This window comes from Brevibacterium sp. 91QC2O2 (genome assembly GCF_024580695.1).
In the GTDB taxonomy this organism is placed as follows: Bacteria; Actinomycetota; Actinomycetes; order Actinomycetales; family Brevibacteriaceae; genus Brevibacterium; species Brevibacterium moorei.
This window is the reverse complement of the sequence record NZ_JANIJY010000007.1, coordinates 115,344-167,191: the sequence shown is the minus strand read 5'-3', so window position 1 is coordinate 167,191 and position 51,848 is coordinate 115,344. Positions and strand designations below refer to the sequence as shown.

The 51,848-nt window shown below is 67.3% G+C and carries 48 protein-coding genes, 5 tRNA genes and 1 pseudogene (1 of these 54 only partly in view); 32 read left to right on the top strand and 22 right to left on the bottom strand.

The window, feature by feature from the left end:
* Positions 1-185: 185 nt before the first annotated feature.
* Positions 186-650, top strand: a pseudogene (locus NQ036_RS15800) (recombinase family protein); the annotation flags it as partial.
* Between the two features lie 595 nt (positions 651-1,245).
* Here NQ036_RS15800 and NQ036_RS07775 read toward each other — a convergent pair.
* Both NQ036_RS07775 and NQ036_RS07770 read right to left on the bottom strand, forming a co-directional pair.
* Positions 1,246-1,321: transfer RNA gene (locus NQ036_RS07775), tRNA-Lys, on the bottom strand.
* Positions 1,322-1,399: 78 nt separating this feature from the next.
* Positions 1,400-3,076 carry a sulfatase-like hydrolase/transferase gene (locus tag NQ036_RS07770; RefSeq protein ID WP_257048843.1) on the bottom strand — a complete coding sequence of 559 codons (1,677 nt, stop codon included), beginning with the start codon at positions 3,074-3,076 and terminating at the stop codon, positions 1,400-1,402.
* Positions 3,077-3,244: 168 nt separating this feature from the next.
* Here NQ036_RS07770 and NQ036_RS07765 point away from each other — a divergent pair, with 168 nt between their 5' ends.
* The gene (locus NQ036_RS07765; RefSeq protein ID WP_257048844.1) at positions 3,245-3,502 is read left to right on the top strand and encodes a GlsB/YeaQ/YmgE family stress response membrane protein; all 258 of its coding nucleotides are present in this window, start codon (positions 3,245-3,247) and stop codon (positions 3,500-3,502) included.
* Positions 3,503-3,536: 34 nt separating this feature from the next.
* Positions 3,537-3,845, top strand: a complete 309-nt coding sequence (locus tag NQ036_RS07760; protein ID WP_257048846.1) for a hypothetical protein — start codon at positions 3,537-3,539, stop codon at positions 3,843-3,845.
* A gap of 101 nt (positions 3,846-3,946) precedes the next feature.
* Here NQ036_RS07760 and NQ036_RS07755 read toward each other — a convergent pair whose 3' ends face one another.
* A complete protein-coding gene (locus NQ036_RS07755) occupies positions 3,947-5,389 on the bottom strand; it encodes an MFS transporter (protein WP_257058094.1) in 1,443 nt (480 codons plus the stop codon).
* A gap of 238 nt (positions 5,390-5,627) precedes the next feature.
* On the opposite strand from NQ036_RS07755, the gene NQ036_RS07750 reads away from it, so the two are divergent.
* From NQ036_RS07750 to NQ036_RS07705, 10 genes are all read left to right on the top strand, one after another.
* A complete protein-coding gene (locus NQ036_RS07750; protein WP_257058092.1) occupies positions 5,628-6,884 on the top strand; it encodes an MFS transporter in 1,257 nt (418 codons plus the stop codon).
* A gap of 237 nt (positions 6,885-7,121) precedes the next feature.
* Complete coding sequence (locus NQ036_RS07745; protein WP_257048851.1) at positions 7,122-7,940, top strand: (Fe-S)-binding protein; 819 nt, start codon at positions 7,122-7,124, stop codon at positions 7,938-7,940.
* The gene (locus NQ036_RS07740) at positions 7,937-9,511 is read left to right on the top strand and encodes a lactate utilization protein B (RefSeq protein ID WP_257048852.1); all 1,575 of its coding nucleotides are present in this window, start codon (positions 7,937-7,939) and stop codon (positions 9,509-9,511) included. The genes NQ036_RS07745 and NQ036_RS07740 overlap by 4 nt, the downstream gene beginning before the upstream one ends.
* Positions 9,508-10,257: an LUD domain-containing protein gene (locus NQ036_RS07735; RefSeq protein WP_257058091.1), complete on the top strand. Its 750-nt coding sequence runs from the start codon at positions 9,508-9,510 to the stop codon at positions 10,255-10,257. Before NQ036_RS07740 ends, NQ036_RS07735 begins: the two co-directional genes overlap by 4 nt.
* Positions 10,258-10,412: 155 nt before the next feature.
* Positions 10,413-11,234, top strand: coding sequence for a basic amino acid ABC transporter substrate-binding protein (locus NQ036_RS07730; RefSeq protein WP_257058090.1), 822 nt, complete (start codon positions 10,413-10,415; stop codon positions 11,232-11,234).
* A 5-nt stretch (positions 11,235-11,239) separates the two neighbouring features.
* Positions 11,240-12,031: an amino acid ABC transporter permease gene (locus tag NQ036_RS07725; protein ID WP_257058089.1), complete on the top strand. Its 792-nt coding sequence runs from the start codon at positions 11,240-11,242 to the stop codon at positions 12,029-12,031.
* Between the two features lies 1 nt (position 12,032).
* Complete coding sequence (locus NQ036_RS07720; protein ID WP_306427695.1) at positions 12,033-12,800, top strand: amino acid ABC transporter ATP-binding protein; 768 nt, start codon at positions 12,033-12,035, stop codon at positions 12,798-12,800.
* Positions 12,801-13,019: 219 nt separating this feature from the next.
* Entirely contained in the window at positions 13,020-14,357 is a 1,338-nt protein-coding gene (locus NQ036_RS07715; RefSeq protein WP_257048857.1) for an MFS transporter, read from the top strand.
* On the top strand, positions 14,357-16,048 hold the full coding sequence (locus NQ036_RS07710; RefSeq protein WP_257048859.1) for an amidohydrolase: 1,692 nt from the start codon (positions 14,357-14,359) through the stop codon (positions 16,046-16,048). Before NQ036_RS07715 ends, NQ036_RS07710 begins: the two co-directional genes overlap by 1 nt.
* A 98-nt stretch (positions 16,049-16,146) precedes the next feature.
* Complete coding sequence (locus NQ036_RS07705; protein WP_257048861.1) at positions 16,147-18,132, top strand: amidase; 1,986 nt, start codon at positions 16,147-16,149, stop codon at positions 18,130-18,132.
* Between the two features lie 100 nt (positions 18,133-18,232).
* Here NQ036_RS07705 and NQ036_RS07700 read toward each other — a convergent pair whose 3' ends face one another.
* Positions 18,233-19,606, bottom strand: coding sequence for an aspartate aminotransferase family protein (locus NQ036_RS07700; RefSeq protein ID WP_257048881.1), 1,374 nt, complete (start codon positions 19,604-19,606; stop codon positions 18,233-18,235).
* A gap of 152 nt (positions 19,607-19,758) precedes the next feature.
* Between NQ036_RS07700 and NQ036_RS07695 the strand changes: the two genes are divergently transcribed.
* Together NQ036_RS07695 and NQ036_RS07690 are read left to right on the top strand one after the other, a co-directional pair.
* Positions 19,759-20,373: a YigZ family protein gene (locus NQ036_RS07695; RefSeq protein WP_257048863.1), complete on the top strand. Its 615-nt coding sequence runs from the start codon at positions 19,759-19,761 to the stop codon at positions 20,371-20,373.
* A gap of 54 nt (positions 20,374-20,427) precedes the next feature.
* Complete coding sequence (locus NQ036_RS07690; protein ID WP_257048864.1) at positions 20,428-21,009, top strand: hypothetical protein; 582 nt, start codon at positions 20,428-20,430, stop codon at positions 21,007-21,009.
* A 24-nt stretch (positions 21,010-21,033) separates the two neighbouring features.
* On the opposite strand, the gene ybaK is transcribed toward NQ036_RS07690, so the two are convergent.
* Both ybaK and NQ036_RS07680 read right to left on the bottom strand, forming a co-directional pair.
* Positions 21,034-21,531, bottom strand: coding sequence for a Cys-tRNA(Pro) deacylase (gene ybaK / locus NQ036_RS07685; protein WP_257048865.1), 498 nt, complete (start codon positions 21,529-21,531; stop codon positions 21,034-21,036).
* Between the two features lie 142 nt (positions 21,532-21,673).
* Entirely contained in the window at positions 21,674-22,030 is a 357-nt protein-coding gene (locus NQ036_RS07680; RefSeq protein ID WP_257048867.1) for a metallopeptidase family protein, read from the bottom strand.
* Between the two features lie 171 nt (positions 22,031-22,201).
* Between NQ036_RS07680 and NQ036_RS07675 the strand changes: the two genes are divergently transcribed.
* From NQ036_RS07675 to NQ036_RS07660, 4 genes are all read left to right on the top strand, one after another.
* A tRNA-Glu gene (locus tag NQ036_RS07675) sits at positions 22,202-22,274 on the top strand.
* A 34-nt stretch (positions 22,275-22,308) separates the two neighbouring features.
* A tRNA-Asp gene (locus NQ036_RS07670) sits at positions 22,309-22,382 on the top strand.
* 53 nt (positions 22,383-22,435) lie between these two features.
* Positions 22,436-22,508, top strand: a tRNA-Phe gene (locus tag NQ036_RS07665).
* A 45-nt stretch (positions 22,509-22,553) separates the two neighbouring features.
* Positions 22,554-22,630 (top strand) — tRNA-Asp (locus tag NQ036_RS07660).
* A 70-nt stretch (positions 22,631-22,700) separates the two neighbouring features.
* Here the strand turns inward: NQ036_RS07660 and NQ036_RS07655 are convergent.
* From NQ036_RS07655 to NQ036_RS07645, 3 genes are all read right to left on the bottom strand, one after another.
* The gene (locus NQ036_RS07655; protein ID WP_257048868.1) at positions 22,701-23,411 is read right to left on the bottom strand and encodes a DUF3152 domain-containing protein; all 711 of its coding nucleotides are present in this window, start codon (positions 23,409-23,411) and stop codon (positions 22,701-22,703) included.
* Positions 23,412-23,425: 14 nt separating this feature from the next.
* On the bottom strand, positions 23,426-24,955 hold the full coding sequence (locus tag NQ036_RS07650) for a DUF5129 domain-containing protein (RefSeq protein WP_257058087.1): 1,530 nt from the start codon (positions 24,953-24,955) through the stop codon (positions 23,426-23,428).
* Between the two features lie 82 nt (positions 24,956-25,037).
* Positions 25,038-25,856 carry an acyl-CoA thioesterase II gene (locus tag NQ036_RS07645; RefSeq protein ID WP_257048870.1) on the bottom strand — a complete coding sequence of 273 codons (819 nt, stop codon included), beginning with the start codon at positions 25,854-25,856 and terminating at the stop codon, positions 25,038-25,040.
* Positions 25,857-26,038: 182 nt separating this feature from the next.
* On the opposite strand from NQ036_RS07645, the gene NQ036_RS07640 reads away from it, so the two are divergent.
* The 7 genes from NQ036_RS07640 to NQ036_RS07610 all read left to right on the top strand — a co-directional run bounded on the left by NQ036_RS07640 (position 26,039) and on the right by NQ036_RS07610 (position 34,157).
* Positions 26,039-26,692, top strand: coding sequence for a LuxR C-terminal-related transcriptional regulator (locus NQ036_RS07640; protein ID WP_257048871.1), 654 nt, complete (start codon positions 26,039-26,041; stop codon positions 26,690-26,692).
* Positions 26,693-26,773: 81 nt separating this feature from the next.
* Positions 26,774-27,619: a helix-turn-helix domain-containing protein gene (locus NQ036_RS07635; RefSeq protein WP_257048872.1), complete on the top strand. Its 846-nt coding sequence runs from the start codon at positions 26,774-26,776 to the stop codon at positions 27,617-27,619.
* A 53-nt stretch (positions 27,620-27,672) separates the two neighbouring features.
* Positions 27,673-28,656: a helix-turn-helix transcriptional regulator gene (locus NQ036_RS07630; RefSeq protein WP_257048873.1), complete on the top strand. Its 984-nt coding sequence runs from the start codon at positions 27,673-27,675 to the stop codon at positions 28,654-28,656.
* A 44-nt stretch (positions 28,657-28,700) separates the two neighbouring features.
* Complete coding sequence (locus NQ036_RS07625; RefSeq protein WP_257058085.1) at positions 28,701-30,497, top strand: VWA domain-containing protein; 1,797 nt, start codon at positions 28,701-28,703, stop codon at positions 30,495-30,497.
* A 136-nt stretch (positions 30,498-30,633) separates the two neighbouring features.
* On the top strand, positions 30,634-32,418 hold the full coding sequence (locus NQ036_RS07620; RefSeq protein WP_257058083.1) for a VWA domain-containing protein: 1,785 nt from the start codon (positions 30,634-30,636) through the stop codon (positions 32,416-32,418).
* Complete coding sequence (locus tag NQ036_RS07615; protein ID WP_257058080.1) at positions 32,402-33,115, top strand: hypothetical protein; 714 nt, start codon at positions 32,402-32,404, stop codon at positions 33,113-33,115. The genes NQ036_RS07620 and NQ036_RS07615 overlap by 17 nt, the downstream gene beginning before the upstream one ends.
* A complete protein-coding gene (locus NQ036_RS07610; protein WP_257058078.1) occupies positions 33,102-34,157 on the top strand; it encodes a hypothetical protein in 1,056 nt (351 codons plus the stop codon). Before NQ036_RS07615 ends, NQ036_RS07610 begins: the two co-directional genes overlap by 14 nt.
* A 2-nt stretch (positions 34,158-34,159) precedes the next feature.
* Here the strand turns inward: NQ036_RS07610 and NQ036_RS07605 are convergent, their stop codons facing one another.
* Positions 34,160-35,797 (bottom strand): HNH endonuclease signature motif containing protein, encoded by a 1,638-nt coding sequence (locus NQ036_RS07605; RefSeq protein ID WP_257058074.1) that lies wholly within the window; start codon positions 35,795-35,797, stop codon positions 34,160-34,162.
* Positions 35,798-35,955: 158 nt separating this feature from the next.
* The gene (locus tag NQ036_RS07600) at positions 35,956-36,504 is read right to left on the bottom strand and encodes a hypothetical protein (RefSeq protein WP_257058073.1); all 549 of its coding nucleotides are present in this window, start codon (positions 36,502-36,504) and stop codon (positions 35,956-35,958) included.
* A 77-nt stretch (positions 36,505-36,581) separates the two neighbouring features.
* Here NQ036_RS07600 and NQ036_RS07595 point away from each other — a divergent pair, with 77 nt between their 5' ends.
* From NQ036_RS07595 to NQ036_RS07585, 3 genes are all read left to right on the top strand, one after another.
* Positions 36,582-36,770, top strand: a complete 189-nt coding sequence (locus NQ036_RS07595; RefSeq protein WP_257047905.1) for a helix-turn-helix transcriptional regulator — start codon at positions 36,582-36,584, stop codon at positions 36,768-36,770.
* Entirely contained in the window at positions 36,763-37,188 is a 426-nt protein-coding gene (locus tag NQ036_RS07590) for a hypothetical protein (protein ID WP_257058072.1), read from the top strand. The genes NQ036_RS07595 and NQ036_RS07590 overlap by 8 nt, the downstream gene beginning before the upstream one ends.
* Positions 37,189-37,268: 80 nt before the next feature.
* Positions 37,269-37,976, top strand: coding sequence for a TIGR00645 family protein (locus NQ036_RS07585; RefSeq protein WP_257058067.1), 708 nt, complete (start codon positions 37,269-37,271; stop codon positions 37,974-37,976).
* Positions 37,977-38,037: 61 nt separating this feature from the next.
* On the opposite strand, the gene metE is transcribed toward NQ036_RS07585, so the two are convergent.
* From metE to NQ036_RS07570, 3 genes are all read right to left on the bottom strand, one after another.
* Positions 38,038-40,386: a 5-methyltetrahydropteroyltriglutamate--homocysteine S-methyltransferase gene (gene metE, locus NQ036_RS07580; protein ID WP_257058065.1), complete on the bottom strand. Its 2,349-nt coding sequence runs from the start codon at positions 40,384-40,386 to the stop codon at positions 38,038-38,040.
* A complete protein-coding gene (locus NQ036_RS07575; protein WP_257058062.1) occupies positions 40,383-41,363 on the bottom strand; it encodes a methylenetetrahydrofolate reductase in 981 nt (326 codons plus the stop codon). Before NQ036_RS07575 ends, metE begins: the two co-directional genes overlap by 4 nt.
* Before the next feature lie 111 nt (positions 41,364-41,474).
* Positions 41,475-42,290, bottom strand: coding sequence for a hypothetical protein (locus NQ036_RS07570; RefSeq protein ID WP_257058059.1), 816 nt, complete (start codon positions 42,288-42,290; stop codon positions 41,475-41,477).
* 39 nt (positions 42,291-42,329) lie between these two features.
* Between NQ036_RS07570 and glpK the strand changes: the two genes are divergently transcribed.
* The 3 genes from glpK (at position 42,330) to NQ036_RS07555 (ending at position 44,932) form a co-directional block, all read left to right on the top strand.
* Positions 42,330-43,883: a glycerol kinase GlpK gene (gene glpK, locus NQ036_RS07565; protein ID WP_257058057.1), complete on the top strand. Its 1,554-nt coding sequence runs from the start codon at positions 42,330-42,332 to the stop codon at positions 43,881-43,883.
* A gap of 173 nt (positions 43,884-44,056) precedes the next feature.
* Positions 44,057-44,305 carry a DUF3073 domain-containing protein gene (locus tag NQ036_RS07560; RefSeq protein ID WP_257047895.1) on the top strand — a complete coding sequence of 83 codons (249 nt, stop codon included), beginning with the start codon at positions 44,057-44,059 and terminating at the stop codon, positions 44,303-44,305.
* A gap of 33 nt (positions 44,306-44,338) precedes the next feature.
* Positions 44,339-44,932: a helix-turn-helix domain-containing protein gene (locus NQ036_RS07555; protein ID WP_257058053.1), complete on the top strand. Its 594-nt coding sequence runs from the start codon at positions 44,339-44,341 to the stop codon at positions 44,930-44,932.
* A gap of 27 nt (positions 44,933-44,959) precedes the next feature.
* Here the strand turns inward: NQ036_RS07555 and purM are convergent, their stop codons facing one another.
* The 8 genes in view from purM to NQ036_RS07515 are tightly spaced (at most 47 nt apart) and all read right to left on the bottom strand, a layout consistent with a single transcriptional unit that may run on beyond the window.
* Positions 44,960-46,066 carry a phosphoribosylformylglycinamidine cyclo-ligase gene (gene purM / locus NQ036_RS07550; RefSeq protein ID WP_257047893.1) on the bottom strand — a complete coding sequence of 369 codons (1,107 nt, stop codon included), beginning with the start codon at positions 46,064-46,066 and terminating at the stop codon, positions 44,960-44,962.
* A gap of 36 nt (positions 46,067-46,102) precedes the next feature.
* Complete coding sequence (locus NQ036_RS07545; protein ID WP_257058051.1) at positions 46,103-46,612, bottom strand: hypothetical protein; 510 nt, start codon at positions 46,610-46,612, stop codon at positions 46,103-46,105.
* Positions 46,613-46,622: 10 nt separating this feature from the next.
* Positions 46,623-47,510, bottom strand: coding sequence for an EamA family transporter (locus tag NQ036_RS07540; protein ID WP_257047891.1), 888 nt, complete (start codon positions 47,508-47,510; stop codon positions 46,623-46,625).
* 47 nt (positions 47,511-47,557) lie between these two features.
* The gene (locus tag NQ036_RS07535; RefSeq protein WP_373566582.1) at positions 47,558-49,015 is read right to left on the bottom strand and encodes an aldehyde dehydrogenase family protein; all 1,458 of its coding nucleotides are present in this window, start codon (positions 49,013-49,015) and stop codon (positions 47,558-47,560) included.
* Positions 48,999-49,397: a sterol carrier family protein gene (locus NQ036_RS07530; protein ID WP_257047890.1), complete on the bottom strand. Its 399-nt coding sequence runs from the start codon at positions 49,395-49,397 to the stop codon at positions 48,999-49,001. Before NQ036_RS07530 ends, NQ036_RS07535 begins: the two co-directional genes overlap by 17 nt.
* Positions 49,397-50,434 carry an asparaginase gene (locus NQ036_RS07525; protein ID WP_257047889.1) on the bottom strand — a complete coding sequence of 346 codons (1,038 nt, stop codon included), beginning with the start codon at positions 50,432-50,434 and terminating at the stop codon, positions 49,397-49,399. Before NQ036_RS07525 ends, NQ036_RS07530 begins: the two co-directional genes overlap by 1 nt.
* The gene (locus NQ036_RS07520; RefSeq protein WP_257058049.1) at positions 50,431-51,669 is read right to left on the bottom strand and encodes a DUF3322 and DUF2220 domain-containing protein; all 1,239 of its coding nucleotides are present in this window, start codon (positions 51,667-51,669) and stop codon (positions 50,431-50,433) included. Before NQ036_RS07520 ends, NQ036_RS07525 begins: the two co-directional genes overlap by 4 nt.
* Positions 51,666-51,848 carry the 3' end of an ATP-binding protein gene (locus NQ036_RS07515; protein WP_257058047.1) on the bottom strand. The gene runs 3,255 nt beyond the window's last position, so 183 of the gene's 3,438 nt are visible here — the last part of the coding sequence; its start codon lies off the right edge, out of view; it ends in the stop codon at positions 51,666-51,668. Before NQ036_RS07515 ends, NQ036_RS07520 begins: the two co-directional genes overlap by 4 nt.

Below are 51,848 nucleotides of genomic sequence, written 5' to 3'. Positions count from 1 at the left end.
CGAAGGCCTTGTGGTGAGGAATCGGTTTCTAGACAATTCCCATTCTCACCGCGGGGCCTTCTTCACACCCCCTACGACACACCTACCCCTGTCGGATAATTCTCTACACCCTCAATCCGGAAGAGCCCGGCAAGGCCCCGATCGGCTACCTCAACGCCACCCACCGCGACGAACTGGGCCGGGAGGTGCGCAGCATCGAAGTCGACCCGAAGCGCGGCCCGCTCATCAAGTGGGCGTTCGAGGCGTACGCGACGGGGAACTACTCGACCATCACCCTCCGCGAAGAACTCATCGACCGCGGCCTGACGACCGTGCCGACGCCGAAGCGACCCGAGAAGGCGCCCGGGCTGTCCACGATCCAGCAGCTGCTCGCCAGCCCGTACTACAAGGGCAACGTGCTGTTCAAAGGCGCGATGTACGACGGCCTGCACGAACCCCTCGTCGCTCCCGAGGTCTGGTACCGGGTGCAGACCGTGCTCGCCTCGCACCGCATCTCCGGGGAGAAGACCCAGGCCCACGACCACTACCTCAAGGGCAGCATCTTCTGCGGTACGTGCGGGTCGCGGCTGATCCTCACCAACGCCAAGAGCGGCCGTGGGGTGATCTACCCGTACTTCATCTGCTCCGGCCGGCACAAGAAGCGCACCGCCTGCGACCGTAAGGCCATGTACGTGCCCGACGTCGAAGCCGCCGTCGAAGACTACTACCGCAGCGTGCAGATCCCCGCCCACGTCATCGAGCCGCTGCGCAAGCTCATCCACGCCGAGTTCGACCGGCTCTACGCCACCGCGAAGAGCGAGCGCAAGAGCCAGATCGCCGAACGCGACCGGCTGCATGACGAGCGCCACAAGCTCCTGCAAGCCCACTACGCCGGAGCCGTGCCCATCGACCTGCTCAAGTCGGAGCAGGACCGCATCGCCCGACAGATCGGGTTCCTCGACGCCCGCATCGAAGCCAGCTCCGTCGAGTACGAACAGGCCCGCGCCCACCTGGACGACTGCCTTGCCCTGGCAGGCAACGCGCACAAGATCTACATGAGCGTGGACGACTCCCTGCGTCGCATCGCGAACCAGGCGTTCTTCGAACGCCTGCTCGTCACAGACGACGGCATCGACGGCCGGGCAGGGGAGCCGTTCCACATCCTGTTCGACCCCGGAGTACAGCAAACTGCCGCCTCCCCAGACGGGGAGACGGCAGTCCACGCAGGTCAAACCGGAAATGTCGGCGGTTTGAACAACCAACTTCTGGTGGGCCCCGAGGGGATCGAACCCTCGACCCGCGGATTAAAAGTCCGCTGCTCTACCAACTGAGCTAGAGGCCCGTGCGTGGGAGATCATGCGACCGCCACACACCCGAACATCCTAACGCCTGTCGGTGGGTTTGGAAAAATCCGCACGCCTCACTTCGCCTCGCCCCAGGCCCTGGCGTAGAAGTCGCCGGACCTGGCATCCAGGAGTTCCTTGTACTTGTTCTCATCCAACGCCTGCGCGGACTCTGCCGGGATTTCCGGCGCGAAGGCCGAAACGCCCAGGCCCGCCCGGGAACCGGTGGCCGGCACTCCGACGGCGTCCATGATCGTGGGCAGCCAGTTGAGCTGGTCCACGCCTGCGCGCGGGGTGCCCAACGGTGTTTTACCGTTCTTCGTCCCCGGCACCCAGATGCGATTGAACACGGTGCGGTCGTCACGGCCGTCGAGTTCCTCGTGGTAGGCGTTCCACCCGGCCATGTGCTTGAGGTGGTCGCCCATTACGACGACGGTCGTATCGTCGAGGTACCCCTTGTCCTTCATGTGGTCGAGGAAGCCCGCGACGGTGGCCATAGAGCAGGAGAACACGGAGGCCAGCTGATCCTGGGTGTCGACCTTGCAGGAGTCGTAGACGTGCACGGGTTCGTGCGTGTCCAGCGTCAGCATCGACAGGTTGAACGGCTTGCCGGTCTTCTGCGACTTCTTGTGCAGCTGGTCGACCTCGTCCTTCGCGTGCTCCATCAGCCGCTTATCGCTCAGGCCCCAGTCGCTGCGGATGTCCTTGGAGGCCTCGCCGGCGGCCCGCCAGGTCTTGAGGTCCTTGATGGTGTCGTAACCGTGGGTGCGCAGGAACGTTCCCTTGGCCGCGAAGTCCGCGTTCGCCCCGCCTATGAAGGTGTTCGTGTACCCGTTGTCGGCCAGCACATCGCCCAGGCAGGTCTGCCCTGACATGAAGCTGTCCAGTTCCGTTCCCAGCTCGTTCATGATCTTGTCGCCGGTCGCAGCGCTCTTGCCGCGCAGGGGGATGCCGCACTGGCTGGAGACGATTCCGGCCATGGTCCAGCCCCCGCCGTGGTACTGCTGCAGGCCGTCGATCCCGGCCCAGCCCTGCGTGGCCTCCTTGGCAGGTGCCAGCATGTCCTTCTCGAACACGCTGTCATCGCCCAGCGTCGCCTCCCCAGACTCCAGGTAGATCAACACCAGGTTCTTCTTGCCCCCGGCGACCTTCTTCGCAGCGGCCCTGTCAACCGTGGGCTGCGCATAATAGGGCCCCAGGTCCAGGTTCGAGCGCACCGCACGGATGTAGTCCGGCATGCTCACAGCCGAGGAGAACGTCGCCGTGCCGGTCACGGCGATGGCCGTGACGAGCGCGATCGGCACCACTGCACCGAAGCGCCGCAGTCCCCTCCCGGTGGGGCTCTGCACGGCCGCGATCCGGCGGACGCCCGTGGCCTTGGACGTGCGGCCCGCACGCTTGCGGCCGGGGCGGCGCAGCAGATAGACGATGACGGCCAGCAGTACCGTGGCGACCAGCGGTACGACGCCGATCCACCAGACGGCCTGGATAGCCAGGTCGCCGCCCCCGCCGTCACGGCGGACGCCGGTGATGTTCGTCAGCATCTGGTCGACGGTGATATCGCCCCAGACCTGGCGGATGTTCCATCCGGCGGCCAACAGCGTCAGGCCCACCCAGACCAGCAGCCAACCACCGATCCGCGCGCTCCAGCGGCCCGCCACACGCAGGGCTCGCAGGGTGCGCGGCCATTTCCTCGACTCGGTACTCGACTCGTCCGACTCCTGGGACACAGGGCCTCCGTCTTCCTCGTTCATTGCCCGGTTCCTCACCGGGTAGGTCGCCTCTTCGGCATCCGGACTCACCAGGATACCGGCAAGGCACCTGGTCGTGGTAGTGTGGGTCCCCTCTGCCCCGGCTCCTGGCCCATCATTCGCCCTGTCTCTTCCCAGCCCGGTTCCACCGATGCTTGTTAGGCTGACCACATGAGTATCTTGGCGTGGATCATCGTGGGGCTGGTGGCCGGTGCCATCGCCCGTTTCCTGCTGCCGGGGGACCACGGCGGTGGTTTCTTCAGCAACCTGTTGTTGGGCGTCGTCGGTGCGATCGTCGGCGGCTTCATCGGCCGTGCCCTGGGCTTCAACCCCAACCTGGCGTTCTTCTCCTGGAGCACCTGGCTGTTCGCCGTGGGAGGTTCGCTTGTGGTGCTGGTCCTCGCCGGCCTGGTCCGAGGCCGCCGGTGAGACCGCCGAAGACCCGCGGAGTAGGATCGCACACATGAAAGCAGCTGAAGAAGTGAACACCGCAGCCGTCGTCGCCGCGGGCCTGGTGGGCGGCTATCTGACCGCCCGCGAAACCCTTATCCGCCCCCTCGGCGGAGTCGTCCTGGCCGCCGCCGGCGCCTACGCCGGCCGCAGCTGGCTGAAGAAGACCAACCCGGCCACCACCTCGGCGCTGGCCGCGACGTACCTGCTGGGCTTCGGCCTGTCACATCCGCTTGCCAAGAAGCTCGGCGCCTGGCCCGCCGTGGGCGTCGTCACCGCTGTGGCCGCGGGTGCCGCATGGGCACTGTCGGATCGCAAGTGAGTTAGACACCGGAACCACACACGAGGGCGGCGCCCGCGGAGATCATCCGCGGGCGCCGCCCTCGTGTATTGCGGGGATGCGCTGCCGGCACCCGCCCGGGATCAGGCGAGTTCGGCTTCCATATCGACGTGCGTGGTGTCCTTGGCCAGGAGCAGGGCGATCACCGTGAGCACCGCACCGACCAGCATGTACAGGCCGACGGTGAAGATCGAACCGCCGTTCGAGTGCTGCCACAGCGCGACCATGGCGAACGGGGCGGGACCCGCGCCGATGACCGAGGACATGTTGTACGAGATCGCCGAACCCGTGTACCGGACGTTCGCGGGGAACAGCTCAGGCAGATAGGCCGCCATCGGTCCGAAGGTCAGGCCCATCAGGGTGAAGCCGATGATCAGACCGGCCAACACCCCTGCGGTGCCGGCGGTGAACAGGGGCTGCAGGCACAGGCCGTAGACCCCGATCAGCACGGTGACGATGCTCAGCATCTTGCGCCGGCCCATTTTCTCCGCCAGCGGCCCGGAGACCACGGTGAAGACGCCGAAGAAGATCACGCCGATGATGAGGTAGACCAGGAATTCGTTCTTGGTGTAGCCCAGGCCGGGCACGAAGGTCGCCGGATCGAAGGCCTTGCCGGCCTTGGCCGCAGCGGCAGCCGCCTTATCGGTGGTGTCGGGCGAGGTGCCGTAGGTCAGGGTGAAGGCCGTCATGAAGTAGAACAGCACATAGGTCGCCAGCATGATGAAGGTGCCCAGGATCATCTGCCACCAGCTGGTCTTGAAGACCGTGGCGATGGGGGCCTTGGCGATCTGCTGCTTCTGTTCGACCAGCTGGAACGCCGGGGTCTCCATCAGGGACATGCGGACCCACAGGCCGACGGCCACCAGGATGGCCGACAGCAGGAACGGAATGCGCCAGCCCCAGTTCAGGAACGCCTCGGGCGAGATCCCGTAGCTGATCGCGACGAACAGCAGGTTGGCGATGATGAAGCCCACGGGGGCTCCCAGCTGCGGGAAAGTGCCCCAGATGGCGCGTTTGCCCTTCGGGGCGTTCTCGGTCGCCAACAGTGCTGCACCGGACCACTCACCGCCCAGGCCCACACCCTGGCAGAAGCGCAGCAGCACCAGGAACAGCGGGGCCAGGATCATCCATCCGGGGGTCTCCGCGGTCGGCAGCAGACCGATCAGGAAGGTGCCGATGCCCATGATGAGCAGCGAGGCGATCAGCGTCTTCTTGCGACCGATCTTGTCACCGAAGTGGCCGAAGAGCACGGAGCCGATCGGGCGGGCGACGAAGGCGACGCCGAACACGGCGAAGGAGCTCAGCAGCTGTGTCGTCGAGGTCTGGTGCGGGAAGAACAGAGCGGGGAAGACCAGCGAGGACGCGGTCGCGTACGAGTAGAAGTCGAAGAACTCGATCGTCGTACCGATCATCGACGCCGTCAGGACTTTGCCGCGGGTGTTCGTCTTGCGGGCCAGTGCGATGTTGTCGACCGCCTGACCGCCATGAGCCGCGCCTGCCGCGGCGTTACTGGTGTGGGTGGACATGATCCCTTGATTCTTGATTCCGAATGGTGAAACGGCGAACGGCCGGGCCATGGGTGAGCCTGAGTGTTCTATCAGCGTTTGCTGTGGCAACCGCGCAAAGAAGACAGTACGCCCGACGACAAGGGAAAATCTCACAGAATCTCACTTATTGAGACTTATGTGACTCAGTATACGAAACTGAAAGGCGTGCACCAGTACCGTTATGCGGGTTGCCTCCCGCCTACTAGGCTTATCGCCCGTGCCCTCAGTTCCCCGGCAGCCCGCCGACCACCGCAGCTTCCCCGTCCCCGTGTCGTATGCCTGTCTGGCCATCGGTGCCTTCGGACTGGGCCTGACGGAATTCGCCACCATGGGGCTGATGCCCCAGTTCGCCGCGGACCTGGGAGTGAGCATCACCGAGGCCGGCCATGCGGTCTCCGCCTACGCCCTGGGCGTGGTGGTGGGCGCACCCCTCATCACCGCCCTGACCTCCCGTGTCCCGCGCAAGCCGCTGCTGCTGGCCATGGTGTGCCTGTTCATCCTGGGCAACCTGCTGGTGGCGACCAGCCCCAGTATGTCGATGCTGCTCATCGCCCGCGTCGTCTCCGGGCTGCCCCACGGCGTCTACCTGGGAGTCGCCGGAATCGTCGCAGCCCGCCTAACCCGCCCTGAGCGCTCGGGGACGGCCGTGGCGCGGGTGATGCTGGGCATGACGATCGCGAACATCGTCGGCGTACCGGCGGCCACCGTGCTGGGCGCCCAGCTGGGCTGGCGCACCTCCTATTTCGTCTTCGCAGCCGTCGGAGTGGTCAACTTCCTGGCGGTGGCCCTGTTCGTGCCCGCCGTCGGAGCCACGGGGACGAACACTGCCACGGGGGACCCCGCCCCGGCCCAGCGGCCCTCGACCCGGGCCGAGCTGCGCACCCTGGCCCGCCCACAGGTGGTGCTGACCCTGCTGGCCGGCTCCCTGGGGTTCGGCGGCATGTTCGCCGTCTACACCTATATCGCGCCGACGGTGACCGATCTGGCCGGTGCCGCGGACTCCGTGGTCCCCTGGGTGCTGGTGGCCTATGGAGTCGGGATGACCCTGGGCTCGCTGATCGCAGGCCCGCTGATCGACAAGTCGATCGAACGCGCCGTCATCATCGGAGTGGCGGGCCTGGGCATCGTCCTGGCCGCCTTCGGCACCCTGGCCCATCTGTTCCCGGCGATCGTGGTGTGCATGGTGCTCCTGGGCATCGGCGGTTCCATCTTCACCACGGGCCTGCAGGTGCGCCTGATGCGCGAAACCCACGACGCCCCCAGCATGTCCGCCGCGATGAATCAATCGGCGTTCAATCTGGCCAATGCCCTGGGCGCGTTCCTCGGCGGGGTCGTGATCGACGCGGGACTGGGCTACCGGGCGCCGGCCTTCACCGGGGTCGGGCTGACCGCAATCGGCTTCTGCTTCATCCTGGCCGCCGTGATCGGCTACCGGCGCCGACGGACCCGGGCCCGCGACGTAGTGCCCGTGTGAGCGCTCACCTTAACGCAAGGACAGCTTTGCGATTTCATCCCAGCCGATCTTAAAACATCGCAGGTCAGGGGTGTCGTGGCCTGGATAACCGGCGTCACGACGTTGCGCAGAACACGGTCGGGCCAGCCGCCGGGCCCGGGACGGCCCATCGTGCGTACGGTAGTTCCAGCGGCAGGCGGAAACCGCTGAACGCGACCGGCCTGCCAATCGACACACTGCGGATTATTGGGAGACACCGTGAGAATCGCGCTTTTCGCTACGTGCATCGTCGATGCGATGTACCCGGAGGTGGCACGCGCGACCGTCAGCATTCTGGAACGACTGGGGCATGAGGTCATCTTCCCCGCCGGCCAGGCCTGCTGCGGTCAGATGCACATCAACTCCGGCAAGTTCAAGCAGGCCTACCCGGTCGTGGAGAACCACGTGCGGGCATTCGAGGCCGAATCCTGGGACTATGCGGTGGCCCCCAGTGGTTCCTGCGTGGCCTCGCTGGGCCACCAGCACCCCATGATCGCCGAATACAACAACGACGACGAGCTGTCCAAGCGCGCCACCGACATCGCCGGGCGCACCATGGAACTGGCGCAGTTCCTCACCGATGTCGAGGGCATCACCGATGCCGCCGAACAGTTGGGCTCGTACTTCCCGTACAAGATCGCCTACCACCCCTCCTGCCACGGGATGCGGCTGCTGCGCCTGGGCGACCGGCAGCAGCGCCTCTTGGAGACCGTCGAGGGCGCCACAGTGGTCAAGGCCGATAACTGGGATTCCTGCTGCGGCTTCGGCGGCACCTTCTCCGTGAAGAACCCGCAGGTGTCCTCGGCGATGCTCTCGGACAAGGTCGACGCGATCATCGGCACCGGCGCACAGGTGTGCTCCGGCGGCGACGCCAGCTGCCTCATGCACATCGGCGGCGGCCTCTCGCGCACCTCGGAACTCCTCCCGGCCCAGGGCAGCGTGCCCGCCACGGTCCACCTGGCCCGGATCCTGGCCTCGACCAAGGAGAACCCGCTGGTCCTCGACGAAGAGCTCGTGAGCGGAGGTGCCCTGCGATGACCGCCGTCAACATCGGAACCCCCATGGTCCTCGGCAAGGACGGCGTGACCCTGCGGCCGGTCGCCGGCCAGGGCTTCCTGAAGGAGGGCGCGCCCTTCCCGCAGGTCGCCGAACACGAGCTGAGCAATGTCCAGCTGCGCACCAACCTGACGAAGGCCACCACCACGATCCGCGGCAAGCGGGCACTGCGCGTGGCCGAACGCCCCGACTGGGAGGACCTGCGCGACAACGGCTCGGGCGTGAAGTCCTATGTGATGGACCGGCTGCCCGAACTGCTGACCCAGTTCGAAGCCGCCTTCACCGCCCGCGGCGGCCACGTCCACTGGGCGCGCAACGCAGACGAGGCCAACAGGATCGTCGAGGACCTGGTCAAGCAGAACGCACCCGTGCTGGACAACGGCCGGCGCGAGGTCATCAAGGTCAAGTCGATGGCCACCCAGGAGATCGGCCTGAACGAATACCTCGAGCCCCACGGCATCGACGCCTTCGAAACCGACCTGGCCGAACTCATCGTCCAGCTGGGCCACGACCGCCCCAGCCACATCCTGGTGCCGGCCATCCACCGCAACCGCGATGAGATCCGCGAGATCTTCCTGCGCGAGATGGACGATGCCGACCCGAACCTGTCGAACAATCCGCAGGATCTGGCCGAGGCCAGCCGCAAGCACCTGCGCAAGAAATTCATGTCCACCAAGGTCGCGATCTCCGGCGCCAACTTCGGCATCGCCGAAACCGGCACCTTGGGCGTGGTCGAGTCCGAGGGTAACGGCCGGATGTGTGTGACCCTGCCGGAGACCCTCATCACCGTCATGGGCATCGAGAAGCTGCTGCCGAAGTTCGAGGACCTCGGCACCTTCATGCAGCTGCTGCCGCGTTCGTCCACCGGCGAGCGGATGAACCCGTACACCTCCTACTGGACGGGCGTGAGCGAGGGCGACGGTCCGCAGAACGTGCACATCGTGCTGCTGGACAACGGGCGGACCAGGGCGCTGGCCGATGAGCACGGCCGCCAGGCCCTGCACTGCATCCGCTGCTCTGCCTGCATGAACGTCTGCCCCGTCTACGAGCGCACCGGCGGGCACGCCTACGGCTCTGTCTACCCCGGCCCGATCGGTGCGATCCTGACCCCGCTGCTGACCGGTGTGGACGAGAGCGAGAACGGCAGCCTGCCGTACGCCTCAAGCCTGTGCGGCTCCTGCTACGACGCCTGCCCCGTGAAGATCAACATCCCGGAGATGCTGGTGCGCCTGCGCGCCGAGGACGTGGAGAACAAGGAGCGCAAGGCAGAGCAGAAGGCCGGTGTGCTGGGCAAGCTGCCGCACAGCCAGCTGGACGCGGCACTGACCGCGGCCTCCTGGATGATGTCGGACGGCAAGCGCATGGCCGCGGTCGAGAAGGGCCTGCCGCTGGCGAAGCTGATGGTCTCCCCCGAGGGCCTGAAGAAGGCCCCGGGTGTGGCGGGCAAGTGGACGAAGACCCGCACGGTCCCCCAGCCGCCCAAGGAATCGTTCCGGACGTGGTGGGCCAGGGAACGCGGGAATTCCGCCCGTGGGAACGGAGATGCGAAATGACCTCGAATCCGCTCAAGAGGATGCTCGGCACCAAACCGGCCGCCGACCCGGAAACGGAACCGCAGCCGTCCTTCCCCGACGCCCGGTCCGAAGTCCTGGCCAGGATCTCCGCGGCCCTGGGCCGCGAGGGCACCGTGGGCGAGCAGGGCTTCGTACCGGCCGATCACGAACCGCCGGAGATCCCAGCGCACCAGTCCGTGACCGGCGAGCTGGACCGCGAGGGTCTGGTCGCGCTGCTGACCGACCGGCTGGTCGACTACGACGCCGGTGTCACCCGCGTGTCCGAGGCCGAGGTCCCGGCGACCGTGGCGCGCCTGCTCGGGGATGCCAAGCGGATCGTGGTGCCCGATGATCTGGACGACGCCCTGCTGTCCGAGGTCACCGCCGAGGTGCGCCAGGATTCCGGTTCGGATCCCACGCCCAAGGAGGAGCTGAACACGGTGATCGACGCAGTGGTCACCGGTTCCCAGGTGGCGATCGCCGACACCGGCACGATCTGCCTGTCCGGCCCCGGCTGCGGGCGCCGCGCGATCACCCTGGTGCCCGATCACCACATCTGCCTGGTGTTCGTCTCCGACATCGTGCAGCTGGTGCCCGAGGCCGTGGCCGTCCTGATCGAGCGCGAGCTCGCCACCCTGCCCCAGACCTGGGTGTCGGGGCCGTCTGCGACCGTTGACATCGAACTGGAGCGAGTGGCCGGCGTGCACGGCCCCCGTACCCTGGACGTGGTCCTGGTCGACGACTGAGCCGCGCGCGTCCTGTCCGTGGCCCCACTGCGATGCAGTGGGGCCACAGTGGTTTTGGATACCTGTTACGTGCGTTACACGTTCTTCTCATATTGTCGGTATAGTTCCTTCCACCCCCGGTTACGTGACCGGAGACACCCAGGAGGAACATACCCGTGAAAGCACTCCCCATCGCGGCTGCACTGGCCGCCGTCGTCCTGACACTGTCCGCTTGTGGCGGTTCGGCCTCGGACAAGGATTCCCAATCGGCCGACGGTTTCACCCCGATCAACGAGGGCAAGCTGACCAACTGCACCCACCTGTCCTACCAGCCCTTCGAGTACGAGAAGGGCGGCGAGATCGTCGGCTTCGACGTCGACATCGTAGCCAAGGTCGCCGAGAAGCTGGGCCTGGAGCAGGAAGTCGTCGACACCCCCTTCGAGACCATCACGACCGGCGCCGCCTTCAACCAGAAGACCTGCGATATCTCCGCCGCCGGCACCACGATCACCGATGAGCGCAAGGGCAAGGTCGACTTCTCCGACTCCTACTTCGACGCGAACCAGGCCGTCCTCGTCAAGGACAAGAAGCCCGCCTCGGAAGCCGATCTCAAGGGCATGAAGATCGCCGTCCAGCAGGGCACGACCGGTGAGATGTACGCCAATGAGAACATCAAGGACGCGACCAACACCACCTACGAGGACCTGCCCCTGTCGCTGGAGGCCCTGAAGAACGGCCAGGTCGACGCCGTCATCAACGACAACGGCGTGCTCTACGACTACGCCAAGCAGAACTCCGGCTTCAACGTCGCCTTCGACATCGCCACGGGCGAACACTACGGAATCGCCGTGAAGAAGGGCAACGCCGAACTGCTCAAGACCACGAACGAGGTGCTGGCACAGCTGAAGTCCGACGGCACCTACAACGAGATCTACAAGAAATGGTTCGGCGTGGACGCGCCCACGGCCGGGGCCTCGGCCGCCGCGACCGATAAGTGACGCCCATGAAGAGACGTCAGAAACAGCGACTCTCGCGCGGGATCCAGTACGCGATCCTGGTGATCGTCGTCGTGGTCCTGGCCTTCGCGGCCGACTGGCAGACCCTGCTGGATACCTTCGCCGACCCCAAGGTGGCCGCCGGGATGTTCCCGCAGGTCATCACGGTCGCGCTGAAGAACACCGTGATCTTCACGCTGCTGGGCTTCGTCGTGGGCCTGGCCGCCGCCATCGTCCTGGCCCTCATGCGGCTGTCCTCGGTGGCGGTCTACCGGGGGATCTCGTTCGCCTACATCGAGTTCTTCCGCGGGCTGCCGGCCCTGGTGGTGTTCCTGGCGATGGGCTTCGGCCTTCCCGCGGCCTTCCCGGATGCGCAGATCCCGCGGCTCGTGTCGATCACGATCGCGCTGGGCCTGGTGTCCTCGGCCTATATGGCCGAGACCATCCGCGCCGGCATCCAGGCGGTGCCGCGCGGGCAGATCGAGGCCGCCAGGTCCCTGGGCATGTCCCACACCAGGACCACCATCACGATCGTGCTGCCGCAGGCCTTCCGGATCATCCTGCCGCCGCTGACCAACGAGCTGATCCTGCTGACCAAGGACTCGTCCCTGGCCTACATCCTGGGCGCGTCCGTGACGGAACGCGAACTGGCCATGCTGGCCCGCTCCGAAATCGTGTCATCGGCGAGTCTGACGCCGTTCCTGGTGATCGCCGTGTGCTATCTGATCATCACCCTGCCGCTGTCATATCTTTCGCGCAGGCTCGAACGCAAGTACGGATCCGCGGGAATGGGGGCATGAGATGAGCACGTCAGAGGAAACACCGATCGTCTCGATCACGAACCTGGGCAAATCCTTCGGAGACAACGAGGTGCTGCGCGATATCAACCTGGAGATCACCAGGGGCGAGGTCGTGTGCGTCATCGGCCCCTCCGGTTCGGGTAAGTCGACGATGCTGCGCTGCATCAACCTACTGGAGACGCCCAGCCACGGCTCCATCGTGGTCGACGGAATGGACATAACGGATCCGGACCTCGACATCGACGCCGCACGGCGGCGCATCGGCATGGTCTTCCAGGGCTTCAACCTGTTCTCGCACTTAAGCGTGCGGGAGAACCTCACCGTGGCCCAGCGCAAGGTCCTCAAGCGCACAGCGGAACAGGCTGACGCGGAGGCCCAGAAGCAGATCGCCCTGGTCGGGCTGACCGACAAGCTCGACGCCAAACCGGAACAGCTCTCCGGCGGACAGCAGCAGCGCGTGGCCATCGCCAGGTCCCTGGCGATGAACCCCAGCCTGATGCTGTTCGACGAGCCCACCTCGGCCCTGGATCCGGAGACCGTGGGCGATGTGCTGGGCGTGATGCGCGATCTGGCCGATGAGGGGATGACGATGATCGTGGTGACCCACGAGATCGAATTCGCCCGCGAGGTCGCCGACCGGGTCGTCTTCATGGACGGCGGCGTGGTGGTCGAGGCCGGGCCGCCCTCGGCGGTGATCGGCGATCCGCAGCACGAGCGCACCAGGAGCTTCCTGTCCCGCGTCCTGCACCCCACGGAGCCCCGGTCCTGACCGGCCCGCTGAGCGGGTCCTGAAACCCGGGGGCGCACCTCGGCCCATGTAAAACCTGTGTGAACGAATGCCCGGAAGGCTCGCCTTCCGGGCATTCGTGTTCTAGGCATCACAGTGCCGCATGTAACATGTCCCTGTTCCCCTTCGTGAGCCCGGCCACCGCCGCGGCCACGGCCTCGGCCCCGTTCGCGGGCCCAGGAATAGCGACTAAGGAGACCCTTGAGCGACTCAACCGCGCCCGGAATGCGCGAAAAGGTGGAGACCACCCACCACGTCGATGAACAGACCGCCAAGAAGGCCGCGATCGCGGCCCTGGTGGGCACCGCCATGGAGTGGTACGACTTCTTCCTGTTCACCACCGCCAGCGCACTGATCTTCAATGTGCTCTACTTCGATTCCTCCGACCCCTTCCTGGCCACCATGGCGTCCTTCGCCACCATGGCCGTTGGCTTCGTGGCCCGCCCGATCGGCGGCCTGATCTTCGGCCACCTGGGCGATAAGATCGGCCGCAAGACCGTCCTGATGATCACCGTGGTGGGCATCGGCACCGCCACCGGCCTGATCGGCCTGCTGCCTGACCGCCACGCGATCGGCATGGCCGCCCCGGTCCTGCTCATCATCCTGCGCGTCTTCCAGGGCCTGGCCGTGGGCGGCGAATGGGGCGGCGCTGTGACGGCCGCGGTGGAATCCGCGCCGGCGCACAAGCGCGCCTGGTATGCCGCCTTCCCCCAGATCGGCTCGCCCATCGGCACCATCCTGTCCTCCGGTTTCTTCTTCCTGGTCGGCATCATCATCACCAATGACGAGCACTTCAACATGTGGGGCTGGCGCATCCCGTTCCTGCTGGCCATCCCACTGCTGCTGGTCTCCGTCTACATCCGAAAGCACCTGGAGGAAACCCCGGTGTTCCAGGAGCTGGAAGAGGAATCGGCCAAGGAATCGGCCCCTATCATCCAGGTCTTCAAGCACTCGCCCCTGCAGGTGCTCATCGGCTTCGGCGCCAATCTGACCGGCGGTGCCGGCTTCTTCCTGGTCACCACCTTCGTCGTGTCATACGGCACCCAGCAGTTGGGCATGAACAAGAACCTGCTGCTGGCTGCCACCCTGGTGGGCGCGGCCCTGGAGATCCTGGTGCTGGTCTACGGCGGCAAGCTCGGCCAGAAGTACGGCCCTGCCCGCGTGTCCGTGATCGGCGGGGTGCTGACCATCCTGTGCGCCTTCCCCGTCTTCCTCATGGTCGATACCACCAATCCGGTGCTGGTGATCCTGGGCGTGGCCTTCGGCGTCGCCTGCCTGTCGGTGCCCTACGCCGCCAACGGCGCCCTGATGACCGCTCTGTTCCCGCCGGCCCACCGCCTGTCCGGGGTCGCGATCGCCGCCAACCTGGGCTCCATCGTCTCCGGCTTCACGCCGATGATCGCCACCGCGCTACTCCATGCATCGGGTGAGGCCTGGTGGCCCGCGCCCATCATGCTCATCGTCTTCGGTGCGATCACCCTGATCTGCTCGGCGTTGGCGCCGAAGTTCAGTGTCAAAGTGGAAGGATACAAATACTGATGAAACTCGATCTGCTCATCACCGGGGCCCGCGTCCAGACCATGGACCCGGCCCGGCCCACTGCACACACCATCGGCGTATGGGGCGGGCGGATCATCGGCTTGGACGAGGACGTGGCCGGCTTGCCGGCCGCCCGCACGCTGGACTTGGGCGGGGCGACCGTGCTGCCCGGCTTCAACGACGTCCACTGCCACACCACCTGGTTCGGTCTGACGCTCGACAGTGTCGACGTGGAGAACCTGCCCGGAGGCATGGACGAGCTGTACTCCAAGCTCGAGGCCGAGGCGCGCCGCCTGCCCGCGGGCGAATGGATCAACGCCACCGGCTTCGCCCAGCAGGATTACGCCGACCAGTACCCGGACTTGGAGATCCTGGACCGGATCTGCGGCGACCACCCGCTGTTCCTGCGCAAGGTCTCCGGGCACGCCGCAATCGCCAACACCCTGGCGATGGACAAGGCCGGGATGCTCGCGCCAGGGTTCACCGACCCCGAGGGCGGCCTGGTGGTCCGCGATTCCTCCGGCCGGCCCACCGGACTTGTCGAGGAGACCGCCCAGAACCTCGTCCAGGACCTGATCCGGCCCTATTCGCAGGCCCAGATCGAGAAGGTCCTGGGCCTGGCCACCGCGGAATACGCCCGCGAGGGCATCACCAGCTTCGGCGAGGCGGGGATCTGCGGCGGCTGGATCGGCCACTCCCCCGTCGAGGTCAGCGCCTATATGCGGGCACGGACCTCGGGTGCGCTCAAGGCCCGCGCCCAGCTGCTGCCCGCCATCCAGACCCTGCACCCGATCACGGCGAACTCCGCCGATGATTTCGGCACGGGACTGGATCTGGGCATGGTCACCGGCTTCGGCGACGACTACCTGTCGATCGGCCCGACCAAGATGTTCATGGACGGGGCCCTGTCCGGCGAGACCGCGGCGATGAGCGAGAACTACGCCGGCCGCGACACCAAGGGCTATCTGCAGGACGAGTTCGAGGTGCTGCGCGCCCAGGCACTGGCCGCCTACCGGTCCGGCTGGTCGCTGGCGATCCATGCGATCGGCGACCTGGCGGTCAAGGGCGCAGTGGACATCATCGCCGAGGCCGTGGACACCTACGGTGCACCCGGCCACGGCGGTGCCGCCGCCGGCGGCCGGGCCTCGGCACTCAACGCCCACCCCGTGCCCAACCGGATCGAACACGCCGCCATCGTGCCCGATGCGCTGCTGCCGCGGATCAAGGAGTACGGCATCGCGGTGACCCCGCAGTCGGCCTTCGCCGACAACATCGGCGACTCTATGAACACGGTGCTGGGAGGCGCGGACCATCCGCGCACCGCCCAGCTGTACCGCGCCAAGGCCTTCTTCGACGCCGGCATCCTGCTGCCCGGTTCCTCCGACCGGCCGTGTGCCAACGGCAATGTGCTGCGCGGCATCCAGGCCTTCGTGGACCGCGCCACCCGCTCCGGCGCGGTGATGGGATCCGCAGCGGAGAAGCTGAGCCCACTGCAGGCCGTCCAGGCCTACACGACGATCGCAGCACAGGCCTCGGGCCAGGGCCACCTCAAGGGCACCCTGACACCGGGCAAGTTGGCGGACTTCGTCGTGCTGGGCGCCGATCCGCTGACCGTCGATCCCACGACGATCGCCGCCACGGAAGTGCTGGCGACCTTCGTGGGCGGTGTGGAGACCCACACGACGCTCTGATCGAGCGCAATCGAGAACACCACAGAACCGCTGATCCGCCCCGGCTCCGGCCGGGGCGGATCGCGTGGACAATCGGAAAGTTGGAGGAAGCAGAAGTCATGAGCACAGGATTCGACGTCGTCGAGAAGTCGATCGGCCAGCTGCTGGAGGCGCTCGCAGCGGGCCGGGTCACAAGCGTCGACCTGGTGTGCGCCTATCTCAACCGCATCGGGTACTACGACCGCACAGGACTGTGTCTCAAGGCCGTCCCCGTCCTCAACCCCGAGTGCCTGGAGGAGGCGCGCGCCTCCGATGCCCGGCGGGCCGCCGGCACCGTGGGACCGCTCGAGGGCGTTCCGTTCACCGTCAAGGACAGCTACAAGGTCGCCGGCCTCACCGTGGCCTCGGGGTCGCCCGCGCTGGCCGACCTGGTGGCCGGACAGGACGCCCGCGCGGTCGAACTGCTGCGTGCCGCAGGCGCCGTGCTCATCGGCAAGACGAATATGCCGCCGATGGCCGCCGGCGGTGTGCAGCCGGGGCTCTACGATTACGCGCGCAGCCCGTACAACCCCGATTATCTGACCGCGGCCTACGGCTCGGGCTCGTCCAACGGCTCCGGCACGAGCACCGCGGCGAGCTTCGCCGCCTTCGGCATGGCAGAGGAGACGGTCTCCTCGGGCCGCTCGCCGGCCTCGAACAACGCGCTCGTGGCCTACACTCCCTCGCGCGGGGTGTTGTCCATTCGCGGCAATTGGCCCCTGCGCCCCACCTGCGATGTCGTCGTCCCGCACACCCGTGGGGTGGACGACCTGCTGCGGCTGCTCGAGGTGTTGGCGGTGGACGACCCGCAGACCACCGGCGACTTCTGGCGCCAGCAGAGCGCCGTCGAACTCCCCGCACCGGCGACCGTGCTGCCGGCCCCGCGCGAACGGGTTCGGCCCGCACGCTTGGACGGCCTGCGCATCGGTGTGCCGAAGATGTACATCGGCGAGGACCCCACCGCGGAAGTGCCACCGGTCATCAACCCCGCGGTGCGCGCCCTGTGGGACCGCGCAGCTGCCGATCTGCGAGGGCTCGGCGCCACCGTCGTGGCAGTCGACTTCCCCGTTGTTTCGAACTATGAGGAGGACCGGCCGAGCGCCAGGGGCATGGCCGAGCGCGGCCTGGTGCCCCCGGACTGGCGTGCAATCGAAACCGGTACCGTGGCCGCGATGGCCTTCGATCAGTTCCTGGCCGTCAATGGCGACCCGGCCCTGACCAGCTGGGCCGATGTGGACGGCGATGACGTGTTCCCCGCCCAGGACCCACTCATACCCGTGTGGATCACAATGGCCCGCGGCGGCTACGATTTCCAGCGCCTAGCCGAACTCGTCAAAGCAGGACTCCCGGAATCCTATGACGAGGTGCCGCAGCTGGCGGAGGTCCTCCGCGGACTCGAAGCCGTGCGCCGGGTCGATCTGGAGGACTGGATGGACGGGCTCGCCCTGGACGCCATCGCATTCCCCGCCGCCGGGGACGTGGGCCGCGACGATCTGTTCACCCGGCCGGAGAGCCACGCCGATGCATCGCGCAATGGCGTCGTGTACTCCAATGGCAACCGCGTGTTCAGGCACCTGGGCATCCCCACGGTGTCAGTGCCGATGGGCCTCATCGCCGACACCTCGATGCCGGTCAATGTGACCTTTGCCGGGCCCGCCTACACAGACGATGCCCTCTTGGACTTAGCCCATGCTTTCGAGACCGCAACCCACCGGCGTGTGCCGGCCTTCCTCACGCCCAGTCTGCCCGGCAATGTGATCGCGGCGGCCGAAACAGCACCGGGCACGACCGGACCGGAACCGGCGGGCGCACCGGACTTCGCGGTGTCGATCGACTCCGATGAGCGCTCCTGGCTCATCACTGTGACTGTGGCCGGGGCCCCTGCTGCCGGGACCGCGCAGGTGTGGGCCGACGGGCACATCCTGCGCCCGGTGGCCGGCTCGCCGGGCACCTTCAGCGGTCGGATCTCCCTGACGCGCAGGCGCGTGCATCCGGAGCTCCTCGTGGTCGTGCGGGCCGGCCATGCTGCTGCGGCATTCGAAACGGTCCCGCTGCCCACACGCTGACGCCCGACACAGCCGAGGCCCCGGCCCGGTTCCGCACATACGGATCCGGGCCGGGGCCTCGGCTGTCCAGAGCCTGCGGAGCAGCGGGCTCGGAATCGGCTCAGACGGAGTAGTCCGCCTGGGTCAGGACCTCTTCGATGACGTCCAGGCCGGCGTTGAGCTCCTCCTCCGTGACGTTCAGCGGCGGAACCACGTGGATCCGGTTGAAGTTGTTGAATGGTAGGACGCCCGCGGCCTTGATCTTGGCCAGGATGTCCGCGACTTCCGGCGAGCCGCCGCCGTAGGGTGCCAGCGGTTCGCGCGATTCCTGGTCCTTGACCAGCTCGATCGCCCAGAACATGCCGGTGCCACGGACCTCGCCCACGTGCTTGGCGTTCGCGGCGATCTTCTCCAGGCGCGGGCCCACGATCTCCTCGCCCAGTCTGGCCGCATTGTCCACCATGCCCTCGTCGGCCATCGCGTTGATGGTCGCCACGGCGGCGGCGCAGGCCAGCGGGTGGCCCGAGTAGGTCAGGCCGCCGGGGTATGAGCGCTGGCCGAAGTGGGAGTAGATCGCATCGTTCATCACGACTCCGCCCAGGGGCACGTAACCGGAGTTCACGCCCTTGGCGAAGGTGATGACGTCGGGCACGATGCCAAAGCGTTCGAAGGCGAACCAGCTGCCGGCGCGGCCGAACCCGGCCATCACCTCGTCGGCGATGTAGACGATGCCGTACTTCGTGGCCAGTTCGCGCACGCCCTGCATGTACTCGTCACTGGGGATCATGATGCCGGCGGTGCCGGGAATCGACTCCAGGATGATGGCGGCGATGGTCTCCGGGCCCTCCAGCTGGATGGTCCGTTCCAGATGGTGCAGGGCCCGGCGGGTCTCCTGTTCCTCGGTCTGCGCATCGAATTCGGAGCGGTAGAGGAATGGGCCGAAGAAGTGCACAACGCCCGAGTCGGCGGTGTCGCTGGGGATCCGGCGGGGGTCGCCGGTGACGTTGACGGCCAGGTCGGTCCCACCGTGGTAGCTGTGGTAGCGCGAGAGCACCTTGCGCCGGCCGGTGAACTGGCGGGCCATCCGGATCGCGTGCTCATTGGCGTCCGCGCCGGCATTGGTGAAGAACACGTGGTCGAGCCCGGCGGGGGTGCGTTCGGTGATGAGCCGGGCGGCCTCGGAGCGGGCGGCATTGGCGTGGGCCGGGTTGATGGTGCACAACAGGTCCGCCTGGTCCTTGATCGCCTGGACGACTGCCGGGTGCTGGTGGCCGATGTTCGTGTTGACCAGCTGACTGGTGAAGTCCAGGTAGCGCTTGCCGTCGCCGTCGAAGACATAGGAGCCCTGTGCGCGGGAGACGACCATGGGGGTGATCTGCTGCTGGGCCGACCATGAGTGGAACACATGTGCACGGTCCAGCTCATAGGCGCGCTGGGATTCTGCGACGATGGCTGCGGTTTCCTCCGGAGACAGTTCCGGGGCGTTGGCGGGCATAGCGGTCACACTATCTTTTTCCTTCTGGTGGAAAGGGCGGGGTTTGCGACGCGGCTCACAGAACCACCGTCGAGGACATCGTAGATCACAGCGCCGGGCAGCGTGAAGCCCTGTCCGCATCCTGTCCGTGTGCACCCGCTAGGCTGGCCGGTATGCCCCTGTACAGCCTGGCCGAACCCGTTGCAGCCGAACTGGAGATCAAGCGCTCCCGCTTCTTGACCGTGGTCGCGCCGGTGGCCGACGAGCCCGCCGCCAGGGCCGTCGTCGCAGCGGCGCGCGCGGACCATCCGAAGGCGCGCCACCACTGCTCGGCCTTCGTCCTGGGCCCCGCACCGCAGGTGCGCCGGTCCAGCGACGACGGGGAGCCCTCAGGTACTGCCGGCATCCCGATGCTCGATGTGTTGGTGGGCCGTGAACTGACCGATGTGGTCGCCGTTGTCACCCGCTACTTCGGTGGGACCCTGTTGGGCGCAGGCGGTCTGGTCCGCGCCTACGGCGGGGCGGTCTCGGCCGCACTCGAGGACGCGGTGATCACCACCAGGGACCTGCTGGTCCCGCTGACCGTCACCGTCCCCTACGCCCTGGCCGAGCTGCTGCGCGCCCGCATCGGGCAGGCCGGCTGGCGGGTGCTCGACCAGCGGTTCGCCGCCGAGGTGACCCTGACCTTCGCCGTACCGCGGGATGCGGTCCCCGACGCCAGGGCCGCGGTGGCCGATTTGTCGGCCGGGCGCATCGAGCCCGTGGAGGGCCGGGCCGATTGGCTCTGAACCGATCGCGCGCAGACCCACACAAGCCGGCTCCACTCCCCTAGACTGGGGAACATGAACGCAGCCGACAACGCCGCAGATCCCCTCGAATCACCGTCCCTCGAACCGCTGCGCACGGCGCTCGAGTCGTCCGGTGCACTGAGCAATGTGCACGCAGCGGATGGAATCGTGTTCGGCCTGGCCGATCTAGCCGCCGTCGACGCACAGCTGATCGTCAATGTGGACCCGGAATTGGAAGAGCGCACCGCAGCGCAAATCGACTCCGCGGTGCTCATCGGACACATCAAGGGGCTGTTGGCCCAGACCCCGGAGGATTGGCAGGCCATCGTCGAGGCCACGATCGACGAACTGATCGAAGCCGAGGAATTCGAAGAGGAATCCGCGCAGGACGAGGACCTGATGGCGGCCCTGCGCGACGATATGGAGCTGACCAGCGTGGCGGTGCTCCACGAGGCGGTGCTGCTCGAGTTCGCCGCGGAGGAAACCCTCCCGGATCATTGGGTGCGGGTGCAGCTGGACGAGGACCTCGACGTCTTCGCGGCGATGCTCGATGAGAAGGACGAGGACGAAGACGACACCCTGGTCTTCGACTCACTCGACGACCTACTGGCCCATCTGGAGGGCGAGGAGCCCTGAGCTCGAGCGAGGCTGTGCCAGGCCCTAGTCGAGCGTGGCGATCTTCGCGCAGGTCGCGTTGGTGATCTCCAGGAAGGCCGTCGGGGTCAGTTCGATGTCCAGGCCGCGCCGGCCCCCGGACACGAAGATCGTCTCATGGTCCTTGATCGTGTGGTCGGCCACCACCAGCAGCTGCTTGCGTTGGCCCAGCGGGCTGACCCCACCCGCCACATAGCCGGTGGTCCTTTCGGCCTCGGCCAGACCCGCCAGTTCTGCGCGCTTGCCGCCGGCCGCCTGGGCCAGGGCCTTGAGGTCGAGCTGACCCGACACCGGCACGATCGCGTTGACCAGTGCGCCGTCGACGGAGATGACCAGCGTTTTGAACACGCGATCGGCGGACACGCCCAGCGCATGAGCGGCTTCCGGCCCGTACTGGCGCACATTCGGATCGTGCTCGAACTCATGCACCTCATAGGCCATTCCCGAGGCATTGAGAATGCGCAGAGCGGGTGTGGCTCCCCCGCGGGATCGTGTTGCAGTCACTGGCTACCTCCGCTTCGGGCTCGGATTACTCGGCCGCCTCGGCGATCCGGTTTTCGGCCCGAATGTAGAATCACTCGTTTCCTAGCTGCTTGAAACTCTAAGCGACGTGGCGGACACGGACAAAATCGCGTCATTCGGTGTATTAGCCCCAACCCAGCTCGTGCAGGCGGTCTTCGTCGACACCGAAGTGATGGGCGATCTCGTGGACGATGGTAATGAAGATTTCATCGGCCAGTTCTCCCTCGTCGGCACACATCGCGACCAGGTTGTTCTTGAACAGGCTGATGGTGTCCGGCGGCATGAACCCGTAATCGCCCGTCCGCTCCGTGAGGGCGATGCCGTCATAAAGGCCCAGCAGCTCGGGGTCCTCGGGCGGAGCATCGTCGGCGACGAACAGGGCGACATTGTCCATATGCGCTGCGACCTCCGCCGGCAGGCGATCCATGGCGTGGGCCACCAGGTCGTCGAAGAGCTCATCGGAGACGGCGTCAAGATCCATCCGATCAGTCTACGGGCGGCACTCACCTGATGCCTGAAACACCCCTACACGAGTGGTGACAGAGCTCACCCCCGATCGATTTTGCATTAGCGGTTCGTTTCGGGATAAGCTTACGGAGGTTCAAGCGAACAGGGCGTAAATGCCTGGTTAGCTCGAACAGGAGAAATCCGGGCCCCCATCGTCTAGCGGCCTAGGACACCGCCCTTTCACGGCGGCGACACGGGTTCAAATCCCGTTGGGGGTACGACTGGAACGGAAGTTCCAGACAATAGAATAATGGCCCTGTGGCGCAGTTGGTTAGCGCGCCGCCCTGTCACGGCGGAGGTCGAGGGTTCAAGTCCCTTCAGGGTCGCGAAGACGTGGTTCTTCTTCAGAAGAGCTCGTTTTCACGAGAAAATTGAATATGGCTCTGTAGCTCAGTTGGTAGAGCGTTCGACTGAAAATCGAAAGGTCACCGGATCGACGCCGGTCGGAGCCACTGCTTCTTCGAAGCAATCGCCCCTTGTGGGCACAAGTGAATAATGGCCCTGTGGCGCAGTTGGTTAGCGCGCCGCCCTGTCACGGCGGAGGTCGAGGGTTCAAGTCCCTTCAGGGTCGCCATTTCACGATGGGCCCGGTTCTTCGGAACCGGGCCCATTTTCATTTCCGCCTCCTGCACCACAGGTTTCTCCTACTTCACTGCGGGCCAGCCGTTCGGCTTGCATCCGTGCAGCCCCTTGGTCTGCTGCATCATCAACGGCGCGGTCCGGCCCTTGCCTCCGCAATAGGCATGGCCATGTCCCAGGGCGTGGCCGACCTCGTGATTGACCAGATACTGCCGGTACTGGGTCAAGGAGCCGAACCCCTTTGCGGCTCCAACCCACCGGCGCGCGTTGAAGATGACATTGCGGCCGTTGCGACACGACAGCTTGCCCACCGTATTCAATGGCAGGCACATCCGGTCGGTGGTGTCGGGACTGGCGATATTGACCACGACATCGGCTGTTGCCGCCTTGGGCACCAGGGCGAAGCGCACTCCGTCCAGCTGCTGCCAGCTCCGCTTATCGCGCAGGGTGGCCATGATGAAGCCGGTGGCCTCGGCCCCGTCGATCGGCAGATTCGACTCCACGCGGACGGCCACATCGACCCGGCGACCCTTCCCCCTGGCCTTGGAGCCCTTGTGCACCGCCTGCCATTTGCCGCTGCCGTGGGCCGGGATCTTCGGCGCGGCAACGGGCGTCGGGGCCGCGGCGGTGGGCGTGGCCGGCGCGGACGATGCCCGAGTCGATGCAGCCGTGGACTCCCCCGCCCCCGTTCGCCCGGAACCGGGCTCACCGGAACCCGCGCAGCCGGTCAGCACTGCCAGGACCAGCACGGCCACCGCCGCGGCGCCCCTTCTCATTCCCCGCACTGTGCTCAGAACCTCGAAGAACTGCCGGAACCGGAGAAACCGCCGCCAGAGGAGCCGTAGCCGGTTGACGAACCCGATGAGGACGACGAGCTCTGCTGCGCGCGCTGATAGTTGTGCTGACCGTTGACGTAGCCGATCATGAAGGCAGTGGGGGTGGAGAAGTATGGACGGTCGTAATAGCCGGTGATCGACCGCGAGGCCCCATTTGCCCGACTCTGCTCCTTGTCGATCGCCTTCGAGATGTAGCGGCCGGCCCCTCCCGCATATGCGGTGCCCCGCGCCTGTAGTTCCTGGGTCTGTGCGCTCAAGCGCTTCCGCAGATCCGCGATCCGGTCTAGGCACTGCACGATGTTCTCGCCGCCCCCTTCTATTCCGGAGCGTCTGATGTCCTCGAGTTCGGCCTCGCCGGCGGCTCCGAAGCGTTTGAACTCCTCCGCCCGCTGCACGCCGACGCGGTTGGCCAACCGCGGATCGGCGAAACCGCGCAGGGCCCGGCCCGTCTCGTTGATCTCCTCAGTCCAGATCTGTTCCCAGCTGGAGTCGCGGTTGTAGAGCACGATGGCGTTCTGGAGCATATGTGTGGCATCCACGATGGTGTCGACGTTTCCGGCGAAATCCTTCAGCCGCGAGGTCATCCGGCCGTTGACGGGACTGATCACGGGCCAGGCGAAGGCGTTGAGTGCCGTGCGCTGGCTCAGGCTGTCATCGTAGATGCGCAGAACCTCCCCGGAGGTGGCGCGGATCTTCTCCCCCAGGCCGACGTCGGGGATCTCCTGCGCGGCGGTGACCCGGTCGTTGACCCCGACCGTGGTGGAGTCGAACTTCCCGGCCGCCATCACGAAGCCCTTGCGCAACAGCAGCGCGCCCGCACCGTTGAGGGCGAAGGCGACGACGAAGATACCCGGGATGATGAGGGCCAACAGTGGCGTCTTATACCAGGGCCGGGCCATCAAGTCCGCTGCCGCCCTGGTGACCTGCACGGCTCCCTCGGTCCAGTCCATCCGCTTGAAGGCATCCGATCCGGCCTGCTGAATCTTCTTCTCCCGATCGTGCCCGTCGCCCGACTCCACCCGAACGTCCTCGCCGAAGTAGGTCCCGACCTGGCCGGAGCCGGTCACCTCATTGCTCTCCACCGAAACGGTGAGGATGAAGGTGCCATCCGCCCACTTCCTCCCATCCGGTGACAGCAGATTCATATCGGGATTGGAGCGGGCCCACTTCAGGGTCTCCTCGTTGAGCTTGTCCGCATAATCCCCCGTGCGGAACCAGACGACCACACGAACCGGCCGGTGGAATCGCAGCTTCCCGACCTCTTCCTTGAGCAGAGTGGGATCCGCTGCATCAGCCTGTTCGACCACCTCGACTGAACTGGGCGCTGCCGTCGGCCTGGCCATCACCGCCCACCCGATGCCCAGCGCGACGAAGACCACTGCGAGCGCAAAGGAGGCCCACGCAGACAACCTCGCCCGACGGGCGAAGGGCGCATCCGTAGTCGATTCGGGTGAGGCCTGCGAGTTCGAAGCGGAAGCGGTCATGGCCCCAGCCTACTTGGCCGTTCCCCTTATGTGCGCGAGGCCACCGTGGATACCCGGGGGCCGCGCCAAGCCCATGGGTTGTTCAGGCCTTGTAATAGCACAGTTGAGTAGTGGTCGCCAGCAGGCTGCCGTCGGCTCCCCAGATCTGCGCGCGCTGATCGGCCAGGCCGGAGAAGAATTGGGTGGCCCGCACCGTGCACAGCAGATACTCCCCCTGCTCTGCCAGCACGTCCGGGCCCGCATGGAAGTAACTGGTCAGGGTGACGGTGCCGGCGGGGACCGCGCGGCCCAGACGGTTGAAGATCCGGGGTCCGAAGATATCGCAGGCCGAGGCCAGGGCCGGATAGTCCCAGCCCCGTGGACGGGCGTGGCGCACCCAGACGGTGGTGGTCGAATCGGGCGAGGCCTCGGCGCCGTCGACGGGGAACGCTCCCGTTACGAAGCGCATCTCGTAGTTGTCCAGCCAGGCGAGGCCGCGCACGGGCTTCGCCACGGGGACCTCCGCGGGCGCCGGTGCCACCGGTCCGGTTACCTCCAAGTCCGTCCAGCCACCCCGTTCGACAGCGGTCAGAGCGGAGCCGGTGAGCACGGTGGACCCGTTCTGTTCGACCGTGCACGTCCAGTGCTGGTTCGAGTTGTTCGTGCGCACGGGCGTCCGATGCAGCTCGTAGGAGCCATCGGCGACGGGCGCCGCGTAGTTCAGGGTCAGCGCGACCGGTCTGCCGTGGACCCGCTGATCACGTTCGATGGCCGCGACGACGGTGGCCGCGGTCGCTCCGCCATAGGGTCCGACCATGTTCGCAAACGCTGGATCAGTGGCTGCCCGTACAGTATCGACATCGACGTCCGACGTCCCGATGACCCGGTCAAGGGGGTGCGCATCCGCACGAGCATCATTCATGTCCTCAGCTTAACGAACGATCCACATATATCCCCGTTCGCAGTTTCAATAGTTTCGGTTTTTCCGATTCGAAGCGGATTCAGGCGTTCCAGCACTCGACCGGGTACACACTGGCCCTACACCAGCACTACTCGCAGTCTCCACCGTCCTGGCAGGAGCGGCACCACCTCCGAGAGGCCACCATGGACATCGCACTCGTCGACACCCACCATTCGTATATCCGCGCAGCCGTCGTTGCCGCCGCCGGCGAGCTCCCGCAGCTGACCTTCATCGGTGGCTTCCCCACCGTGGCCGAACTCCTGGCCGGTTCCCCGTGCCCTGGCATCGTGGTCCTCGGTTTGAATGTCAACGACGAAATCCTGCCGCAGGACAATGTGAGCAGACTGCGGCGGGCCGGCGCAGTGGTCATCGCACTGATCGGCGATGAGGATCCCTACCGGCGGCGTGCGCTTCGCGATTGCGATCTGATCGGGGTGGTGAGCAAGGCCGAACCCGTGACCGCACTGACCCTTGCCCTGCAGAGGGCAGCCTCGACCGACGGCCGCGAAGACGCACGTGCCCCGCGTCCGCCGGCTCCGGACGAGCGCTGGCCCCGGGCGGGGCTGTCCCCCAGGGAGACCGAGGTCCTCGCCCACTACGCGCTGGGACACACCGCAGCCTGGATCGCCCATACGCTGAGTATCTCCGAGGGGACGGTCTCCGACCATGTCAAACACATTCGGAGAAAATACCGCGAGGCCGGGCGGCCGGCACACGACAAGGTGGCCCTCTACCAGCGCGCAGTCCAGGACGGTGTGCTGCCCTGCCCAGCACAATCCCCGGAACTGGGGAGATGACGAAGGGAACAGAATCCGGAATAATCGGTTAGGTTCGGATATTTCGAACTTCCTAACAGCAACGCATAACCAGGACGCACCATGACAGAGCCATCTACTCACAAAGACCTGGCACGCGAGTTGCGAGAACTGCGGCTGAGTAAGGGCAATCCCCGGCTCGATGACATCGCGCAGGCCACCGGGCTGTCCCGTACCGTCCTGTCCGACACCTTCAACGGCAAGGGCAGTGTCTCCGACAACACCCTCTACCGTCTGGTCGAGTACTTCAACGCCGATTACGATGACCTGCGGCGCAAACGCGATAGCACGGGTACCGAAGTCCCGCCGGAGTCCCGGGCCCGGCCGACCCCGCCGGCCGGGCCCGTGCACTCGGCCGGGCCGGTACCCGCAGCCGCGCACCCGGCCCCCACCAAGTGGTACCGCCGTCCCCTGACCGCGGGTCCGGCGCTCCTCGCATTGATCCTCACCATAGTCCTGTCCGTCGGGGGTTCGGTCCTGGGCAGCCGCCTGGTCTCCGCGCCGAGCCCCGGGACGAATCTGTTCGCTCCGACGGACCCACTGTTGGAACGCGCCAATGGGGCCGACCCCATGGCCACCAGGTGCAAGGACGACAAGATCATCGCCCTGTCGGAGAAGCGGCGCGGCGAGGATTTTCTGATCGAAATGCTCTACTCGAATCAGTGCATGGCCATGTGGGGCCGGGTCACCCGTTACGACGGCAAGTCGGGTGGGAACTTCGTCGAGATGACGATCTACCCGCAGGGGGATCCCACAAGCGACCGCGCCCAGACCAGGCGCTTCGACAACGCCCAGAGCGTCTACACCCCGATGATCGTCGAACCGGAGATCGACCGGACGGTCTGTGGTGTCGCCACGGTGGGGATTGCGGGGAAGAAGGTGGAACTCGGGCCCCCTGTATGCGCCTGAACCCCTACTCACCCCATCCACCCCGACCACTTTCAGGCCCAAGGACCTCCGCGATGACACAGCAACGACCTTCGACCCCGGATACCCCAGAGGCGAGCAGAGACGACCGAGCCTCGCTGGCCTACGACCTGCGCGTGCTGCGGATGAGGGGCGGCGACCCCGTACTCGCGAAGATCGCGACCAAGGTCGAGCTGTCGAACGCCACGCTCTCCGCTGCGTTCAATGGCAGTTCCCTGCCTTCGGAGAAGACGCTCTACCGACTTGCCCGGTACTTCGAGGTGAGTCCACAACCACTGTTGCGCAAACGCGCCCGAATCCTGGCCGCAGAGGGACGGACCCGGCAGACGGATGCCGACGTTGTCCAGCCGGGTATCGACCCGGCCACTGCTCCGCCGGCCCAGCCGACCGGTCCGGCACCGGCCCAGCACACCGGCGACGGTGCGCAGGGCAACGGGTTGCCGAAGACACCGCCGGAACCGGCAGAGCCCGAACCACACGGGCGCAGACCGCGGTCGAGGCTCCTGTTCGGCACCGCGATCGCCGCCGGGCTGGTCACCGCGGCCACGATCGGCGGAATCACCGCCATGACACTGAGCCCCGGGACTGCCCAGGATTCGGACGAGCACTCGGAGGCCGTCGGCCTCACCCGGCACATCGACCCCAAGGATGGCGCCGATCCGAGCATGACCACGTGCAGTGGCGATGCCGTGGTCGTGAAGAGGCAGTCCGCGTATGAGGAACAGGTCGAGGTGAAGCTCGTGCACTCGGCCGCCTGCCACGCCTACTGGGGCACCGTGGAACGGTTCGATCAGATCGGGATGAAAACGGGCCAGCGGGTGATCATGCGCATCTTCCCCGGAGCGAACTCCACCGATGCCCGTGCGCTCGAACGGAAGGTGGAGAACAGGCGGAAGGTGACCTCCCCCATGTTGGTGATGACCGGCACCGAACAGCAGGTGTGCGGTCTGGGCAGCGTCACCGTCGACGGCGAGCTCCGCCCGGCCGGCAGTATCCTCTGCGTACCGGCGGCGCAGTGAACGGTTCGGACCGCTGGTCCCGACCGACCGAATAGAATCATCATGTGATCCCCGACTCAACGACGCGGCACGCGGGCCTCTCAGCCACCGTTACCGCAGCCCTCATCCTCATCCTGATCTGCGGGTTAACCGGTTGCGTGTTCCTGCCCTTCGGCGGCGGAGGATCCGGTGACTCGGCGGACGAGCAGGCGGGAACCTCGGCGCAGGAGGAGACCGCCCCGCCGCCCGAGCCGATCCCCACTGCCATCGTGCTCGACGCCTCGGGCTCGATGAAGGCCGACGACGCGCCGGGGGTGCGCTTCACCGGCGCGCAGCGTGCCGTGACCAAACTGATCGACTCCCTGTCACCGGAACAACAGGCGGCAGTGCTGGCCTACGGCACCGGCACCGACAGTTCCTTCGCGCAGAAGACAGCCGGCTGCAGGGACGTCAAGACCCTGGCGAAATTCGGCCGGGTGGACAAGGGCAGGGTCAAACGCGCCATCACCGACCTGAAACCGGCCGGCTACACCCCGATCGCCTACTCGCTCAAACAGGCCGCGGCACAGCTGCCGGGCAGCGGACCCAGACAGATCGTGCTGCTGACCGACGGAGTGGACACCTGCTCCGACGACGCCGAGGGCCTCGACCCCTGCCGGGTCGCCCAGGAGCTGGGCGCCGACGGAGACCTGCACATTCATGCGGTGGGCTTCCGGGCCGATGGACCGACGAGCAAGCAGCTGACCTGCCTGGCCGATGAGACCGGTGGGAGCAGCCAGAATGCGCTCAATGGCCCACAGCTGAGCGCGCGCATGGCCGCCGCGCTGAATCGTCCGCTGGCCGACACCAGGCTCTCGCCCGCCGGCTACCACGGATTGACACCGGGGATGACCGCACAGGCAGCCACAGCCGCAGGGCTGGAAGGCGATATCCCCGCCACCGGCCATGCCGAACTGGCCTACCACGGGGCCACAGTCGTGTTCGAGGACGGAAAACTGCGCGAGATCACCACGTCGACCGCCCGCACCATCGACGGCCTCGCCCCCGGAGACGATATCTCGCAGGCGGAGTCAACGTATAAGAACCCGCACCTGCCCACCCAGGTGGTCGACGGGACCGCGCGCTACACCGCCGATGCCATCACCGGGACCGGCTACCGCATCGCCTTCACCGGTGCCGATGCGCACACTCCGGGCGCCAATCCGAGCGGCAAGATCACCTCGATCACCCTGTGCGATTGCGCCACGAACGACTCCTACTCCGTCGCCCCGCCGCCCCTGCGGATGTTCCCCGGATGCGAACACCTCACGGGCGATACCTGCCGCACCGTCGATGCGGTCCAGGTCAGGCACCCGGAGAAGGGTCCGCTGACACTGACGATGATGATGGTCTACAACCAGTCCTCGAAGAAGTACGGGGATACCGCGGCCACGGGCTTCCTATGGGTGGTCGATGCCGATGGCAAGGTCACCGATCCGATGGGCAGTCCCGCGGCGTCCGTCGCCGACTGTGACCCGCACGCCGAGGGCGGTTGCGGGGAGGCAGTGGGACCGGCCTTCCGCTGGGATGCGGCCGAGGTCGACGAGCACCGCGATTCGTTCAAGTTCTTCACCCCCGAAACCGACCGCGACGGCACCGTGTTCTTCCGCGCACCGGGCGTGAAGAACCCCATCATGTGGAAACCCAGCAGGTACGGGACCACCTACGAGCTGGACGTTCCCGACATCGCAGATTTCCAATTCGACCGGGACACCCTGGAACTGGGCGATGTGGACCAGAGCGGACACTACGTGCTGAACGCGACCGCGAATGGCACGACCCGCGCATACCATTACGACGGCCATGGGTACGTAACCGAATAGCCGGGCGACCCTCGACTATGGTCTGTGCAGACCTGTGACCTGGGGTTTTGAAGATTCTGAAAACTTTGGAAAACCAGTATGCCCCGGCGGGCGGAAACCCGGTCGGCGCATCCGTGGGGTGGAATACGATCACGGGGTGATCCCTCACTTCAAACCCCTGCGTGCGGGCCTCAGCGCCGTCATCGCCGCAGCGCTGGCCTTCGTCCTGCTGGGCCTGACCGGCTGTTCCCTCCTCCCCTTCCCACCCGGCGGCCAGACCTCCGATGGGGCCGCTGACCAGGCCGGGGGAACCGGCGAGGGCCGGCCCGTGCAGGATAAGATCCAGCCGGTCCCCACCGCGATCGTGCTCGACGCATCCGGCTCGATGAAAGCCGAGGACGCACCCGGCCAGCGCTTCGCCGCAGCCAAGCGCGCCGTGCACGGACTGATCGAGAAGATCCCCGAGGGCCAGAGCACCGCATTGCTGACCTACGGGACGGGGACCTCGAACGCGGATTCCGCACAGGCCAAGGGCTGCAAGGACGTCACGACGCTGTTGAAGGCCAAGGCGATCGACAAGAGGGCCTTCGATGCGAAGGTCGATGGGATCAAGCCCTCGGGCTACACTCCCATCGCCCTGGCACTGCAGACCGCGGCGAAGGAGCTGCCCGATTCCGGCGAGCGCTCCATCGTGCTGCTGTCCGATGGCATCGACACCTGCGCCGATCAGGGCGAGAGACTCAACCCGTGCACCGTGGCCAAGGACCTGGGCGCCGACGGCGGCCTGCACATCCACACCGTGGGGTTCCGGGTGGACGGACGGACCAGCAGGCAGCTGTCGTGTCTGTCCGAGGCGACGCAGGGCACCAGCTGGGACGCTGTCAACGACGCCCAGTTGACGACCCGGCTGGCGGCCACCCTGAACCCGGGGCTGACGTCCAAACAGCTCACCCCCGATGGATATGGTGGACTACGCCCGGGCATGAGCGCCGACCAGGCGAAGCAGGCCGCGGACTTCGACGAGGACGTTGCCGGCTCCGGCAGGGTGGAGATCGTCTGGCGTGACTGCACCCTGGTCTTCGTGGACGGGAAGCTCAGCGAGATCATCACCGATAAGGCCACTACCCTTGACGGGGTGAAGGTCGGCGACGACATCTCGGCTGCGGAGAAACTCTACAAGGATCCCGATCTGCCCACCCCCGTGGCCGATGGTGCAGCAACCTACGCTGCGGATCCGATCAACGGCCTGGGCTACCGCATGTACTTCGACGGGGCGGATTCCCACCAGGCGGGTCAGAAGCCCAGCGGCACGATCACCAAGATCGTGCTGTGCCTGTGCGGGACCACCGACTCCTATTCCGTGGCTCCCCCACCGGTGAGCATCTTCCCCGGCTGCACGATCACGGACAAATGCCGGGTCACCGATGCGATCCAGGTGCAGCATCCGTCCAAGGGCGCATTGACGCTGGCGATGGTGGCTCGGTCCAACACAGGTCCGGCCGGCGAGCCATATGGTTCCTACGGTGCCATCTATGTCGTCGACTCCGCAGGCAAGGTGATGACTACGGAGGGGCAGGTCGCCGGTGTCGATCCTGGCGACACCGGTTCGGCGATGGAGAGTTTCTCACCCCTGGACGAGGTCGCCGAGGACTTCCGCTTCATGCGCCCTGCGACGGACAGATCCGGCTGGATCTTCGGAAAGTCTCTGCACTTGGACGGCACTCAGGCTCTGTCGCTGAAGATGGAGGAGGACGGCTACTTCACCAGGACGGACAGCACCGTCATCGACTGGGACCAGATCCCGTTCGAGGGAGAAGCCGACATGGACTGGGACGGAATCGATTCGCGTGGCTACTACCGCATCAAGGTCGTGGCGAAGGAAGAGAATCCACAGACCTATATCTGGCACAGGAAGGGCGATGGCTATGTCCTCGAGAACTGAGCCCCACCCTTTGTGTCGTGCGACGCGGGCATTCCGCCTGCCCAGCATCCTCCTCGCCCTGGCGCTGGCTCTGGGCGGATGCGGTGCATTCGCCTCGACCGGTAGTGCCGACGACGCGGCCTCGCCCACCAGCTCTGTCGCCGGTCCCGCCGGGGTCGAGGCCACAGCCGGGCAGGCGCGGCCCGTCGACCCGCCTACGGCCTCGGCGATCGAGGGGTGCACGGAGGACAGCTGTGAGCTCGCCGATGCGGTGGAATACCAGCACGAGTCCAAGGGCCTCTTGACCGTGGTCCTCTACATCGACGGGCGCGAGAGCGTGGACCCCTCCGAGAAGTGCCGGATCGCGGTCCTGGCCGATGACCAGACCGTGCAGATCGTGCCGATCCTGTGGGGCAACACCTTCGACCTGACCGGCGCGGAACTCACCAATGCCTTCCACTTCCTGTCGCCTGCCGCCGACGCCACGAAACGGCTGTTCATCAAATCCCCCGTGGTCGACGGAGGCACCGCCGACGGTCTGATCCCCATGGCGAACGGTTACTTCCAGCCCTTGGACATCTCCGAGCTGCCCGAGGCCGACGATTTGGATGAGGACTCCGACGTGCGGTGGGGACCCTTGGACGATCGGGGCTATTACACGCTGAAGGTGAACTCGCAGACCGCACGCTGGAATGGTAAGGCGTATGCCCTCGAATAACGACGACACCGGCACTGCGGGAGAGCCGGGGGCCGGGTCCGGGCTGCCACAGTGGTCGCTGCCCCAGTCCGAGTCCGAACACTATGAGGTTCCAGACCACCCCCATGCCGCCGAGCCGACTTCCGGGTCTCCCCAGTGGCCCTTCCAACCGACCGGCATGGGAACTCCGACCGGCGTCCCTACGACGACCACCGTGCCGGCAACGTCCGCGGTGCCCGCCGACCCCGCACCACGCAAACGCCGCAGGCTGCTCCTCATCTCCGCGCTCGCCGGGGTGGTGGTGCTTCTCCTGGCCGCGACGGGCATCGGCTATCTGTCGGGCCGGGGCTCGCACGTCACCGCCACGCCCGAGGCCTCCGGACAGCCCGGTGCCGACGCGAGCGCGCAGGGTTCGACCGACAACTCAGGGCAGGACGCGTCACGCGCCGCCGACGGCGGTCCGGCCGCAGCCTACCCCGGCGGCGCGCCCGCCAAGCGGCATGCGGCGGGCCGGGCCGGGGCCTCGCGCCCGGGAACGTATGCGATGAGCCTGCCGGACAACGGCGCGATCGAGCAGTGCAGCAATCTGCAGTGCACGGTCGTGGACGCCGTGCGATTCAACCACCCTGTCCTGGGGGCGGTGGAGCTGATCCTCTACCTCCATGATGAGGACGACAACTCGGCGCAGGTCGCGGTCCTCAAGGAGGACGGGGAGTACCTGAGCACGGTGCAGAATCTGGACCTGGATGCGCGTGGCCTGTCGTACTCGGCGGGGCAGGACAAACTGCACTTCCTGCGCATTCCCGTCGACTCGACCGGCATGGTGTTCCTGGTGGTCCCGGGCGAGACCGGACGGGCCCGAGCCCTGCTACCCGCGGATTCCCAGACCTCGCCCATGCAGATGTACGACTTCTCCGAAACGGTGGCGCAGTGCCAGGGTTCCGGCATGGTCGCCACCGACTGGGGCCTGTTCGACGACTGGGGAAATTACGGGCTGACGATCGAAACCGACGAGACCACCTGCCAGGCGACCTGGAACGGCGATAAATACGCGATCGACTGAACTCAGGTGGGCGACTGGATGACGGTAGGCGACTGAGCGCGCAGGATCTTCTGCATGTCGAACAGCGCCCACAGACACCACTCCAGGTTGAAGCCGTAGCCCCCGCCGATCGTGGCGATCCTGTCGGCTTCCCCCACGACGTCCGGACGACGTTCGGGCCAGCCGTCCGTCCAGCCCGTGGGCCACTCGGTGTGGGGACCGGGCCCGGTGGCGGTATCCCCCAGCGTGGCATCGACCCCGTTCGACCACGGATTGGGGACTATTTCGGCCCCGTGCGAGGTGAAGAACCGGAATCCGCTGCAGGTCTGCCCTGTGCCGGATAGATTCGCGCCGGTGAAGGGAGTATTGCCGCGCACAATCCGCAGCTGGTGCTGGTGCACGGCAACGTGGTGCTGCCGACACAGCTGCAGCATATTGTCCACATCGGTCGGGCCTCCGTCGGCCCAGGTGCGGATGTGGTGGACCTCCAGACCGATGGTCCGTGCGCAGCCGGGGAACTGACAGCTCACATCACGCACCCGCAGGGCGATGCGCTGTCTACGAGTGGCCAGCCGGTGTGTCCGGCCCACCGCCAGAACATCGCCGAATTCGTCCACCAGAGCCCCGATCACACCGGAGTTGCACGTCATCCGACCGATCGTCGCCTCGCCGAGGGGCCCGAAGCCCTCCGCGTAGCCGACCGGGATGGCATCGGCCGCGCCAGGTGACGTCCCCGCTGGGACGTCCCGACCCGGTTCGGCGCCCGTGTCACCGCTGGAATCGGTGAATGCGGCTTCGAGCACATCGGTGGACACGTGCACCACCAGGCGTCCCTCGCCCCGGACATCGAGGATGGCGGGGCCCGCACCTGCGCTGCCAGAGCCCGCACTGTCCGAGCCGCGGATCGCCGTCAGGAAGGCGTCGACCAGGCTCGGAGTCCCACCTGGAACCGCACCCCACGTCCCCGCTGGGACGTCGCCATCGTCTCCGAGGCCTCCAGTTTCTCCAACGCCGGTTTCTGCAACGCCGTCCCGGTGCGCCCGGATCAGCCCGTCACGCCGGCTCTGCACGGTGGCCATAACCTCGGCGGCCTCGGCTTCGGGAAGATCCACGATGATCCGGGCCCTGCCGTCCCCCAGCCCAAGACACACGAACCGGTCCTGCTCCCGGTTGATCTGCCGGATTGTTTCGGAATCGGTCGGTGCCCCGCCCCGGTCGGGATTCGCATCGTCGACACGCACGAAGGTCGAGATCATGAGCTCCAGTTGCGCAGTCGTGGCCACCGCGGCCATATCCGCCGCGCGGTCCGGATCGATCCGGCCGGCCGCCCGGGTGATCGCCCTGACCTTCGAATAGGACAGCCGGCCCGCCGCGAACAGCTGGGCGACCCGCGGCATCAGGCGCAGCCCTTTGAGGGTGCGGGCGTATTCCCTGCCGGTATGGATGTTGAGCTCGCAAACCCAGGCGATCCAGTGGGCGAAACCTGAGATCCCCACCGCCTCCCGCCACAGTCCCGAGCGTTCGGCCAGATCGAGCCAGGCGAACAGGCGGGCCTGCTCGCCGGCGATCCTGGCTGCCTGCCCCCGGATCGCCGAGGCCAGCGCATCATGGCAGTCCGGTTGTCGTTCGTGCTCCGGCAGTCCGAGGAGTTCTGCGAGCACGACTCCTTCGATCGGTTCCTCTTCCCCACCCCTGTGCATGACGCCCCCTTGCGCCTGGAGCCGTTCCCCGGTCCGCGTCCGGAATGCGGCTTCGTCCACTCTTTCACCCAGGCTACGCAAGGGGTCTGACACGACTGGCGTCTGACACGACTGGCCCTTCAGGACACCGCGTAGACTCCGGCGACGGCGAGGCCCCCGAACACGCAGCCCCACAGCACGATGCCCACGCACTGCCAGACGATCACGCGGCCGCGCCCCGCCCCCAGGGACACCAGCATGGGCGCGGTGAACTGGCTGGGCACGAGCAGCTGTCCCAGGACACCAACGCCGGGGACCCCGAAGCGCTCGAAGATCTTGCGGACCCGGGCCCGACCGCGGGATTCCGACTTGGGCGCAGGGTCGGGCTCCTTTGCCAACCCATCCGGCGAGGCCGCTGCGGCACCGGGTTGCGCCGCCCGGCGCTCCCGCACCCTGTTCTTCACCTTCTCGGCCAGGATCGCGCAGGCCGCCATCGAGGCGATATTGCCGATCACGGCCGCCCCGATGGCCACGGGCGCCGGGATGCCGATGACGATGCCCAGGATCGCACCCAGGTAGACCTCCAGAAAGGGCACCGCGGCCACGAGGATGACAACGACCCAGTGCAGCCAGTCGGGCAGCCCCTGGACGAAGGCGTGCAATTGCTCGAGACTTCCGGTTCCGAACATGTTTCCTCCTATGGAAAGCGTGTTTGACACGACAAGCGTGCTTTACATCCGGGCAGATTGTCAAGTACGCTTTCCATGTGCAGAGCAAGATCAAGGAACTGCGGACGGAACACGGTCTGTCCCAGCAGAAGCTGGCCGAGGAGGTCGGAGTGTCCCGGCAGACGATCAACTCACTGGAGAAGGGCCGCTACGACCCCTCACTGAAACTGGCAGTCGCGCTGGCCCGTCGCTTCTCCCTCACTGTCGAGGAGGTCTTCGATGTCTGAGAAGTCCAACCACAAGCTGTTCGTCTCCTGGCCCAATGTGGTCGTCCTGGTCCTCCTGGCCGGCTCCGTCGGCGTCAGCGCCATCGCGCACGACTGGTGGATGACCTTCTGGATGGGTGTGCTGTTCATCTGCATGCTCATCGCCGTGGCCCGCGCTCACCGGCGCAAGCACCGGATGACGGACCTGGCCCGGGTCAACGCCCTGGAGTACGCCGATGAGCGCGACCGGCAGATCGGCATGACCGGCCTGGCCGCGGTGGGCGCGTTCAACCTGGTGGCGGTGTTCGCCCTCTACGTCTGGGCCGCACTGAGTTACCGGGAGAATCCCTCGCCACTCCTCTACGTGGCACTCGCCCTCTTCCTGGGCAATATGCTGGTCTGGGCGATTGCGAACTGGATCGCCGCACGCCGGTTCTGAAGCCGGGTTCTCTCTGAGTCCGACCCCCATAATCCGCTGCGATAATGGGGGCACGCGTTTTTTGCACGAAAGGACTCCGCGTGAGCGACAACCAGCCGACCGAACCCCAGCCAACAGACCCGGACCAGGTCCCGGCGCCGAAACCCCCGGAAACACCGGCGTCGAGTTTCACCCACACCCCCACGGTGATGTCGGACGGCAACTACGACTTCAGCAACTACCGGCGCTCCGCGGGCTCCCGCCAGATGGGCCTGTTCATCTTCAGCAGCCGCTGGCTCCAGGCGCCCCTGTACATCGGCCTGGCCATCGCCCTGCTGATCTACGCCATCGTCTTCCTCGTCGACCTGTGGCACCTCATCGTCAACGTCTCCCAGAATCTGAACCACCTGGACGAGGACGCGATCATGCTCTCAGTCCTGGGGCTGATCGACGTCGTCATGATCGCCAACCTCCTCATCATGGTCATCATGGGCGGCTACGACATCTTCGTGTCCAAGCTGGGCGTGGACGACCATCCCGATGAACCCGATTGGCTCCACCACATCAACGCCAATGTGCTCAAGGTGAAGCTGGCGATCAGCATCATCTCCATCTCCTCGATCCACCTGCTGTCGACCTTCATCAAGGCCGGCAACCTGGGTAAGGAGGGCAGTGCCTACACGATGGAGGGGATCATCGCGCAGGTGGTGATCCATCTGGCCTTCATCATCTCCGCCGTCGCCCTGCAGTGGATCGACAGCAAGTCGCACGCCGGAAACGGCGGCGGAAAGAAGCACCCGCGCCGCTGAGCGGGTCGGCCGGGCCGACCGAGCTGGTTCCAACCCGGCCGGCCCAGCCGACAACCGGAGCTCAGCCCAGCTGGGCCACCACCCGGTCACGCGCGACGACCATATTGTGCAGTGCCGGTTCGACCTCGGCATAGCCCCTGGTCTTCAGCCCGCAGTCCGGGTTGATCCACAGCCGATCGGCGGGCACGTGCTCCAGCGCCGCCTCGATCAGCCCTGCGATCTCGTCGACTCCCGGCACCCGCGGGGAGTGGATATCGTAGACGCCCGGTCCGATCTCGGACGTGAAGTGCTCGTCGAGCCCGGCCAACAGCTCCATCCGCGAGCGCGCCGCCTCGATCGAGGTGACATCGGCGTCCAGGGCCGCGATCGCATCGATGATCTGGTTGAACTCGGAGTAACACAGGTGCGTGTGGATCTGCGTCTGCGGCGCCACCCCGACGTGGACCAGTCGGAAGGACTTCACGGCCCAGTCCAGATAGGCCTGCCGGTCGGCCGCGCGCAGCGGCAGCAGCTCGCGCAGCGCCGGTTCGTCGACCTGCACGATCGGCAGGCCCGCGGCCTCCAGATCGGCCACCTCGTCGCCCAGGGCCACGCCCAGCTGGAAGGCCGGTTCGGCCAGCGGCACATCGTCGCGCACGAAGGACCACGCCAGGATCGTCACCGGCCCGGTCAGCATGCCCTTGACCGGCTTGTCGGTCAGCCCCGCGGTGTAGCTCGACCACTCCACGGTGATCGGCGCGGGCCGGGACACGTCACCGAACAGAATCGGCGGACGCGTGCACCGGCTGCCGTAGGACTGCACCCAGCCGGCCACCGTAGTGGTGAAGCCCTCCAGGTGCTCGGCGAAGTACTGCACCATGTCGTTGCGCTCGGGCTCGCCGTGGACCAGCACGTCCAGGCCCAGCTCCTCCTGCAGGTCGACGACCCGCTTGATCTCCGCCCGATTCGCCTCCACGTACTCTTCCGAGGTGATCCGGCCGGCGCGGTAATCCGCCCTGGCCCGCCGCACCTCGGCGGTCTGTGGGAAGGAGCCGATCGTGGTCGTCGGCAGCAGCGGCAGCCCCAGGGCCTTGTGCTGGGCGGCGCGGCGGGCCGCCGGATCGCCCCGGTCGACCGAGGCCTCCGCCAGTCCCTGCGTGCGCTTGCGCACCGCGGCGTCGAAGGTCCGGTTCGACTCCCCACGGGTCCGTTTGGCCCGCCGGGAACGCTCGAACACGGCCGCGTTCGAGGAGCGCACCCGCCCGGTGACGCCGGAGACGAGCGAATCACCCAGTGCCACGACCTCCGAGACCTTCTCCTCGGCGAACGACAGCCAGCCGGCCACATCGACGGGGAGTTTGGTCTCCGGGGCCAGGGAATAGGGCACGTGCAGCAGCGAGGTCCCGGTCGACACGGTCACGGACCGGCCGAGTTCGGAGACCTGGGCGTACACGGATTCAAGGTCGGCGGCCCACACATTGCGCCCGTCGATGACGCCGGCGACCAGCCCGACGGATTCCGGCAGCACGGCGGCCACGCGCGCAGCGTACTCCGGATCGCGCTCGAGCACCGTGGCCGACAGGTCGACGTGCACGGCCTCCGGCGGGGTCTGCGCCAAGGCGCCCAGCCCGGTCTGCAGGGCACCGTAGGGTGTGGCCACCAGAACCTGCGGGCGCTGCCGGCCCGGCACGGGCTCCAGCAGCCGCTCGTACGCCCGGCTGTAGGCGGCGGCGAGCTCAGCGTCCGAGGCCGTCTCCAGGTCCGCGACCAGGGCCGGCTCGTCCAGCTGCACCCAGTCGACATTGGCCCTGGCCAGCTCCGCCAGCACCTCGGCGTAGGCGTCGACCAGCTTCTCGAGGTGTGCCAGGGGTTCCGCGTCCTCGGCGCCGGCCGCCTTGGACAGGGCCAGCAGGGTCACGGGCCCCACCAGGACCGGCCGCAGCGTGTGCCCCGCGTCGTGGCCCTCCTTGACCAGCTTGAGCAGTCGGTCGGCGCGCGCGGTGAAGGTCCGCTCGGCGTCGCCGGAGACCTCGGGCACCAAGTAGTGGTAGTTCGTATCGAACCACTTCGTCATCTCCAACGGCGCCCGCTTCTCGTTCCCCCGGGCCAGTCCGAAGTACTGCTGTGCGGTGACCGTGTCCACCGCACCGCCCTGCAGGCCCACCGTGATCGCCGTTTCCAGGACGTGGTCGTACCAGGCGAAGTCCGCCGGGATCGAATAGGCCTCCGTCAGCCCCAGATCCTTCAGCCGGGCATAGGTGTCAAGGCGCAGGCTGTGCGCGGCGGATTCCAGGTCGGCCTCCGTGATGTCGCCGGCCCAGAAGGATTCGAGCGCCTTCTTCAGTTCCCGGTTCGGCCCGATCCGCGGATAGCCGGTGACGGTGGCCTGGGGCAGCTGCGGTCCGCGCAGCCGGGTGGTTTCGGCAGTCATTGCCTCGCCTCTCTCTGATGGTTTCGGGTGGTCAGGCGTCCGCGGTCGATCCGATCGAACAGATCGCCGACCACCCGTGGGTTGTTGAATGTGTAGATGTGCAGTCCGGGGGCTCCCCCGTCGAGCAGGCGTGCGGCCAGTTCGGCGGTGAAGGCCAACCCGATGTCACGCTGTTCGGCCTCCGAGGCGCTCTCCAGGCGGGCGTCCAGCCCCGCCGGGGGCGTAAGCCCCGACAGGTGCGCCATCCGCTGCAGCCGGGCCGCCGAGGTCACCGGCAGGATTCCCGGCACGATCGGCAGGTGCACCCCGGCCAGGCGGGAGCGCTCCAACAGGCGCAGATAGGCCTCGGGGTCGAAGAAGAGCTGGGTGATCGCGAAGTCAGCGCCGGCCCGCTGCTTGGCCAGCAGCACGTCGATGTCCTCGTCGACCCCCGTGGATTCCGCGTGCCCGGAGGGATAGGCGGCCACCCCGACCGACAACCGGCCGGCGGCGAAGCGGGCGAAGTCCCTGGCCTCGACCCGCCGGATGAGTTCGACTAAGTCGTTGGCGTGGGCCAGGTGCCCCGCCGGAGGGGCGCTGGACCCCGGTTCCAGGTCCCCGCGGATCGCCAGGAAACCGCGGACCCCCGCGTCGACGAAGTCCTCGACCTGGTGGACCAGTTCCGCCCGGGGCGCGCCCATGCAGGTGATGTGGGCCAGCGGGCGCAGCCGGGTGGTCTGGTCGAGCTCGCGCACGAAGTCGCGCGTACCGGCCGCCCACCCGGACTTGCCCGAACTGGTGATCGCCACATAGTCGGGGGCATAGCCTTCGAGGGTGGAGATGAGCTCGGGCAACCGGGCCCGGCCGGCCGCGGTGCCCGGCGGGATGACCTCGAAGGACAGGGCCAGCCGCGAGTCACCGGGGCCGGAGGGACGCCCGCCCGGCGCTATCTCGTCCAGGGGAGCCGAGGCGGATACCGTTCCCGATGTCGTGTTCATGCCAACCACGATAGGTCCACCGGACGAGCCGGGAAAGTGCCGCGTCACATTCGGTCATAGATTTATACGCACCATATATGACTCACCATAGGCGCGGTCTATAACTGCTGTTCAGTTCGCCCGTGCGTACAGCACCAGGCGCTCCCAGTGGTTCGAGTATTCTTCGAAAGCAGCCCGCGCGCCCTCCGGATTGTCCATGTCCAGCGAGTCGATCCACTCGGTCACCAGGCCGGCGCCAGTGTCCGGCCACAGCACCCCGGTCATCCCGCCCAGGTCCAATTCCACGATCGCGTTGAGGTCGAAGGAGTCCAACCATTCGCCGAAGGCCACCGTCGATTCCCGCACAGTCGTCAACCGGGACTTCTCCTCCAGCACCCCGGCCGCCCATTCGACCCGGGCCGAGGCGGTGAGCACGGGGACGCGGATACGCACCCACGGGGCGCCGGCGCGCTCACTGACGATCACCCGGTCCTCCTCCGGATCCAGTGCCAGCCACCACACCGGGGAGATGTCCCAGGCCGCGGTCCGGGTGAAGATCCGCTGATCGGGGTCGTCCTGCAGCCATTCGACCCGGTGCGCGGCCGCCCGGCGGCGCGCCGGCTTCGGGACCACCAGGTCGAGCTCGGCCCTGGGCAGATCGTCCTCGAGCGAATCGAGCGCGGCCCAGGAGCGGATATCGTCCTGCACCGGGCACACGCGGTCCAGCCCGTCGCCGGCCTCGGAGCCGGGCATGAAGATAGGCGTGCCCCGGTAGGAGTCGGCGATCGGATCCGGGGGCAGGCTCAGCAATCGCTTATCGGCATCGGCCGCGACCAGGTCCAGGATCATATCCCGGTTCTCGCTGACAGGGTAGTCAGCCAGATCGGGGTGCATTTCGATCGGCTCGAAGACCCGCAGGTCGATCTGGAAGTCACGCGCATAGGGCATACCGCTACCCTACTTGGCGCGCGCTAGTAGGATCGAACCATGTCCGCAAGCAGCCCCACCCGCGACTACGTGATGGCGATCGACCAGGGGACGACGTCGTCCCGGGCGATCCTGTTCGACCATGCCGGCTCGATCGTGTCGATCGGCCAGTTGGAACACGAGCAGATCTTCCCGCGCGCGGGCTGGGTCGAACACGACCCCCTGGAGATCTGGCGCAATGTCCGCCGGGCCGTCGCCGACTGCCTGTCCAAGGCGGAACTCGACGCCTCCCGGATCGCCGCGGTGGGGATCACGAACCAGCGCGAGACCACGGTCGTGTGGAACCGGCACACCGGCGAGCCGGTCTACAACGCCATCGTGTGGCAGGACATCCGGACCCGCGAGATCTGCGAGCGCCTGGCCGCCGGCGCACCCGAGGGAGGACCCGCCGGGGCCGATCGGTACCGCGAGCGCGTCGGACTGTCCCTTGCGACCTACTTCGCCGGACCCAAGATCGCCTGGATCCTGGAGAACGTGCCGGGTGCGCGCGCCGCGGCCGAGGCCGGGGACCTGCTCTTCGGCACCACCGACACCTGGTTGCTGTGGAACCTCACGGGTGGCCCGCAGGGCCCCGGGCCCAAGGGCGGGGTGCATCTGACCGATGTGACGAATGCGTCGCGCACGATGCTCATGGACATCCGCTCCCTGTCCTGGGAGGCCGATATCGCAGCCGATTTCGGCATCCCCATGTCCATGCTGCCCGAGATCCGCACCTCTTCCGAGGTCTACGGCCACGGTCGCCCGCACGGCTTCCTGGCCGGCGTGCCGGTCGCCGGCATCCTGGGCGATCAGCAGGCCGCCACCTTCGGGCATGCCTGTTTCACCCCCGGCCAGTCGAAGAACACCTACGGCACCGGCAACTTCATGCTGATGAACACCGGCGGTGAGCCGGTGATCAGCGATAACGGTCTACTGACCACCGTCGCCTACCAGTTGGGTGGGCGGGCGCCGGTATACGCCCTGGAGGGCTCGATCGCGGTGTCCGGTTCGCTCATCCAGTGGCTACGCGACAATCTGGGGATGCTCACCGACGCCGCCCAGTCCGAGGCCCTGGCGAAGTCGGTGCCGGATTCGGGCGATACGTACATCGTGCCGGCCTTCTCCGGGCTGTTCGCACCGTATTGGCGCCCCGATGCGCGCGGGGTGATCGTCGGGCTGACCAGGTTCGTCAACCGGGCCCACATCGTGCGCGCGGCCCTGGAGTCCACCGCCTATCAGTCCCGCGAGGTGATCGAGGCGATGAACGCCGATTCCGGGGTGGCCCTGAGCGAGCTGCGGGTCGACGGCGGGATGACGGACAACGACTTCCTCATGCAGTTCCAAGCCGACCTCCTGCAGGTCCCGGTGGTGCGCCCGCAGATCACCGAGGTCACCGCCCTGGGAGCGGCCTTCGCCGCCGGCATCGCGGTGGGCTTCTGGCGTGACGAGGACGATGTCACCGGCCGCTGGCAGCCGGGCCGCCGCTGGACCCCGCAGATGCCGCGGGAACGGGTGGAGGAATTGTTCTCCCGCTGGAAGCAGGCGGTGACCAGAACCTTCGACTGGGTGGAGTGAAGCCGGGTCCCACCGCGAGTGGGCCCGCGGCGTGTCTCATCTCACGACCGTGTCCGCGAAATAGCAACTGCAGCCGATAACCGGTAACATTATCCGTCATAAGGACATTTGTGAGAATTGCACCGGGGCCTGTATAAGGGCATCCTGGACCTAGACGGAGGGGGTCGACGCCTGTGGGTCGCGGCCGCGCTAAGGCGAAGCAGATCAAGGTAGCCCGGAAGCTCAAGTATTTCAGTCCGGACACCGATTTGAATGCTCTCCAGAGGGAACTCGGTTCGGAATCGGAGCAGGCAGCTCCCGATTTCCAGGATGACTACGCTGAGGACCCCGACGATGACTATTCGGATTACGCGGACAAGTACGCGGAATGGGCCGATGTCATCGAGGAGTCCGAATCGAAGGATCACGACCGGTCCAACTGAACCGGCTCCCGCGCTGCGGCTAGGCTTAAGGCCATGGACGCGACGATCGACGAGGCCCTGACCGGCATCGGAACCCGCCTCAAGGCGGCACGCACGGCCAAGAACCTCACCCTGGCCGAGGTCGGACACTCCACACATATCTCCGCCTCGACTCTGTCACGGCTGGAATCCGGTGAGCGCAAGGCCACCCTGGAGCTGTTGCTGCCGCTGTCGCGCCTCTACCATGTCCCCCTGGACGATCTGGTGGGCGGACCGCCGTTGACAGAGGCCAGGGTGAACCCCCGCAGGGCGAACCTGCCAGGCGAAACCGTCACCGCACTGGCCCATGCCGACACCCCGCTGCGCATCTACCGGCACATCCTGCGGCCGGCCGAATCGCGCCGGGTGGGCGCCCGTGCCGATCTGCGCATGCACACGGGCCATGAGTGGCTCTATGTTGTCGCGGGTTCCCTGTGGCTGCGGCTGGGCCCGCGCACCTACACCCTGACGGCCGGCCAGGCGGTGCAGTTCGACGGGCGCACGGCCCATGCCCTGGGCAATGAGCGCACCGATGACACCGCCGAATACCTCAGCCTCTACAGCAGAGCGGGGGAACGCACGCACGTTCCCCCGTTCACCCAGCACTGAGTTCGCCGGCGCTGATTTCAGAGCCGGTCAGTCGAGCAGGATCGCAGCCCCGCCGTCGACGCCCTTGGCGCCCTGCACATAGAAGGGATCGCCGGCCAGCGCGCCGTCATCGGTGCTCACGTCTCCGAGGATCCACGCACCGGGGTAGGCGGCCAGCAGCGCATCGGCGGCCGCGGCATCGGCCACCAACACCATGCCCACACCCAGGTTCCAGGTGCGTTCGCGGTCGGCCCCGGGCACCCCGCCCAGATCGCCCAGCACGTTGAACACTGCGGGGACCTCCCAGGAGCCGCGCCGCATTGTGGCCAGGGTGCCCACCGGCAGCACGCGGGCCACGTTCGCCGACAGCCCGCCGCCGGTCACATGGCTCATCGAGTGCACGGCACCCGGATGCTCCTGCAGCACCCGCAGCAGCTCGCCGGAGTAGACGTGGGTGGGGGTGAGGATCTCCTCGCCCAGGGTACGGCCGAATTCCGGGACCTCGCGGTCCAGTTTCCAACCGGCGTCGGCGATGATGCGGCGCACCAGCGAATAGCCATTGGAGTGCAGGCCGGACGAGGGCAGTCCGATGAGCACATCGCCGGCGCGCACCTTCTCGGCGCCCAACAGATCGGCGGCGTCCACCACCCCGGTGGCGGCACCGGCGACATCGTATTCGTCCGGCCCCAACAGGCCAGGATGCTCGGCGGTCTCGCCGCCGACCAGGGAGACACCGGCGGCGGTGCAGGCCTCGGCCACGCCGCGCACGATGTCGGCGATCCGCTGGGGCACCACGTGCCCACAGGCGATGTAGTCGGTCATGATCAGCGGTTTGGCGCCGGCGACGACGATGTCGTCGACGACCATGCCGACGAGGTCCCAGCCGATCGTGTCGTGGATGTCCAGGGCCTGCGCGATCGCGACCTTGGTGCCCACCCCGTCGGTCGAGGTGGCCAGCAGGGGCTGCTTGTAGCCGTGCAGGAAGCTGACGTCGAACATCCCGGCGAAACCGCCGACCCCGCCGAACACACCGGCGGTGTGCGTGCGCGAGACCGCCTCCTTCATCAGCTCGACGGCCCTGTCACCCGCCTCCACGTCCACGCCTGCTGCGGCATAGGTTGTCCCGGATGCGGGGGTTTCGGGTGTCGTGGTCATACGCTGGCCTTCTCGGGGTAGACGGAGGTGACTCGCCTATTCTCCCATATCGGAGCCGGGCTTCCCCGCGGGCTCCCCCGCACGCGCGGCAGCCCGCTCGGCCTTCTTCGCCGCCCGCCGCTCCTTGCGCGTCACGGGTCCGGCCACGGTAGCCGGAATGGCCTCGGCGACGTATTCGGCGCCCACCGTCAGCACCCGGGCCCGCTTGGTTGCGCGCCGGTCCACCAACAGCGCCACGATCGCGCCGAGGAAGCCGCCGACCACGCCCAGGATCGCCATGAGCAGGCCGAAGGCCTGGCTCCGGGTGAACTCGCCGGTCAGCTGCGAGGTGTCGACCGGCAGCACTGCCAGGACACCGGCGACGATGAAGCCCAGGACGATGCCCGCGACGATGAAGACCGAGTACTTGGGGCTGCGCCGCACGCGGACCTGGATGTCCTCGTGCAACTGCCGGGGTTCCGGGGTGGCGGGTTCCGGGGTGGCCGGAACGGTGTCGGGAACGGTGGACTCGGTGGATTCCTCGGGCTGTGGAGCATTGCTGGGCATGCGCTCCAGTCTAGACGATCGCGATACAGGCGATGCCCGCCAGGACGATGCCCGCGCCCGCCAGCTTGGGCGCCAAGCCACGTTCTCCGAAGAACCACCAGGCGAACAGCGTGCCGATGATGATCGAGGTCTCCCGCAGCGGTGCCACCAGGGCCACCGAAACGTGTTGCATCGCATAGAGCACCAGCAGATAGGCCGTCGGCGAGAGCAGGCCGACGGCCAGGGTCTGCCTGCCGTAGCGGCGTACGACGAAGGCCACCTCCGCCCGCGCCCCGGCACTGTGCAGCACCCGCGGGGCCATCAGCAGGCCCACGCAGGCGCAGCCCAGTCCGTAGTACAACACCGGGGACAGGCCCAGCCGGTTCACCGAGAAGTCGTCGAACAGCGTGTAGCCGGCGATCGCCAGGCCCGTCAGGGCGCCCCAGCGGATGCCCGCCCCGATCCGGCCGGAGCCCCCGGAGCGCGAACCCGACAGCGTCACCACGGTGATCCCGACCAGGATCAGCACGCCCCCGATGATGCCAAGGGCGCCGGGGCGCTGGCCGAGCACCGCGATCGCCACCAGCATGGTCACCAGCGGGCCCACTCCCCTGGCCGTCGGATAGACCACGGACATGTCGGCCCGCTCGTAGCCCGTCTGCAGGGACAGGGAATAGGCCATGTGCAACAGCCCCGTGACGGCACCGGCGCCCAGCGCGATCCAATTCGGGGCCGGCCCCAACATACCGGGTGCCAGCAGGGACACACCCGCGAAGCCCACCAACAACAGCACAGCCTGCAGCGCCTGATAGCAGAAGACGAAGACATAGCCGTGGCCTGCGACCGTCTTGGCGATCGCATTCCACCCGGCGTGTGCCACCGAGCCCGCCAGCACCAGTGCCAGCCATGTCCCGTCCATGCCGTCTCAGATCCTGTAGCGGACCCTGTGGGCGCCGCCCCCGCGGCTCATAGATGCACGACGACCGTCTTGGTCTGGGTGTACTCGTCGAAGGCCTCGATCGACTTCTCCCGGCCGTAACCGGACTTCTTGAAACCGCCGAAGGGCAGCTCCACCCCACCGCCGGCGCCGTAGGTGTTGACGAACACCTGGCCGGCCTCGATCCCGGCGGCCATCCGATGGGCGCGCGAGAGGTCCTTCGTCCACACCGCGGACACCAGTCCGTAGTCGGTGCCGTTGGCCAGCTCCAGGGCGGAGGCGTCGGAGTCGAACTCGGTTGCCACGACCACCGGGCCGAACACCTCGTCGCGGGCGATCTCGGAGGCGGGATCGACGTCGTCGACGATCGTCGGCGCGAAGAACGCCCCATCGGCGAGGTCCGCACCGGGGACCGCCACACGCGCGCCACCGGTCACGATGGTGCCGGAGGACAGCCGGTCGAAGAAGCCCTGCACGCGGGCCAGCTGCTTGGCCGAGACCAGCGGCCCCAGGCCCGGATCGTCCAGGCCGCGGCCCAGGGTCAGCTCCTCCATCGCCGCCGCCATCTTCTCCACCACCTGGGCGTGGACGGCGCGGTGGACCAGCAGCCTGGCACCGGCCGAGCAGGTCTGTCCGGCGTTCTGCACGATCGAGCGGACCAGGCTGGGGATCGCGGCGTCGACATCGGCATCGGCGAAGACGATGTTCGCGGACTTCCCACCCAGTTCCAGCACGGTGGGGATGACGCGCTTGGCCGCTGCCGCGGCGATCAGCGAACCGGTGCCGGTGGAGCCGACGAAGCCCAGGTGCGCCACTCCCGGGTGGTTGGCCAGGGCATCACCGGCCTCGGCGCCCAGGCCCGTGACGACGTTGAAGGCCCCTGCGGGGAAGCCCGCCTCCAGCAGGATCCGGGCCAGCGCCACCGTCGAGCGCGGGGTCTCGTCGGCGGGCTTGGCCACGGCGCAGTTGCCGGTGGCCAGGCTGGTCGCAGCGGCCCTGCCGACCAGCTGCAGGGGGTAGTTCCATGCGACGATGTGGCCGGTCACCCCATAGGGTTCGCGCCGGGTGTAGGCGTGGAAGTCCTCGCCCATCGGGATGACCGTCGAATAGTAGGACTCGATGGTGTGGCCGTAGAACTCGAAGTAGCGGGCGCACACGTCGACGTCGGCGTAGGCCTGGGACAGCGGCTTGCCGGTGTCCTCGCTCTCCAGCCGGGCCAGTGCATCGCGCTTGGCCCGAATCAGCCCGGCGGCCGCCACCAGCAGCCGCGAGCGCTGTTCCGGACTGGACTTCCGCCACTGCCGCTGGGCGGTGGCGGCCGCTGCGACGGCCCGGTCGACCTCCTCGGCACCGGCCCTGGCCACCTCGCCCAGGCTCGTGCCCGTCGCCGGGTCGATATTGGAATAGGTGCGTCGGCTGGGGACGGACTCCCCGGCGATGAAGGAACAGGTCTGCGCGGCTTCGGGCATCTCAGTCATGTGACCCATTAGACCACAGGGGCAGGTAGTCCCCGAGGTCCGAGCGGATCCCGGAGGCCTGTACCGCCGCGGTGTCCAGGGCCGTGGCGAAGTCCACATGCCCCGAGGCCAGGTCCAGCCAGGTCGCGGGATCCGTCTCCACCACGTTCGGCGGGGTGCCGCGGGTGTGCCGCGGACCGGGGATCGCCTGGACCACGGAGAAGGGCGGGACGCGGACCTCGACGGAATTGCCCGGATGGCGTTCGGAGAGTTCCTCCAGGGTGAAGCGCACGGCCGTGGCCAGGGTGCGCCGGTCCACGGACGCCGCCCCGCCTGGTGTGTCCCTGGCCGCCAGCCAGGTCTCATAGGCTCCGCGGCCGGCGACCGGATCGATCTTGCGCTTGATCGCCATCAGGCGCCCACCGCCCGCTCGTGCAGCAGCTGCCGGATCCGCTCGGCGGTCTTGATCTCGCCGACTGTGCGCACGGTGCCGTCGGACTTCGTGCCGCCGGTGATGGCCGGCACCACATCGCCGAGCACGTCCAGGGCCGATTCCGCGCTCAGCGCGCCGGCCGCCACCAGGAGTTCCAGGGCGATGAGCGTATTGGCCCGCGAGGCCCCGTCCAGGGTCTTGACGGCCACCGCCACCCCGGCTGGGGTCGACATGACGAGCACGCCCTCGGCCCCGATCTTGGCGAACACGCCCAGGCGTTCGATCACCACGGAGTTCGGTGCCCCGTGCCCTTCGATCGCCCAGGGTTCGGCGAACACGCCCTCCATCAGTGTGGCGGCCTCCGGTGTGGTGCGCGCGCCGACCCGCCCGATGCCCAGCGCCAGATGGCGCAGATCGAGCGCGTGCACGGGAGCTCCGCAGCCGTCGATCCCGGTGTACAGGGGTGCTTGGCCGCAGTAGCGTTCGACCACTGCGCGCACATGCCGCTGGATCCGCGATTCGGGATCCAGATAGTCCTTCACGGGTTCGCCCGTGAGCTTCTGGGCCATCAGGAAGGCCGCGTGCTTGCCCGAACAGTTGTAGTACAGCGGCGAGGTCAACCGGCCGGATCCGCGGGTGGCGATCCGGGCGTCGCGGTCGGCAGGGGCGACCGACGGGCACTGCAGGTCCGCCTCGGACAGGTTGACGCTGGCCAGCATCTTCTCGACGACCTCGACCTGGCCGAACTCCGCATTGTGGCTGGCCGTGGCCAGGGCGGCCGTCAGGCCGGACAGGGGAACGCCCAGTTCCATGCAGGCGATCGCCTGGAAGGGCTTGAGGCAGGAACGGGTGAGCACCGGTTCGTCGACCGCGCCCAGTTCGATCAGCGTTTGACCGGTATCCGCCGCCGCGGTGTCGACCACGATGGCCGAACCCAGATGGCGCGATTCGATGAAGCCGGAGCGTTCCACAACCGCCAGTTCCACTGCGGACTGGGCCTTGAAGGTCTCATTCATGCCTCCACCCTACCCAGGGTGGCCAACACATAGGACCAGGGGATTCGCTCCTGTTCCAGGCGGTAGTCCCCCAATCCGGCAAGGCTCGCACAGCAGGCGCGCTCGGCGGGGGTGAGGTGTGTCAGTTCGTCAGCGGTCCGGGTGAACAGGGTCGGCTCCCGCCCGGCCAGGTGGGCGAACCGGTCGCGAACCGTGGCGTTCATGAGCACCGAGCGGGTCCGCGGAAAGCGCGCGCGGACCATGTCGAGGATCGCGAAGCCGTGCGTGTCCACATCGCCCCAGTACAGGATCCGGCAGTCGTCCAGCCAGTCCAGGCCGGACAGGACTGCGGCGGCCCAGCCATCGCCGAAGATCGCCAGGCCCATCGGAACGTCCGCGCCGTTGCCGGCGGAGCCGACCGCCGGCAATGACAGGAAGCTCTCCTCGTTCTCCACCACCAGCACGGTGGTGCCGGGCGCCACTGCCAGGCGCGCGGCCTGGTCCACCGGCAGGGAGACATCGTCGATCCCGGCGGGCCAGGGACCGGTCAGGGCTGCGGGGTCGAGGATCCGCACCCGTACCAGGGGCTGTTTGTGCCGCAGCCGCCTGGCCCGGCCTGCGGCGAGTACGGGCAGCAGCGGGGCGATGAGACCGCGGTGGGTCTCGATCCATTTGGTGTCGACCCGCTCGATCGGCAGTTCGCGCACCGAGGGCGGCCGCAGGTGCCCGTCCGCCGCCTCCACATCCTCCTCCGGGTGTTCGACGAACCAGGTGAGCACGGCGGCCAGCCGGTCCACCTCGACCGCCGGCAGTTCGGCCAGACGGCCCAGCAGCGGGCGCAGGGCGGCCGCGACCTCGGGTGCAGGTGTGGATTCGACCAGTCCACCGCCGATCCCGGCCAGCAGGCGCGCCCGGGCGCGCATCAGGGAGAAGCGCTCGGTCAGCCCCGTCAGGCGCAGGGTGGCGGTGCGCGTGTCCAGGCGCAGCCGCACGGGCAGCTGCTGCCGGGTCGCCCCGGCCCAGCGGCGGGTGGCCCAGTCGACGGTGAGGCCGTCGATCCCCTGATGCGAGGCCGCGAACAGCCGCCAGTCGGCCAGCCACCGTTCGAAGGCGGGGATATCGGCCCAGGCAGTGTCCTCCGTCGGCGCCGCACTCGAGGTGCGCAGTGCCGTGAACTCCCCGCCGAGCGCCCAGTCGCGCAGGCGGCGCTCGACCCTCCTGCGCAGTTCGCCCGTGGCCTCGGCGGTGGACTTCACGCCGGGTCCACCGGTTCCTCGGACTCGGCGGCCTCCGTGGGTTCGGCCCGCCACATGACCGGTACCACCCGCGAGGAGCTGCGGTCGCTCGAGGTCACCTGGGCCAGGCCCTCGACGTAGAGCTCGAGGGTGGGCAGGAGCTTCTCCGGGGTGGCCAGCAGCAGGTGGAAGCCGAAGTC

Bases quoted from the DNA above. Each gene is read 5' to 3' on its own strand.
- NQ036_RS07770 (WP_257048843.1), bottom strand. From the start codon at position 3,076: ATGAACGAGGAAGACGGAGGCCCTGTGTCCCAGGAGTCGGACGAGTCG.
- NQ036_RS07765 (WP_257048844.1), top strand. From the start codon at position 3,245: ATGAGTATCTTGGCGTGGATCATCGTGGGGCTGGTGGCCGGTGCCATC.
- NQ036_RS07760 (WP_257048846.1), top strand. From the start codon at position 3,537: ATGAAAGCAGCTGAAGAAGTGAACACCGCAGCCGTCGTCGCCGCGGGC.
- NQ036_RS07755 (WP_257058094.1), bottom strand. From the start codon at position 5,389: ATGTCCACCCACACCAGTAACGCCGCGGCAGGCGCGGCTCATGGCGGT.
- NQ036_RS07740 (WP_257048852.1), top strand. From the start codon at position 7,937: ATGACCGCCGTCAACATCGGAACCCCCATGGTCCTCGGCAAGGACGGC.
- NQ036_RS07735 (WP_257058091.1), top strand. From the start codon at position 9,508: ATGACCTCGAATCCGCTCAAGAGGATGCTCGGCACCAAACCGGCCGCC.
- NQ036_RS07725 (WP_257058089.1), top strand. From the start codon at position 11,240: ATGAAGAGACGTCAGAAACAGCGACTCTCGCGCGGGATCCAGTACGCG.
- NQ036_RS07720 (WP_306427695.1), top strand. From the start codon at position 12,033: ATGAGCACGTCAGAGGAAACACCGATCGTCTCGATCACGAACCTGGGC.
- NQ036_RS07710 (WP_257048859.1), top strand. From the start codon at position 14,357: ATGAAACTCGATCTGCTCATCACCGGGGCCCGCGTCCAGACCATGGAC.
- NQ036_RS07705 (WP_257048861.1), top strand. From the start codon at position 16,147: ATGAGCACAGGATTCGACGTCGTCGAGAAGTCGATCGGCCAGCTGCTG.
- NQ036_RS07700 (WP_257048881.1), bottom strand. From the start codon at position 19,606: ATGCCCGCCAACGCCCCGGAACTGTCTCCGGAGGAAACCGCAGCCATC.
- NQ036_RS07695 (WP_257048863.1), top strand. From the start codon at position 19,759: ATGCCCCTGTACAGCCTGGCCGAACCCGTTGCAGCCGAACTGGAGATC.
- NQ036_RS07690 (WP_257048864.1), top strand. From the start codon at position 20,428: ATGAACGCAGCCGACAACGCCGCAGATCCCCTCGAATCACCGTCCCTC.
- NQ036_RS07680 (WP_257048867.1), bottom strand. From the start codon at position 22,030: ATGGATCTTGACGCCGTCTCCGATGAGCTCTTCGACGACCTGGTGGCC.
- NQ036_RS07655 (WP_257048868.1), bottom strand. From the start codon at position 23,411: ATGAGAAGGGGCGCCGCGGCGGTGGCCGTGCTGGTCCTGGCAGTGCTG.
- NQ036_RS07650 (WP_257058087.1), bottom strand. From the start codon at position 24,955: ATGACCGCTTCCGCTTCGAACTCGCAGGCCTCACCCGAATCGACTACG.
- NQ036_RS07645 (WP_257048870.1), bottom strand. From the start codon at position 25,856: ATGAATGATGCTCGTGCGGATGCGCACCCCCTTGACCGGGTCATCGGG.
- NQ036_RS07640 (WP_257048871.1), top strand. From the start codon at position 26,039: ATGGACATCGCACTCGTCGACACCCACCATTCGTATATCCGCGCAGCC.
- NQ036_RS07635 (WP_257048872.1), top strand. From the start codon at position 26,774: ATGACAGAGCCATCTACTCACAAAGACCTGGCACGCGAGTTGCGAGAA.
- NQ036_RS07630 (WP_257048873.1), top strand. From the start codon at position 27,673: ATGACACAGCAACGACCTTCGACCCCGGATACCCCAGAGGCGAGCAGA.
- NQ036_RS07615 (WP_257058080.1), top strand. From the start codon at position 32,402: ATGTCCTCGAGAACTGAGCCCCACCCTTTGTGTCGTGCGACGCGGGCA.
- NQ036_RS07610 (WP_257058078.1), top strand. From the start codon at position 33,102: ATGCCCTCGAATAACGACGACACCGGCACTGCGGGAGAGCCGGGGGCC.
- NQ036_RS07600 (WP_257058073.1), bottom strand. From the start codon at position 36,504: ATGTTCGGAACCGGAAGTCTCGAGCAATTGCACGCCTTCGTCCAGGGG.
- NQ036_RS07590 (WP_257058072.1), top strand. From the start codon at position 36,763: ATGTCTGAGAAGTCCAACCACAAGCTGTTCGTCTCCTGGCCCAATGTG.
- metE (WP_257058065.1), bottom strand. From the start codon at position 40,386: ATGACTGCCGAAACCACCCGGCTGCGCGGACCGCAGCTGCCCCAGGCC.
- NQ036_RS07575 (WP_257058062.1), bottom strand. From the start codon at position 41,363: ATGAACACGACATCGGGAACGGTATCCGCCTCGGCTCCCCTGGACGAG.
- NQ036_RS07570 (WP_257058059.1), bottom strand. From the start codon at position 42,290: ATGCCCTATGCGCGTGACTTCCAGATCGACCTGCGGGTCTTCGAGCCG.
- glpK (WP_257058057.1), top strand. From the start codon at position 42,330: ATGTCCGCAAGCAGCCCCACCCGCGACTACGTGATGGCGATCGACCAG.
- NQ036_RS07555 (WP_257058053.1), top strand. From the start codon at position 44,339: ATGGACGCGACGATCGACGAGGCCCTGACCGGCATCGGAACCCGCCTC.
- purM (WP_257047893.1), bottom strand. From the start codon at position 46,066: ATGACCACGACACCCGAAACCCCCGCATCCGGGACAACCTATGCCGCA.
- NQ036_RS07545 (WP_257058051.1), bottom strand. From the start codon at position 46,612: ATGCCCAGCAATGCTCCACAGCCCGAGGAATCCACCGAGTCCACCGTT.
- NQ036_RS07540 (WP_257047891.1), bottom strand. From the start codon at position 47,510: ATGGACGGGACATGGCTGGCACTGGTGCTGGCGGGCTCGGTGGCACAC.
- NQ036_RS07535 (WP_373566582.1), bottom strand. From the start codon at position 49,015: ATGGGTCACATGACTGAGATGCCCGAAGCCGCGCAGACCTGTTCCTTC.
- NQ036_RS07530 (WP_257047890.1), bottom strand. From the start codon at position 49,397: ATGGCGATCAAGCGCAAGATCGATCCGGTCGCCGGCCGCGGAGCCTAT.
- NQ036_RS07525 (WP_257047889.1), bottom strand. From the start codon at position 50,434: ATGAATGAGACCTTCAAGGCCCAGTCCGCAGTGGAACTGGCGGTTGTG.